The sequence below is a fragment of the Bacillus smithii genome (genome assembly GCF_001050115.1).
Lineage (GTDB): Bacteria > Bacillota > Bacilli > Bacillales > DSM-4216 > Bacillus_O > Bacillus_O smithii.
In genome coordinates this window covers 3,060,001-3,117,671 of sequence record NZ_CP012024.1, presented here as the reverse complement: position 1 = coordinate 3,117,671, position 57,671 = coordinate 3,060,001, and the positions used below count along the sequence as shown (strand labels likewise).

The 57,671-nt window shown below is 41.8% G+C and carries 46 protein-coding genes, 11 tRNA genes, 2 rRNA genes and 1 riboswitch (2 of these 60 only partly in view); of the genes, 40 read left to right on the top strand and 19 right to left on the bottom strand.

Annotated elements, in window-relative coordinates; all coding sequences use genetic code 11:
• Window positions 1-1,122, bottom strand: the 5' portion of a protein-coding gene (locus BSM4216_RS14610; protein WP_048624177.1) for a glycoside hydrolase family 3 protein. The gene continues 240 nt to the left of window position 1, outside the view; only the first 1,122 of its 1,362 coding nucleotides appear in the window; the start codon lies at window positions 1,120-1,122; its stop codon lies beyond the left edge, outside the window.
• On the bottom strand, window positions 1,122-2,528 hold the full coding sequence (locus tag BSM4216_RS14605; RefSeq protein ID WP_048624176.1) for a zinc ribbon domain-containing protein: 1,407 nt from the start codon (window positions 2,526-2,528) through the stop codon (window positions 1,122-1,124). Before BSM4216_RS14605 ends, BSM4216_RS14610 begins: the two co-directional genes overlap by 1 nt.
• A gap of 187 nt (window positions 2,529-2,715) precedes the next feature.
• Here BSM4216_RS14605 and BSM4216_RS14600 point away from each other — a divergent pair, with 187 nt between their 5' ends.
• The 6 genes from BSM4216_RS14600 (at window position 2,716) to BSM4216_RS14580 (ending at window position 9,142) form a co-directional block, all read left to right on the top strand.
• A complete protein-coding gene (locus tag BSM4216_RS14600) occupies window positions 2,716-3,204 on the top strand; it encodes a zinc ribbon domain-containing protein (protein ID WP_048624175.1) in 489 nt (162 codons plus the stop codon).
• A 14-nt stretch (window positions 3,205-3,218) separates the two neighbouring features.
• A complete protein-coding gene (locus BSM4216_RS14595; RefSeq protein WP_048624174.1) occupies window positions 3,219-4,835 on the top strand; it encodes a zinc ribbon domain-containing protein in 1,617 nt (538 codons plus the stop codon).
• Window positions 4,836-5,046: 211 nt separating this feature from the next.
• The gene (locus BSM4216_RS17265; protein WP_004439483.1) at window positions 5,047-5,181 is read left to right on the top strand and encodes a hypothetical protein; all 135 of its coding nucleotides are present in this window, start codon (window positions 5,047-5,049) and stop codon (window positions 5,179-5,181) included.
• 311 nt (window positions 5,182-5,492) lie between these two features.
• Window positions 5,493-6,710 carry an ammonium transporter gene (locus BSM4216_RS14590; RefSeq protein ID WP_048624173.1) on the top strand — a complete coding sequence of 406 codons (1,218 nt, stop codon included), beginning with the start codon at window positions 5,493-5,495 and terminating at the stop codon, window positions 6,708-6,710.
• Window positions 6,711-6,736: 26 nt separating this feature from the next.
• On the top strand, window positions 6,737-7,090 hold the full coding sequence (locus tag BSM4216_RS14585) for a P-II family nitrogen regulator (protein ID WP_040341414.1): 354 nt from the start codon (window positions 6,737-6,739) through the stop codon (window positions 7,088-7,090).
• Between the two features lie 855 nt (window positions 7,091-7,945).
• Window positions 7,946-9,142: an S-layer homology domain-containing protein gene (locus tag BSM4216_RS14580; protein ID WP_048624172.1), complete on the top strand. Its 1,197-nt coding sequence runs from the start codon at window positions 7,946-7,948 to the stop codon at window positions 9,140-9,142.
• A 145-nt stretch (window positions 9,143-9,287) separates the two neighbouring features.
• On the opposite strand, the gene BSM4216_RS14575 is transcribed toward BSM4216_RS14580, so the two are convergent.
• The gene (locus BSM4216_RS14575; RefSeq protein ID WP_004439475.1) at window positions 9,288-9,776 is read right to left on the bottom strand and encodes a C40 family peptidase; all 489 of its coding nucleotides are present in this window, start codon (window positions 9,774-9,776) and stop codon (window positions 9,288-9,290) included.
• Between the two features lie 364 nt (window positions 9,777-10,140).
• Between BSM4216_RS14575 and BSM4216_RS14570 the strand changes: the two genes are divergently transcribed.
• On the top strand, window positions 10,141-13,350 hold the full coding sequence (locus BSM4216_RS14570; protein WP_048624171.1) for an efflux RND transporter permease subunit: 3,210 nt from the start codon (window positions 10,141-10,143) through the stop codon (window positions 13,348-13,350).
• 483 nt (window positions 13,351-13,833) lie between these two features.
• Window positions 13,834-15,621 carry a M3 family oligoendopeptidase gene (locus tag BSM4216_RS14560; protein ID WP_048624169.1) on the top strand — a complete coding sequence of 596 codons (1,788 nt, stop codon included), beginning with the start codon at window positions 13,834-13,836 and terminating at the stop codon, window positions 15,619-15,621.
• Between the two features lie 107 nt (window positions 15,622-15,728).
• Here the strand turns inward: BSM4216_RS14560 and BSM4216_RS14555 are convergent, their stop codons facing one another.
• The 6 genes from BSM4216_RS14555 to BSM4216_RS14530 form a co-directional block, all read right to left on the bottom strand.
• Window positions 15,729-15,923 (bottom strand): YbdD/YjiX family protein, encoded by a 195-nt coding sequence (locus BSM4216_RS14555; protein ID WP_004439467.1) that lies wholly within the window; start codon window positions 15,921-15,923, stop codon window positions 15,729-15,731.
• A gap of 4 nt (window positions 15,924-15,927) precedes the next feature.
• Window positions 15,928-18,003 carry a carbon starvation CstA family protein gene (locus tag BSM4216_RS14550; protein ID WP_048624168.1) on the bottom strand — a complete coding sequence of 692 codons (2,076 nt, stop codon included), beginning with the start codon at window positions 18,001-18,003 and terminating at the stop codon, window positions 15,928-15,930.
• 364 nt (window positions 18,004-18,367) lie between these two features.
• Complete coding sequence (locus BSM4216_RS14545; protein WP_048624167.1) at window positions 18,368-19,117, bottom strand: ABC transporter ATP-binding protein; 750 nt, start codon at window positions 19,115-19,117, stop codon at window positions 18,368-18,370.
• Window positions 19,114-19,881, bottom strand: a complete 768-nt coding sequence (locus BSM4216_RS14540; protein WP_048624166.1) for an ABC transporter permease — start codon at window positions 19,879-19,881, stop codon at window positions 19,114-19,116. The genes BSM4216_RS14545 and BSM4216_RS14540 overlap by 4 nt, the downstream gene beginning before the upstream one ends.
• Window positions 19,878-20,168 (bottom strand): MTH1187 family thiamine-binding protein, encoded by a 291-nt coding sequence (locus tag BSM4216_RS14535; RefSeq protein ID WP_048624165.1) that lies wholly within the window; start codon window positions 20,166-20,168, stop codon window positions 19,878-19,880. The genes BSM4216_RS14540 and BSM4216_RS14535 overlap by 4 nt, the downstream gene beginning before the upstream one ends.
• Window positions 20,165-21,175: an ABC transporter substrate-binding protein gene (locus BSM4216_RS14530; protein ID WP_048624164.1), complete on the bottom strand. Its 1,011-nt coding sequence runs from the start codon at window positions 21,173-21,175 to the stop codon at window positions 20,165-20,167. The genes BSM4216_RS14535 and BSM4216_RS14530 overlap by 4 nt, the downstream gene beginning before the upstream one ends.
• 139 nt (window positions 21,176-21,314) lie before the next feature.
• Window positions 21,315-21,424, bottom strand: a riboswitch (TPP riboswitch).
• A gap of 224 nt (window positions 21,425-21,648) precedes the next feature.
• Here BSM4216_RS14530 and BSM4216_RS14525 point away from each other — a divergent pair.
• The 3 genes from BSM4216_RS14525 to BSM4216_RS14515 all read left to right on the top strand — a co-directional run bounded on the left by BSM4216_RS14525 (window position 21,649) and on the right by BSM4216_RS14515 (window position 22,338).
• Entirely contained in the window at window positions 21,649-21,864 is a 216-nt protein-coding gene (locus tag BSM4216_RS14525) for a DUF1659 domain-containing protein (RefSeq protein ID WP_004439433.1), read from the top strand.
• A gap of 21 nt (window positions 21,865-21,885) precedes the next feature.
• On the top strand, window positions 21,886-22,104 hold the full coding sequence (locus BSM4216_RS14520) for a DUF2922 domain-containing protein (RefSeq protein ID WP_004439431.1): 219 nt from the start codon (window positions 21,886-21,888) through the stop codon (window positions 22,102-22,104).
• A 90-nt stretch (window positions 22,105-22,194) separates the two neighbouring features.
• Complete coding sequence (locus BSM4216_RS14515) at window positions 22,195-22,338, top strand: YvrJ family protein (protein ID WP_004439428.1); 144 nt, start codon at window positions 22,195-22,197, stop codon at window positions 22,336-22,338.
• Between the two features lie 147 nt (window positions 22,339-22,485).
• Here BSM4216_RS14515 and BSM4216_RS14510 read toward each other — a convergent pair whose 3' ends face one another.
• Together BSM4216_RS14510 and BSM4216_RS14505 are read right to left on the bottom strand one after the other, a co-directional pair.
• Entirely contained in the window at window positions 22,486-23,766 is a 1,281-nt protein-coding gene (locus tag BSM4216_RS14510; protein ID WP_048624163.1) for an ArsB/NhaD family transporter, read from the bottom strand.
• Between the two features lie 185 nt (window positions 23,767-23,951).
• Window positions 23,952-25,286 carry a hemolysin family protein gene (locus tag BSM4216_RS14505; RefSeq protein WP_244878021.1) on the bottom strand — a complete coding sequence of 445 codons (1,335 nt, stop codon included), beginning with the start codon at window positions 25,284-25,286 and terminating at the stop codon, window positions 23,952-23,954.
• A gap of 447 nt (window positions 25,287-25,733) precedes the next feature.
• On the opposite strand from BSM4216_RS14505, the gene BSM4216_RS14500 reads away from it, so the two are divergent.
• A complete protein-coding gene (locus BSM4216_RS14500) occupies window positions 25,734-26,303 on the top strand; it encodes an FAD-dependent oxidoreductase (protein ID WP_004439420.1) in 570 nt (189 codons plus the stop codon).
• 32 nt (window positions 26,304-26,335) lie between these two features.
• Here the strand turns inward: BSM4216_RS14500 and BSM4216_RS14495 are convergent, their stop codons facing one another.
• Entirely contained in the window at window positions 26,336-26,518 is a 183-nt protein-coding gene (locus BSM4216_RS14495) for an SE1832 family protein (RefSeq protein ID WP_004439417.1), read from the bottom strand.
• Window positions 26,519-26,647: 129 nt separating this feature from the next.
• Entirely contained in the window at window positions 26,648-28,099 is a 1,452-nt protein-coding gene (cls, locus tag BSM4216_RS14490) for a cardiolipin synthase (protein ID WP_048624552.1), read from the bottom strand.
• Between the two features lie 393 nt (window positions 28,100-28,492).
• Between cls and BSM4216_RS16800 the strand changes: the two genes are divergently transcribed.
• A complete protein-coding gene (locus BSM4216_RS16800; protein ID WP_156179267.1) occupies window positions 28,493-28,636 on the top strand; it encodes an Lmo0850 family protein in 144 nt (47 codons plus the stop codon).
• A gap of 151 nt (window positions 28,637-28,787) precedes the next feature.
• Here the strand turns inward: BSM4216_RS16800 and BSM4216_RS14485 are convergent, their stop codons facing one another.
• From BSM4216_RS14485 to mgtE, 3 genes are all read right to left on the bottom strand, one after another.
• Complete coding sequence (locus tag BSM4216_RS14485; protein WP_048624161.1) at window positions 28,788-30,146, bottom strand: hemolysin family protein; 1,359 nt, start codon at window positions 30,144-30,146, stop codon at window positions 28,788-28,790.
• Between the two features lie 461 nt (window positions 30,147-30,607).
• On the bottom strand, window positions 30,608-31,921 hold the full coding sequence (locus BSM4216_RS14480; protein ID WP_048624160.1) for a hemolysin family protein: 1,314 nt from the start codon (window positions 31,919-31,921) through the stop codon (window positions 30,608-30,610).
• Between the two features lie 291 nt (window positions 31,922-32,212).
• Window positions 32,213-33,571 (bottom strand): magnesium transporter, encoded by a 1,359-nt coding sequence (gene mgtE, locus BSM4216_RS14475; RefSeq protein WP_048624159.1) that lies wholly within the window; start codon window positions 33,569-33,571, stop codon window positions 32,213-32,215.
• Window positions 33,572-33,866: 295 nt separating this feature from the next.
• Here mgtE and BSM4216_RS14470 point away from each other — a divergent pair, with 295 nt between their 5' ends.
• Window positions 33,867-34,640 (top strand): hypothetical protein, encoded by a 774-nt coding sequence (locus BSM4216_RS14470; protein ID WP_004439400.1) that lies wholly within the window; start codon window positions 33,867-33,869, stop codon window positions 34,638-34,640.
• A 336-nt stretch (window positions 34,641-34,976) separates the two neighbouring features.
• Here the strand turns inward: BSM4216_RS14470 and BSM4216_RS14465 are convergent, their stop codons facing one another.
• Entirely contained in the window at window positions 34,977-36,146 is a 1,170-nt protein-coding gene (locus BSM4216_RS14465) for an MFS transporter (protein ID WP_048624551.1), read from the bottom strand.
• Between the two features lie 803 nt (window positions 36,147-36,949).
• Here BSM4216_RS14465 and BSM4216_RS14460 point away from each other — a divergent pair.
• From BSM4216_RS14460 to cshA, 4 genes are all read left to right on the top strand, one after another.
• Window positions 36,950-38,014 (top strand): D-alanine--D-alanine ligase, encoded by a 1,065-nt coding sequence (locus BSM4216_RS14460; RefSeq protein WP_048624157.1) that lies wholly within the window; start codon window positions 36,950-36,952, stop codon window positions 38,012-38,014.
• 86 nt (window positions 38,015-38,100) lie between these two features.
• Window positions 38,101-39,474 (top strand): UDP-N-acetylmuramoyl-tripeptide--D-alanyl-D-alanine ligase, encoded by a 1,374-nt coding sequence (locus BSM4216_RS14455; RefSeq protein ID WP_048624156.1) that lies wholly within the window; start codon window positions 38,101-38,103, stop codon window positions 39,472-39,474.
• 239 nt (window positions 39,475-39,713) lie between these two features.
• Complete coding sequence (locus tag BSM4216_RS14450; protein ID WP_048622768.1) at window positions 39,714-41,057, top strand: ISLre2 family transposase; 1,344 nt, start codon at window positions 39,714-39,716, stop codon at window positions 41,055-41,057.
• 790 nt (window positions 41,058-41,847) lie between these two features.
• Window positions 41,848-43,269, top strand: coding sequence for a degradosome RNA helicase CshA (gene cshA / locus BSM4216_RS14445; RefSeq protein ID WP_048624155.1), 1,422 nt, complete (start codon window positions 41,848-41,850; stop codon window positions 43,267-43,269).
• 92 nt (window positions 43,270-43,361) lie between these two features.
• Here cshA and BSM4216_RS14440 read toward each other — a convergent pair whose 3' ends face one another.
• On the bottom strand, window positions 43,362-43,958 hold the full coding sequence (locus BSM4216_RS14440) for a rhomboid family intramembrane serine protease (protein ID WP_048624154.1): 597 nt from the start codon (window positions 43,956-43,958) through the stop codon (window positions 43,362-43,364).
• Window positions 43,959-44,108: 150 nt separating this feature from the next.
• On the opposite strand from BSM4216_RS14440, the gene acpS reads away from it, so the two are divergent.
• The 8 genes from acpS (at window position 44,109) to BSM4216_RS14390 (ending at window position 53,181) form a co-directional block, all read left to right on the top strand.
• On the top strand, window positions 44,109-44,474 hold the full coding sequence (gene acpS, locus BSM4216_RS14435; RefSeq protein WP_004439383.1) for a holo-ACP synthase: 366 nt from the start codon (window positions 44,109-44,111) through the stop codon (window positions 44,472-44,474).
• A gap of 181 nt (window positions 44,475-44,655) precedes the next feature.
• Entirely contained in the window at window positions 44,656-45,666 is a 1,011-nt protein-coding gene (locus BSM4216_RS14430; RefSeq protein ID WP_004439380.1) for a LolA family protein, read from the top strand.
• Between the two features lie 176 nt (window positions 45,667-45,842).
• Window positions 45,843-47,018 carry an alanine racemase gene (gene alr / locus BSM4216_RS14425; RefSeq protein ID WP_048624153.1) on the top strand — a complete coding sequence of 392 codons (1,176 nt, stop codon included), beginning with the start codon at window positions 45,843-45,845 and terminating at the stop codon, window positions 47,016-47,018.
• A 167-nt stretch (window positions 47,019-47,185) separates the two neighbouring features.
• On the top strand, window positions 47,186-47,467 hold the full coding sequence (locus BSM4216_RS14420; RefSeq protein WP_004439375.1) for a CopG family ribbon-helix-helix protein: 282 nt from the start codon (window positions 47,186-47,188) through the stop codon (window positions 47,465-47,467).
• 4 nt (window positions 47,468-47,471) lie between these two features.
• Window positions 47,472-47,822 carry a type II toxin-antitoxin system endoribonuclease NdoA gene (gene ndoA, locus BSM4216_RS14415; RefSeq protein WP_004439372.1) on the top strand — a complete coding sequence of 117 codons (351 nt, stop codon included), beginning with the start codon at window positions 47,472-47,474 and terminating at the stop codon, window positions 47,820-47,822.
• A 1,356-nt stretch (window positions 47,823-49,178) separates the two neighbouring features.
• Window positions 49,179-49,649: an anti-sigma B factor RsbW gene (rsbW, locus tag BSM4216_RS14405; RefSeq protein ID WP_048624151.1), complete on the top strand. Its 471-nt coding sequence runs from the start codon at window positions 49,179-49,181 to the stop codon at window positions 49,647-49,649.
• Window positions 49,627-50,418, top strand: coding sequence for an RNA polymerase sigma factor SigB (gene sigB / locus BSM4216_RS14400; protein ID WP_048624150.1), 792 nt, complete (start codon window positions 49,627-49,629; stop codon window positions 50,416-50,418). Before rsbW ends, sigB begins: the two co-directional genes overlap by 23 nt.
• Window positions 50,419-51,027: 609 nt before the next feature.
• Window positions 51,028-53,181 carry a Tex family protein gene (locus tag BSM4216_RS14390; RefSeq protein WP_176573001.1) on the top strand — a complete coding sequence of 718 codons (2,154 nt, stop codon included), beginning with the start codon at window positions 51,028-51,030 and terminating at the stop codon, window positions 53,179-53,181.
• Between the two features lie 43 nt (window positions 53,182-53,224).
• Here BSM4216_RS14390 and cmpA read toward each other — a convergent pair whose 3' ends face one another.
• Complete coding sequence (gene cmpA, locus BSM4216_RS16795) at window positions 53,225-53,365, bottom strand: cortex morphogenetic protein CmpA (protein ID WP_156179266.1); 141 nt, start codon at window positions 53,363-53,365, stop codon at window positions 53,225-53,227.
• Between the two features lie 287 nt (window positions 53,366-53,652).
• Here cmpA and BSM4216_RS14385 point away from each other — a divergent pair, with 287 nt between their 5' ends.
• From BSM4216_RS14385 to BSM4216_RS14320, 14 genes are all read left to right on the top strand, one after another.
• Window positions 53,653-54,126 carry a SprT family protein gene (locus BSM4216_RS14385; protein ID WP_048624148.1) on the top strand — a complete coding sequence of 158 codons (474 nt, stop codon included), beginning with the start codon at window positions 53,653-53,655 and terminating at the stop codon, window positions 54,124-54,126.
• A gap of 267 nt (window positions 54,127-54,393) precedes the next feature.
• A tRNA-Asn gene (locus tag BSM4216_RS14380) sits at window positions 54,394-54,468 on the top strand.
• Between the two features lie 9 nt (window positions 54,469-54,477).
• Window positions 54,478-54,570: transfer RNA gene (locus tag BSM4216_RS14375), tRNA-Ser, on the top strand.
• A gap of 4 nt (window positions 54,571-54,574) precedes the next feature.
• Window positions 54,575-54,646 (top strand) — tRNA-Glu (locus BSM4216_RS14370).
• Between the two features lie 46 nt (window positions 54,647-54,692).
• Window positions 54,693-54,768: transfer RNA gene (locus BSM4216_RS14365), tRNA-Asp, on the top strand.
• 8 nt (window positions 54,769-54,776) lie between these two features.
• Window positions 54,777-54,851: transfer RNA gene (locus BSM4216_RS14360), tRNA-Gln, on the top strand.
• A 10-nt stretch (window positions 54,852-54,861) separates the two neighbouring features.
• Window positions 54,862-54,934 (top strand) — tRNA-Lys (locus BSM4216_RS14355).
• Between the two features lie 6 nt (window positions 54,935-54,940).
• A tRNA-Leu gene (locus BSM4216_RS14350) sits at window positions 54,941-55,025 on the top strand.
• A 56-nt stretch (window positions 55,026-55,081) separates the two neighbouring features.
• Window positions 55,082-55,164: transfer RNA gene (locus tag BSM4216_RS14345), tRNA-Leu, on the top strand.
• 9 nt (window positions 55,165-55,173) lie between these two features.
• Window positions 55,174-55,250 (top strand) — tRNA-Arg (locus BSM4216_RS14340).
• A 23-nt stretch (window positions 55,251-55,273) separates the two neighbouring features.
• Window positions 55,274-55,347: transfer RNA gene (locus tag BSM4216_RS14335), tRNA-Pro, on the top strand.
• 9 nt (window positions 55,348-55,356) lie between these two features.
• Window positions 55,357-55,430 (top strand) — tRNA-Gly (locus BSM4216_RS14330).
• A 52-nt stretch (window positions 55,431-55,482) separates the two neighbouring features.
• Window positions 55,483-57,037 (top strand): 16S ribosomal RNA (locus BSM4216_RS14325).
• A gap of 135 nt (window positions 57,038-57,172) precedes the next feature.
• Window positions 57,173-57,671 (top strand): 23S ribosomal RNA (locus BSM4216_RS14320); it runs 2,434 nt beyond the window's last position.
• Together the 16S and 23S rRNA genes with 11 tRNA genes alongside form the textbook arrangement of a ribosomal RNA operon.

The window sequence follows — 57,671 nt, the reverse complement described above, 5'->3', positions numbered from 1 at the left end:
ATACTCATGACAGACAAGGAGAAGATCTGCTCCGGCATTTAAGGCATCTTTTCCTAAGTCTTTGTATGAGTAGTATTTATTGACTGCGCCCATTTCTAAATCATCGGTGACGACGATTCCTTTGTATCCAAGCTTGTTTCTCAACAGCTTTTGAATAATAATCGACGATAAGCTTGCCGGTTTTTTTGCGTCGTAGGCAGGATATTTTAAGTGTGTCACCATAACAAAGAAGTTTTGCGGATCCGTTTCCTGGATGATCCTTTTAAATGGGTAAATATCCGAGTTTTCCAAGTCGAGTTGATTGGCTTTAACGCTTGACGTATCAATATGCGGATCGATTGAACTGCGCCCGTTTCCCGGAAAGTGTTTTAAGACGCCGGTAATATGGGAATCGTTTAATCCTTTTAACACCATTGTTCCTTTTTCATAAACGTCTTCGGGCTGGCTGCCAAGCGAGCGGCTATCTTTCGCCGACAAATCCAAAACGGGAGCGAAATTGATTGAAATACCCATAGACGCTAATTCTTCGCCATTGAGTTTAGCGATCGAATAAACTTCTTGTGGTGAAGCGTATTTTCCTAATTCCTGTTGGGAAGGAATAGGCGATACTTGATTTCTCATGCGCAGAATATCCCCGCCTTCTTGGTCCACTCCAATCATTAATGGAATGGAAAAAGGATTGGATTTAAGAGCAGACTGCTGCAACGAATTGGACAATTCCGCTGTTTGTTTTGCCGATTTCATGTTTCGATCATAATAGATAACACCGCCGATATATTTGTGTTCAATCAGATCGGCAATTTTCTTGTTTGGAACAGGGTTTTTAAACCCTACCATCAGCAGTTGTCCCACTTTTTGTTCTAATGTCATGGCTTTGACCAGCTGTTCGACCTTTTCGTTCGGGTCTTGAATTTTATCGATTTTTTTCTTGGCCTCCATTTGGGCATTCGCTGTTTTCAGCCGCTCTTGTTCTTGATCAACTCGCTTTTCTTTGTTGTTTTGTTCGTTTGTTTCAGAGGCCAGTTTAGCCGGGTTGGGAACAGATTGAAAATGCCAAACAGCCAGTGCACATGCAGCTGCGATGACGAGGCAAAGAATATAAAGAGTCTTTTTCTTTTGCATTATTCTATAACCTCTGAGTTTATTTTTTTAATGGCAGGAGAGTCTAACTTCCATTGATCTCCTTCTTTCACCATGCCCCATGTTCCCTCCCACTCTTGTTTCAGTGTACCTGTTTCTTTGGAATCGTATGAAGTAAGGTGGAAGGAGACGGTTGCCCGATTGTTGTCCAAATAGACGACTGAAAAAGAATCAACATCGTTTTGATAATTGTCCTTTATTCCGTTTACCCAATCATCATAGTTTCTTTTTTGTTTCTGTCTAGCGGAAAACAAATCAAAGGCTTTTTCATATTCGTGGCTGGAAATACACGCATAATGGGACATTAAAACGTCTTCCAGCTCATTAGCAGTATTTGTACTATCCGTAAAGCTATCCATATCGTCTCCATCTTCAGCGAGAGGAAGATTGTCGAAATGGAGATCTACTTCTTGATCAGGTTCATGAATGGCCACTTCATTGCTTTTGAACGTTCCGGCAGGCAATTTTAATTTTGCGGAAATTTTCGTTGAACCATCCGTTTCCACGGGGCCGAACTCATCTATATCTCCCACTCGCTTGCCGGTGCTTTTTCCGTTCACATAAACAACAGCATCATCATAGTCAGAATATATCGTGACGTGATCCCCTGTCAGATCCAGATCAGCGTATAAATTATGATCGGTTGCATCCGTTTTCGGATCGAGTTCTTTTTTGTCGGAAACATTGGCGTATTTTCCCTCATAAAAAGCTTTGACCGTATGTTCCGAAGGCAGGAAGGGGCCGAAAGTTCGTTCTTTATCTTTTTCGATGTAACTCATTTTTTTGTTGTCAATGTATAAAAGAGAATGATTTCGGTTAACCGTTACTTTAATAAAAAACGGATGAGGAACAATTTTGTATTGGTCAATCAGATTCCATTTTTTATCTGATTTTTCGATGCTGACAAATGGTTCGTCTTCTGGTTTCACAACTTCGACCCCGTTTTCCAAAAGACGAGCATCATTCCTCAGTTTTTTGATCATGCTCGTATACTCGTCCGGATTTTTCTTTAAATACTGAATGAATTGTTTGGCTCCCTCTTCGTCAACTTTCATTTCTGTTTGGCCTGAATTGAACAGGTTGGCAAGTTCTTTGGCATTTCCCTGTTCGACTGTTTTATTGAAATGTTCCACTAATTTGGACGGTTTATGGTTCGATTCCGCTATTTTGTAAGCAAAAAAAGCGGCTGCCAATACAATCACAGATATGGACAAAATGATTTTGCTTTTCTTAGAAATTCCTTTTCCTGAAAATGATTTCAATCTACGGCTCGGGCTTGGTGTTTCCGGCCCGACAGGCTCAGAGTTTTCTACTGCGGCGCCACAATGAGTGCAGAATCCTTGCCCTTGCTTTAATTTTTGGCCGCATTGCTTGCAATAAATTTCCAAATAAGCCCCCTCCTTTTTAAAATAAACCATGACAATCGGACTATTAATATATTACTTGAACAAGATAAAGTTCACAATGTTTTCTGGAAATGAAGTTATATTTATCCAGATTCATAAGCCTATAGTTATATACAATAATGGATCTATATGATAAATTTGTAATATCTGACCATAAGGAGGTATGGAAATGGGCGAATTGCAAACTAGAATTGGAGGGGGTTTGTTTAAGATCAAAGGTGGTCTTGAGCAAGGTAAGCAGAAGGTCCTATTGACCCAGGAAATCCTCCAGCACAAAAAAGTGATCGAAGAAGCCGGAGCCAAGCGGGCAGATTTTATTCTCCAGCTAGGGGAAGAGGTTTATAGAAAAATGAGATCCGGCGAATGGGAGCATAAAGAGTGGAGTGAGAGAATAGCTGAGATTGCTGGGCTTGATCAAACCATTTATAGGGCCAAACAAGAATTACAAAGACTGAATCAAAAGTTTGGATCTGATAATGTTTGCCGGCAATGCGGGGCTCAAGTGACCCCTTTGGACAAGTTTTGCGGCTCCTGCGGTGCGAAGGTAGTTCGGGAAGAAGACGTAAAAGAGACCGAAACAGTGGCTTGCTCTTTGTGTGGTGAACAAGTTCCTGTATCCGCCCAATTTTGCAAATGTTGTGGGACAAAAATGCATTGACAGGAGGTGGAGCAATGTATTGTAGATCATGTGGTGCGGAAAATAGTGATTCCAGTAATTACTGTTGGCAAGATGGTGCGTATTTAGCGGGAGATGGAAGAGCGTATCAACTGCTAACGCCGAAAAATGAAAGTGTCTATTGTTCGAATTGCGGTGAAAAAGTGGCGGAAACGGACAATTATTGCCAATCCTGCGGCAAGGAGTTATTTCTTTATAAGGGTGCTGAACGGGAAAAGCAAATAAAACCTGCTGTTTCATTGGGATTTCCTGCTTTTCAATTTTCGTATTTAAAAAAAGCCTTTATTCCGTCTATTAGCGCTTTTATACTCATGTTAATTCTTAATGCTGCGTTATTTCTTTTTGAGCAGCACAAGTTTGATGACCTGATCCAAAACATAAGCGAAAACAATCAATATTTTAATTTTGTAGAGGATCTTTCTCGTGAAGTAAACACCGATTTATATCCATTAAGTCATCCAATAGGATTGACCGATGTCGTGATGTTTACTCATTTGGTGGAGCCTACCTTTCACTTTAGCGTCAATGGATCTGCAGGTTATGGAGACACAGGTTCAATGAAGGGAACATTACATATTGATACTTTGTTTTTATTATTGATTTTTATTCCGATTTTTTCCTCGTTTTGCATCGGGGTTTTCAAGGGACGGAAGCAACGGACTGATAGCTTTTATGAGCAAATCTATACAGCTGCAGCCATTGGATTGATTTACGGTATATTTTTAAGCGTGTTTTCTCTTTTTAGCGGTTTTTCATTTGATCGATCTTTTGCAAGTCAATATTATAAAATTCATTTGGACTTTCATACTTCTTATTCATTTATTCAATGCTTTTTTACGGGTGGCTTCATAGCAGCGATCTTTAGTTTGATCGGCATGTTATTTGCCAGAGATTACCGCCATTTTACCAGCCATTTAATCGGGAATGTATCATTTGGACATGCCATTCACCAAGGGTTTTCAACGTTTATTCGCGGACTCGTCAGTGTGATGGCGGTCACCGTTATCGTTGTTTTGATCCAAGTAAACAAGTGGAAGGAAAATTTAGCGCTCCTTTTAGATGTCTCTGGTATGGATAAAATGACGGAAAATACGTCTATGTTTGCCACATTAGTCGGAACGCAGCTAGGGGCGTTCATTTGGAACTTATTGCATTTATCACCGCTCACTAATCATTGGAAATGGGAAGACAGCGAGGGGGAACTTACATATTCCTTGTTTTCCGGTTTAAATAGCTCACATCCGGAATTCCTTCCATCGGATGCGGATTTGATGAATTTACTGGATCCTCCCATTTATTTAAAACTTGCGGTTTTAATCCCCATTTTCTTGTGTCTTTTCGCCGGCTATCGGCTAACGATGAAAAATGGATTATCCTTTAAGGAAATCGCAGTTTTTAGTTTGACTTACAGTTTTTTTATGCTTTGTTTGGCCGGAATTTCTAATTGGACTGTGGGAACCACTTTCTTTTCATCTGATAATAATTTAGAACAGTCCTTTCATTTTTCTTTAGGATTTCATTTGTTTGGGGTCTTTATTCGCAGTTTGCTTTTTTCTTATCTGTTTGCCGTTTTGGGAGGCTATTTGGCCAAAAAGAAACACATCGTGAACTGAGTTGAGACAGAATAAAGAAAGTAAGCGTTGAGGCAAAGCTCGCTTGTAAGCTGGTCTCTGGAACGGAAAATACTTTTTTCGGAAAATCCCGGAGAAAGATCACTGACTCTGGCGCCATGAGGCAGTTGTTTCTTATTTGCGAACGATCGATTAAAAAACTTCTGCGGCGGGAAGAGTATAAGATAGAACACGGAAAATGGGGAGTGATAAGATGAAGAAATTAGCGTGGACAACGTTGGCTCTGGGAGCTGCCTATTTGCTTCGAAATAAAGAATCCCGCCAAAAACTCATGCGCCAGTTTCAAGGGCTTAATCCTAATTCTGGAAACAGCCGTAATGCTCGATAAAAGAGAACTCTTCCCTTCATTGGGAAGGGTTCTTTTTTTGTCCAAAATAAAAGGCGGTTTTTGAAGATTGTTCATATAGTTCTTTCTTGTTTTTTGGGATGGTCGCTAGGTAAAAAGAAGCAGTATTGAAGGTCGCAACACACATAGGATTTATTTTATGTAAGAAAAGCTAACGATGTGACTGATTTGAATACAGATTTTTCGGATTTTTTTCAATTTATAGTCTTGATTCAATAGGAATAACGTATTATGATAATAATACAGACATAATATGATAGAAAATATAACATAATAAAAAGGGGAGATGGGAAATGGATATCGCCACTTCTGCATTTATGTTTCTTGCTACGCTTCTTGTTTGGATTATGACACCTGGAATTGCATTATTTTACGGCGGAATGGTGAAAAGCAAGAATGTTTTAAGTACAACGATGCAAAGTTTCAGCTCTATCGCCATTGTTTCGATAATTTGGATTATAGCGGGTTATTCACTTGCTTTTTCCACTGGCGGAAATGCTCTTATCGGAAATTTAGATTGGGCGGGTCTGAAAGGAGTCTCTTTTAAGCCGAACCCGGATTATAGTTCTGATATTCCACATAATCTTTTTATGATGTTTCAGCTCACGTTTGCCATTTTGACAGTAGCGATTATTACAGGGGCTTTTGCGGAAAGGATGCGCTTCTCTTCTTATCTTATATTCATTACTTTATGGTCTTTGTTCGTTTATTCGCCTGTCGCTCATTGGGTGTGGGGCGTCGGCGGTTGGCTTCGCGAATTAGGTGTTCTTGATTTCGCCGGCGGGAATGTCGTTCATATTTCTTCAGGCGTCACAGGCCTTGTGCTGGCTATTGTATTAGGCAAACGTAAAGATGCGCAGAATACGACACCGCATAATTTGCCGCTTACCATTATGGGGGGAGCGCTCGTTTGGCTTGGCTGGTACGGTTTTAATGTCGGCAGTGCTTTGACCCTTAACGATGTAGCAATGATCGCTTTTATTAATACGAATACAGCGGCAGCTGCCGGTATTATTGGATGGGTAGTAGTGGAATGGCTGGTGAATAAAAAGCCGACGATGCTTGGAGCCGTTTCTGGCGCCATTGCTGGACTCGTAGCCATCACGCCCGCTTGCGGATTCGTAACACCGTTCGCTTCGATCATCATAGGACTTGTTGGAGGAGCCCTTTGTTTCTGGGGAGTTTCTTACTTAAAATCAAAGTTAGGCTATGACGATGCTCTCGACGCATTCGGTTTGCACGGAATCGGCGGTACTTGGGGAGGAATTGCTACCGGTTTGTTTTCCACCGTTTCTGTCAACTCTGCGGGGGTCAACGGATTGTTTTACGGCGGTGCCAGCTTGCTTTGGAAGCAGCTTGTAGCCATTGGCGCGACATATGTATTTGTTGCACTTGTTTCTTTTATCATTATTAAGGCAATCGGATTGGTCTTGCCGATTCGAGTGAACGAGGAAGAAGAAACGGTTGGGCTGGATATTACCATTCACGGTGAAAAGGCGTATCACGACTAATTTTTTATAGGGGTGTGGTGTTTGTTATGAGTGATGTATTGACGAAAATCGAAATCATTACCCGTCCTACCAAATTTGACGAATTGAGACAGGCTTTGGCCAAAATAGGCGTCAGCGGCATTACCGTAACCAATGCGCTTGGGTGCGGATTTCAAAAAGGGTTTACCGAGCTGTACCGCGGCAAGAAAAAAGAAGTTGACATGCACGAACGAATTAAAGTAGAAATTGTCGTATGCGAGGTGCCTGTCCAACAAGTCGTAGATACAGCCAGAAGTGTTTTGAATACCGGCAAACCAGGCGATGGAAAAATTTTCATCCACGAATTGGCCGACGCCATCAAAATACGAACAGGAGACACAGGCTGCGCCGCACTCAATTAAAGGGGCCAGACCCTCATGGTGCATTAAAGTATTAATGTATAGAAGTTTTGGTTGAGTTGGTTGGATGTTCATCTTGCTTTTGGTTTGAACGTTTTGTCATAAACAAACAGGGAACGGATGTGTGATTCCGGTCCCTGTTTGTTTGTGGTTGGTAAAAGTGCAGTCAAATATGGTGAGGATACCATCGATGTGTAGTGTCCGTAACAAATATTTAAAGGAAGTGAGCGTAAGTTTCTGATCTGAGGGAGATGAACTTCATAGAAGCTTGTTACATTGAGGAGTATGAAAAACAAGGTAAAGTTCTTACTGTCGAAGAAGTTACAAAGTAAAAAATAAATAGATGGATAGAAAGACTGTACTCTTTTCTAACAAGAAGGTTTGTTTCGTTTGGAATGTTAAAGTGTTTCTAGTGAAGATTAGAGAGTTGATCCACTAACTACTCATTTCTGAACTTGTCTCAGTGGTAACTTCATTTCTTGTTGGTTTCGATTCACCGAGGCTAATATGGTTTGTTTATGCAACATTAGTGATGATGAGGCTGCAAATAATTATATATTCAGTAGAGAAACAGGGTGGGAAAAAATAATGATTACGATTAAAAGACAAACTCCTTTTTAAATAAGAGCATATTCATTGACATTACTATTACTAAAAAAATATGCTACAAAAAAATTGATTCATGACATGGACAAGAGTGAGAGAAGGACAGGAATTATTGGAAACATTCTCTTTATTTATTTGAATTATAAAATTAAAAATTTTTAAATTTTCGGTTGAACTGGCAGTTATTAAATGATATATAGTGAATTATAACTATTAAAAATGTACTAATTTTACTATGAAGGGGAGCTGGATGTGAAAAAAAGATTCCTAGTATTTTTCGTTTTTTTCTTACTTATAGGTAATTTGTATTTGCCCAATATACAAGTTCATGCGAGCACACAGTATTTAGATGTTCCAAATAATTATTGGGCAAAAAAAGAGATTGAATATTTGGCGAATACTGGTATCATCAAAGGATATAAAAACGGCAATTTTGGAATTAATGAGAAAGTCACTCGTTCTCAAGCCGCAACAATGATTGTTCGTGCGTTAAAACTAGATACGAGAAATCGTCCTAATCCAGGTTTTCAAGATGTACCAAAAAATTATCCTGCCTATAAAGAAATTGCTACAGCGGTTGATGAAGGTATTTTCAGTAAAAGCAGAAAGTTTTATCCAAACAAATCACTAACTCGCGCTGAAATGGCAAAAGTACTAGTAAATGCTTTTCACCTAAAATTTGAGCAAGATGTTAATTATAAAGATGTTAATCCTAGTAATTGGAGCGCAAAGTTTATTAGTATTTTATCTACAAATGGCATTGCAATCGGTTACACAGATTTAACGTTTAAAGGTAGTCAGCCAATAACTAGGTCCCATTTTGCTGTATTTTTAGCAAGAGTACTAAATGAAAACTTTCGACCAAAGATCATTATTTTTCCAAAAAGAATTGCTCCGGATGTGTACTATCCAATAGTCAAAGGAATTGGAAGTACGGCTGAGGAAAAGATTAATAACGCACTTTATCAAAAAGGATTGCAAGGGAAACAAGCCTATCAAGAAGTTCAAAAATCGAAGCAAGATTACTCGGATGACCCTTTTTCAAAATATTATACATATAACATGACTTATGAAGTGATGAGAAGTGATTCCCAGTTTATTAGTATTAAGTTCAATGATTATTCTTATATGGGAGGAGCTCATGGGTTATACGATTATACTAGCTATAACTTTGAGACAAGTTCCGGAAAACAATACCATACTTTAAAAGAGTACTTTGGCAATTCATCTGATTATGTAAGTGTTATTAATAATGAAATAAGGAAAAAAATATATCAACGACAATTGACTGACCCGTATTATTTTGAAAACTTTGACTCAATTGACCCTGAAACAGATCGCTTTTATTTAACAAATAAAGGAGTTGGAGTTTACTTCTCCTTATATGAATATACTTCATTCGCTGAAGGGATCCCTGAGTTTGTTATACCATATAGTTATTTTGAATGATAAAGGGGCCTGACCCCTATGGTGCATTAAAGTATTAATGTATAGAAGTTTTGGTTGAGTTGGTTGGATGTTCATCTTGCTTTTGGTTTGAACGTTTTGTCATAAACAAACAGGGACCGGATGTGTGATTCCGGTCCCTGTTTGTTTATTTTTGTGAAAGTATTCTAGCTCCGGATGCAAAATACGGTTTCCAATATTTTGCTCCGAGGGGTTGGATTTTTACGCCTTTGCTCGTTGCGGCGATAAATTGACTATTACCTAAATAAATTCCAACGAAAGAAACTTTTTTGCCGTCCAGTTTGAAGAATACAAGATCGCCAGGCTGGAGGTGATTATAGTCTACTTTTTGTCCTTGTTTAAATTGATCGGCCACTGTGCGCGGTAATTTCACATTTGCTGATTTTAAGTAAACATATTGTACAAAACCGGATGCATCAAATCCTTTTTCGCTTGTACCACCGTATTTATAAGGTTTTCCAACCAGTGTTTTGGCGTAAGCGGCAACTTTATCCCCTTTTACAGGAGCTGCAGCTTCTGCTTTGCTTGACAGAGGCGCCAAAAGGAAAGATACGGCCAGAGTCAAAGCGGCTGCAAGAGAAAACGCCCATTTAGATTTTGAAAGAACTGGAACCATCGTTATATTCAACCTCCTTAGGAAATAATGTACTCTAACGATTTTTATTATATTTATCTTTTTACAAAATCGCAATATAAATGTAATAAAAGTAACAAAACAACCAAAACATTCCTTTGAACATCCTTAATCGTGAATGGAAGAATCGAAAAGTGACAGATCAATAGAGATCAAATGAGGGCTGCCATTCATACAGTTTTATTTCAAATATATGGAAATTAAAATGAAAATGGTTTCATTTTAATCTTAAGGAATTATTCCTAATTCTTCCTTTCTATTCGTTGACGAATAGACACTAATCCAATTATGATAGTGTTAATATGAATAATGGATCATATATTATCCTAATAAAGGGGAAGAATCGATGAACAAAATTATTCACTTTGTGTTAAAGAACAAATTGGCAGTTTGGCTCATGACCATCATCGTGACGGTAGCAGGTCTGTATGCCGGACTAACGATGAAATTAGAAACAATTCCGAATATTAATACGCCTATTCTAACGGTAACGACCGCTTATCCAGGTGCAACCCCTGAAGAAGTGGCTGACAAAGTAACCAAGCCGATCGAGCAAGCACTTCAAAATTTAGACGGGGTGAACGTTGTCAGTTCTTCTTCCTTCGCAAATGCATCTTCTGTCCAAGTGGAGTATACATATGAAAAAAATATGGATGATGCTAAGAGAGAGGCGGAACAAGCCCTTTCTGATGTGCAGCTTCCTGATGGCGTCAAAAAACCTGACATCAAAAAGCTGAGCATCAATGAAATTCCTATTCTTTCGTTAAGCTTATCGAGTGACAAAGAATCGTTGTCGCAATTAACGAAAAAAGTACAAGAAGATATTGTGCCGAAGCTTGAAAGAATCGACGGAGTCGCGAATGTGCAAATAAGCGGACAACAAGTAGATCAAGTCCAAATCGACTTTAATCAGGAAAAACTGAAAAAGTACGGTTTGGATGAAGAATCCGTTCAAAACTTTATTAAAGGCTCCAATGTCTCTCTTCCTCTAGGATTATATACGTTTCGCAACAGCGAAAAATCGGTCAAAGTAGACGGAAATATTTCCACCATTAAAGATTTAAAAAACATGGAAATTCCGATTGGACTATCGGCAGGAGCATCTGTGGGAGCCGGACAATCTTCCCAAGTTCAGCCGAGTTCATCTCAAAGCGGATTGCAAGGCGCCGGGCAACAGTCAACCGCCGTCCGAGGACCGCAGCAAGGAAATGTTTCGTCGGCCGGTATTCCGACCGTGAAATTATCGGATATAGCTGATATCAAGCTAGTCGGAAAAGCGGAATCTTTTTCCAGCACAAACGGGAAAGAGTCGATCGGACTGGAAATTGTGAAAGCGGCCGATGCCAATACGGTGGATGTGGCGAATGCCGTTAAAGATAAAATGAATGAAATCAAAGGGAAAAACAAAGATCTTCACGTTATTACGGCAATGGATCAGGCTAAGCCTATAGAAGAGTCTGTGCATACAATGCTCAATAAAGCTGTTTTCGGGGCAGTATTTGCGGTGCTTATAATTCTTTTATTCTTGCGAAATATTAAATCGACGCTCATTGCCGTTATTTCCATCCCGTTGTCTCTAGTCATCTCTTTGTTTGTTTTGAAACAAATGAATATCACACTCAACATGATGACTCTCGGGGCGATGACGGTAGCCATTGGACGGGTAGTGGATGATTCGATCGTTGTCATTGAAAACATTTACCGGAGAATGTCCTTAAAAGAAGAAATATTGAAAGGAAAAGAGCTTATCCGGGAAGCAACGAAAGAGATGTTTATTCCTATCATGTCATCCACCATTGTTACGATTGCGGTATTTCTGCCTCTCGCTCTTGTTAAAGGAATGATTGGCGAGCTGTTTTTGCCTTTTGCATTGGCGATCGTGTTCTCGCTGCTGGCTTCTTTGCTGGTTGCCATTACCATCGTGCCAATGATGGCGAGCATATTGTTTAAAAAAGGGATTCATCGTCCAGAACAGCTAAAGTCAGGACAACCTAATAAATTATCGTCCTTCTATAAACGGGTATTAAATTGGGTGTTAAATCATAAGTTTATTTCATCGGCAGCAGCCATTTTACTGTTGATCGGAAGTTTATGCTTGATCCCGGCCATCGGTGTCAGCTTCCTTCCGAATATGGGGGACAAAATGGTGGTGGCCACATACACGCCGGCTCCGGGCGAGACGTTTGCAGACGTCAAAAAAGTGTCGCTTAAGGCAGAGGATTATTTACGCGGTCGAAAAGGGGCGGAAATCGTTCAGTTTTCAGTGGGCAGCGATAATCCGATGAATCCGGGCCAAAGCAACAGTGCCATTTTCTTTGTTCAATACGACAAAGACACAAAAAATTTTGATAAAGAACCGGATCGAGTGATTAAACACCTGCAAACTTTAGGTGGAAAAGGGGAATGGAGCACCCAAGATTTCTCAGCGAGCGCAGGCAATAATGAAGTAACGGTGTATGTTTACGGAAATGATATGAAAGAGATTACCCCTGTAGTTGATCAAATAGAAAAGAAAATGAAAGAGCAAGGGGATTTTAAAGACGTGGAGGCAAGTACGGCTAAAACGTACGATGAATATGTGCTCGCAGTAAACCAACAGAAATTAAGTCAATTAGGGCTGACAGCCAGCCAAATTGCGATGGCTCTGAATCAACAGAGCGATCAGCCGGCTTTAACCACTGTTAAAGAAAAGGGTCAAGAGCTCAATGTTTATGTGGAAAACAACAAGAAAAACTATCAATCTGTTCAAGATTTAACGAATCAAACAGTACAATCACCGCTTGGAATGGACGTTCCAATCAAACAACTCGTCAATGTGAAAGAAGGAAAAACATCCGATACGGTCACGCGCCGAGATGGACGTTATTCTGTTCAGGTGAGCGGAAAAGTGAAAGAGGACGATATTTCTAAAGCTTCCATGAATCTGCAAAAGAGACTTGATCAAATTCATCACCCGTCAAGCGTTGATATTTCAATGGGCGGGGTGACAGAGGATGTAAAAGATTCGTTTACGAAGCTTGGATTGGCAATGGCTGCGGCAATTGCGATTGTATATCTTGTTCTTGTGATCACTTTTGGTCAAGGTTGGGCGCCGTTTGTGATTTTATTCTCGCTGCCATTTGCGATCATTGGCGCTTTAGTGGCATTGTTCATTGCGGGACAAACCATCAGCGTTTCAACAATGATAGGTGCGCTGATGCTGATCGGAATTGTAGTAACGAACGCCATTGTTTTGATTGACCGAGTGATTCATAAAGAACGGGAAGGTCTCAGCACCAGGGAAGCGCTGCTGGAGGCGGGCGCCACTCGTATCCGTCCGATTTTAATGACAGCAATCGCTACGATTGGTGCATTAATTCCTCTCGCGATCGGTATGGAAGGAAGCGGATTGATCTCTAAAGATCTCGGCGTCACCGTCATTGGCGGATTGACAAGTTCGACGTTGCTGACATTGCTCATTGTTCCAATCGTCTATGAGTGGATGAGCAAATTGAGAAGAAAACGTTTTTTCAAACGTAAAAAGTCCGTCACTTCTGAGCAGATCGACCACGCATAAAATCGCTGATTCGAAAGGAGGTCTAGCGCCATTGGGCAGCTAGGCCTCTTTTTTTACCGGAAATTTTCTCTATACTGAATAGCCGCAATGGGATTTAAAAGGATGTTGAAGACTTTTTATGCCAAACTTGAGGATGATCGTATCAGTTTTCAAGAGAATTCGTGAACGATCAGTGATGAATGAGAACTCTTTTTTCTCAAATGAAAAGATACTGAGATTTGATCGATCTTCCATCGCTGTGGATATCATGAACCGCAGAGCTGGAAGATCCTTTTTTTTGATGATGGATAAAGTGTCTCCGGAATGAATTTGAGCGATTCTTCTGACGAAACGGATGCACGGCCATCTGCTGTTTAATTGCTTTATGAACGGTTGAATGTATCCATTGGAAAGTGCATCCATTTTTGAGCACAAGAGAGGAATTTTTTTCAAAAAAGGCGAATAATAATAAAGAATGTGGATTGACTAAGAGGAGGATAGGCAATGACAAATACATCTTATTCTGATGTATGGGATTTGAACTCTATATTTCCGGGCGGAAGTGAATCGCCTGATTTTCATCGATTTTTAGACGACTTAAAAGGGAAAGTGAACATATTTTCTGATATGGTTTCTAACGGTCAACCGTTGAAATCAGTGAATGAAAGCGAGAAAACTGCCTTTCTAAAATACATAGAATCTATCAAAAGTATATTGGTGGATTTGGAGGAAGCGGAGTCTTTTATCAGCTGCTTGGAAGCTGAAAATACATCCGATCCGAAAGCCGGAGCTTTGCGAAACGAACTAACATCCCTTGCTGCCGAGTACCAAACAAGCTTTGTGTTGTTTCAGCAGATTCTCAGCCAAACAAAAGAGGATGTTTGGGCACAGTTGGTTCAAGACGAATCTTTAAAAGAAATCGAATTTGTGCTGAATGAATGGCGCGAAGAAGCCCGTGAAAAGCTTTCAACAAAAGAAGAGGCTTTAATCGAGGCCCTCGCGGTTGACGGCTATCATGGCTGGGGACAGATGTACGATTCAATGGTCGGCGGCATGCAAGTGACAGTGGGGGGAAAGACGCTTTCGATCGGCCAGGCCAATAATCTGTTTTCTGAGCCGGACCGCAGCCTCAGAAAAGAAGCGTTTGAAAAGCTGGAAAAAGCATGGGAAGAAAAAGAAGGATTATTCGCCGATATTTTGAATCATTTGGCCGGATTTCGTTTAAATGTTTATCGAAAAAGAGGATGGGAGTCGTTCCTGAAAGAGCCTTTAGAGGGGAATCGCATGTCGAAAGCAACACTCGATGCGATGTGGAAGGCCATTGCGAAACATAAAGAACCATTTGTCCGCTACTTGCGTCGGAAAGCGGAGCTTCTTGGGGAGGAAAAGATCGCTTGGTATGACCTTGAAGCGCCCATTGCTTCTGCAGCAGAGAAACGATCTTATTCTGAAGGGGCCGCTTTTATCATTCGCCATTTTGCGAAATTCGGACCGAAGCTTTCGGCATTTGCCAAGCACGCATTGGAGTCTTCTTGGATTGAAGCGGAAGATCGACCCGGAAAACGTCCGGGAGGATTTTGCACCACTTTCCCGAAAACGGAAGAATCGCGCATTTTTATGACGTATTCTGGCACTCTTGAAAGTGTAGCGACCCTTGCTCATGAATTGGGGCATGCTTTTCACTCCGATGTCCTACGGCCGATCAATATTTTAAATCGCCAGTATGCCATGAATGTAGCAGAAACGGCTTCTACTCTTGCCGAAATGATTGTCTCTGATGCCGCCTTGCAAGAAGCGGAAACGAAACAAGAAAAAATCGCTTTGCTGGAAGATAAAGTTCAGCGCAGCGTTTCCCTGCTCATGAATATACATGCTCGCTTTCTGTTTGAAACTCGCTTTTATGAAGAACGCCAAAAAGGAGTCGTATCCGCGGAAAGATTAAATGCTTTGATGGAGGAGGCGCAGCAGGAAGCGTTCGGCGGCGCTCTCGGTGTGACCCATCCGCATTTTTGGGCTTCCAAGCTTCATTTTTATTTAACGGATGTACCTTTTTACAATTTTCCGTATACTTTTGGCTATTTATTGGCCTTAAACATTTACGCGAGGGCTTTGGAAGAAGGGGCGGAGTATGAAGAAAAATATATCGCTCTGCTTCGTGATACAGCGGTTATGAAAGTCGAAGATTTAATCAAAAAGCATTTAGGAGAAGATCCGACAAAAGAAGAATTTTGGGAAAAGGGGATCCGCCTCTGCATTCAAGACGTCGAAGATTTCTTGCAGTTAATAGAATAAAAAAGAGGGCCCCGTCCGCTGGAACTACACCTCAAATTGTTCGTTGTGTCCAACAATTGGGGTGCAGTTCACCGCTTTGTATCGGCAACGGGGTCCTTTCTAAACAGTCAGCAGCAGCGATTCACTTTGCCGCTTTCATATCGTTCTTTCAAGGCAAACAGATAATATTCTTTTTCAGACATTATCGGTTTGTCAGGATGCGCCTTTTGGTGATGCTCCAAGTACAATTCGTAGTTAGGAAGTCCAAAAATCGTTTTGATGTTGCATCTTGTTTTTTTGATCCATGTCCTTACTTTTTCCAAAATGTTAACCTCCGATCGAAGTGTTCGAATATTTGGATTGAACAAACGGAGCTTCTCTCAATTCAATCTTTTGCTTTTTGATGATAATGCTGTACCATACCCGGATGGAATCAAGAATCAATAGAATGACGATAGCGATAAAGATTGCTGTAATGACAGCATCTAGCCGGTCGTTAAATACAATCTGCTTCATGACATCCATATTGGGGGCAGGTGCCAGTACTTGACCTGCGTCAATGGCTTTTTGATAAATTTTTGCGTGCGCCAAAAAGCCGATAGCCGGTACAGATGAGAACAGCTTCATGAAGGCAGCAACCAATGTGGTGACGCACAAGAAAACGAAAGGCACGATTGTGACCCAGCTGTATTTGGCTTTGCCCATTTTAATAATTAACGTAGTTCCCACGGCCAGCGCGATCGCAGCAAGCATTTGGTTGGAAATTCCAAACAGCGCCCAAAGCGAGTTGATTCCTCCGAATGGGTCGATCGCTCCTTGATACGTAATGTAAGCCCAACAGAGCGTAATCAGTGCGGATGCAATGATATTGTACAAATAATGATCAGTTCGCCCGAACGGTTTATAAAAGTTGCCGATAAAATCTTGCAGCATGAAACGACCGATTCTCGTTCCTGCGTCAATGGTCGTTAAAATGAAAACCGCTTCAAACAGAATGGCAAAGTGATACCAGAATGCTTTAGCCCCTGAAAGGAAATTCGTAAAAATTTCGGCCATTCCCACGGCCAGCGTCGGCGCTCCTCCGGTACGAGACATAATCGTCGCTTCTCCAATTTCTTTAGCCGCATTCGTAATTTCATCGGGGGTGATTTGGAATCCCCATGAAGAGATGACAGATGCGGCGTGAGCAGCGTCAGTTCCGATCACCGAAGCCGGAGCGTTCATGGCAAAATATAGTCCCGGATGGATAGCGCAGGCGGCGATCAAGGCCATAATGGCGACCCCTGATTCCATCAGCATGGCTCCGTATCCGATGGTCCGTGCATGGGATTCCTTTTCAATCATTTTAGGCGTCGTTCCCGAAGCAACGAGAGCGTGAAATCCGGAAACCGCCCCGCAGGCGATGGTAATAAATAAGAACGGGAACAAATTACCTGCAAAGACCGGACCTGAGCCGTCAATAAAACGGGACACCTTAGGCATTTGCAAATCAGGAAGAACGACAATGATACCGACAGCCAATAGTACGATGACTCCGATTTTCAGGAAAGAACTCAAATAGTCCCGTGGCGCCAACAGCAGCCATACAGGCAAAATGGAAGCGATAAAACCGTAAATCCCAATCATGATGGCAAGTTGAGGCGCTGTAAACGTAAACATTTTGGCTAAAACAGGAGACTCAGCCACAAACTGACCGCCCCAAAGCGCCAACATTAACAGAACGATTCCGAGCAGCGATCCTTCCAGCACTCGTCCCGGACGGATGAAGCGCATGTAGAGACCCATCAAAATGGCGATTGGAATCGTGGAAGCAATAGTGAAAACTCCCCAAGGCGAATTGACAAGCGATTTCACGACAACTAACGCCAGAACAGCGATGAGGATGATCATAATGGCAATAACGCCGATAGAAGCAATTAGCCCGCCAAACGGACCTACCTCTTCTTTGGCAATTTGTCCAAGCGATTTTCCGTCACGACGCATGGACCCCATCAAAATCACGGCATCTTGGACAGCTCCACCGAGCACGACACCGATAATAATCCAAAGCATCCCCGGCAAATATCCCATTTGAGCTGCCAAAATCGGACCTACAAGAGGACCGGCCCCTGCAATGGCTGCAAAATGGTGGCCAAACAGCACCCACTTGTTGGTCGGAACAAAATCTTTTCCATCGTTGTGAATTTCAGCAGGAGTTGCCCGCTGATCGTTCAGCGCAAAGATTTTATTGGCAATAAATTTACTGTAAAAACGATAAGCTACGGCGTAGCAGGATACTGCGGCTACCACTATCCAAGCGGCGGAAACGGTTTCATTATTGGCTAGCGCGAGAATGGCTAGCGCCGATGCGCCTAAAATGGAAACAGCCGTCCAAATGATAATAGAAATAATTCCGTTTTTCATAGAAGTACCTCCCTGTAGAAAGAAAATAATTTAAATATTCAATTTTAAATATATTCTAACTTTTTTGTTTCTTTTCTTCCAGATAAATTTTTCATTTTTTCATGTTTTTTTGATTCTGTTCTATAACAGTTCCATATTATGTAAGATTAGGAAAATAGTTCTTTGGATAGATAGATCAAAAGGCGAGGAAATTCGTTTTCACCATGACCTGTATCGAAATAATTGGAAAAATTTGATTTGATTCCTTCATCAAATGTTGCCATTCACCATGGTTTTAAAAAAACGAGAACAGCCATACAGGCTGTCCTCGTTTGGATAGCAATGCTCGGCACTTTTATGAAAGGACTCTCCGTCCAACAAGATCTCAAAATCCGGTCGTCTTTTCGCCTCGAAGAATTTCATAAATGTTTCTTTTCCAATCAAAAAATTCACTTTCCAAAAAAAGCGATGGCTGACGCGGTCTTGAAAATGGCACGGATATATCTGCCAGTATCCGTGCCGGCCGTTCGGAAAATATCAGAATTCGGTCCGATAAAAAAAGCGCTTCTTCAATATTATGAGTGATAAACAAAACCGTTCTTCGGTATTGCTCCCAAATCGACATCAACCACTTTTGCATTTCCAAGCGCGTAAATTCATCTAAAGCCGAAAAGGGTTCGTCTAAACACATAAGCGATTGCGGACTGATCAAAGCGCGCAAAAAAGAAGCTCTTTGCTGCATTCCACCGGATAGTTGATGGGGGTAGGATTTCTCGTGGCCTTCAAGACCGGCTGCCGCCAGCATGCTTCTAGCTTTTTCTACCTCTCTTTTTCCTGTCAGCTCTTGTCCAAGAAGCACATTATCCAGCAAGTTTCTCCATGGAAGGAGAGAAGGATGTTGAGGCATAAAGCTTACGTGTCCTTTTTGACCGGTGATGTTTTTTCCGTCCAACACAATCTCTCCGCTGTCTGGCACGATAATGCCTCCGATTAAATGAAAGAGAGTGCTTTTCCCGCTTCCCGAGGGCCCTAATATGGATACAAATTCCCCTTTTTGGAGGGAAAAGGAGAGATCCTGGATAACCGGCTTGTCTTCAAAGCTTTTATATACATGTTTCACTTCCAAGTGGGTCATCTTTTATCGTCTCCTTTCGGCTGCCATTTCATCAGCCTCTTTTCCAACAGGACGATGGCAAGAAAGAAGAGGAGGCTCAATGCCATAATAACAAATATCGCGACAAACACTTTTTCCGTTTGAAAAGAGGAGGAAGCAATCGTCATGAAGACGCCGATCCCTTCTTGAGCGCCGATCCATTCCGAAACTACTGCTCCCATTACGCTGTAGGCAGCGGAAATTTTTAATCCGGAAAAAATGGACGGAAGGCTTCCGGGAAGCTCCAGTTTTAAAAATAATTGCGATTTCGTAGCACCGGCCATTTCCATATAATACCTCAGCTCATGCGGCACTTGCCTAAAACCGTCCAGAGCAGCGACGGCCACGGGGAAGAAGCAAAAGAGTGTAATAATAATGATTTTCGGAAGAATTCCAAACCCGAACCAAATTACGAGCAAAGGCGCCAATACAATGATCGGGATATTTTGAGACAAAATCAGAAACGGATATACCGCTTCCTTAAGTTTTGGCAGCAAATGAAGACAAACGGCAGCTAAAAAGCCAAACCCGCAGCCGATCAAATAGCCGGTTAACGATAGTTTTACAGTAGCGATAAAATGCGGAAGAAAATCCGGAAAAACTTTCACTCCAGTTTTGACAATGGCGGAAGGGGCGGGCAGCAGCCAGTTGGGAATATTCACGAGCCGGGCTATCGTTTCCCAGACAGCTAAGAAAAGGAGGAAGATCGCAACAGAGCGACCTCCCTTTGAAAAAATGCGTTTCATCGATATTTCTCCGTCAATTCATCCATGGTAATCCCATCTGGCCGAAATAAAATCTTCACCTGTGAAATGACGCTTGGACATCCTGCTTCCACCATTTTTTCATTCATTTTTTGAATAATGGGAAGTAAATCTTCCAAGTTTCCTTCCATTGTCGTTTCCAGCGGATGGACTTCATATTTCACTCCTGAGTTGGCTATCACTTCTATCGCTTCATCCACATAGGGGATCACGTCTTCTCCATTTTTGGTATGGGGAATGATTTGAATACTGACTAATGAATTGCTCATTTTTCTCCTCCTTTTGCATTCGGCAAGAATTGATTCGTGAAGGCTTTTTGGACGTCAATTCGCTTGTCTAATACGTGATGGTCGTACATCCAATCAGCGTAGTTTTCCCAAACTTCTTTCTTTTGCTCTCCCCAGCGTGGAGCATCATCTTGATATCTTGGGGAAAGCCATTCTTGGCTTTTCATGACGAGCTTTTTATCCAAATCGGGAGCTCCTTTTAACAACAAATTGGCCGCTTCTTTTGGATGGTCGATGGCATACGTATAGCCTTCAGAAACAGCAGCCATAAATTTTTTGGCGATATCGGGCTGGGTTTGAATCAGTTTTTCGTTCGTGATGATGACAGGGGTGTAGTAATCTAGTTTTTTGGAAAAATCCTTCAAATACAACATGTTGAGTTTTTCCCCTTTTAATTCGGCGTCGATTCCTTCCCATCCGTAAAAAATCCAGGCAAAGTCAACATCCCGTTTTACAGCGGTTAAAAAGTCGGTATTACCGATATTGAGAAATTTCACTTTGTTAACATCAGCTTTTTGCAGCTGCATGATCGATTGTATAACCGCTTTTTCAACAGGAGATCCCCAGCTGCCGTATGTTTTTCCTTCAAAGTCTTTCGGTGATTGGATATGCTTTGCTACAGGAGAAGCAAATCCGGATGTATTATGCTGGATCACAGCTGCGATGGATACGAGCGGAATCCCTTGTGCACGCGCTTGTGTTACCTCTTCTTGCGAGCTGATCCCAAATTGAGCTTTTCCGGAAGCTACCAGTTGATTCGGTCCGCTTTCTCCCGGCTGCAAAATCGTGACATCAAGACCGTGCTTTTGGAAAAATCCTTTTTCTTTCGCCACGTAAAGACCGGTGTGGTTGGTGTTGGGCGTCCAGTCAAGTACAACAGACACTTTTTTTACATCTTTCGTGTCTTTGGCTGTTTGATCTTTTCCCCCTTGTTGGCCACAGCCGGCAAGAAGAAAAACAGCCGACAGAGCAAGAAGCCATTTTTTCATTTTTGTTCCTCCTAATCTATTTTTTAAGATGTTGAACCGCAATCAGGCAAAAGTCAATCTTTTCATGGAGGCAAATGGGAACAAAAGAAAAGCGTCCGGGTTGATCCCGAACGCCATATTTTCAAACAAGAAAAAACCGCCTGTTTGAGAATATGTTCCCTACGCTGGCATCAACCAGATCAGGTTCGAAGGGTCAGCATCTAGCGGATGCTTTCTCAGCCGGCACTACCGGCTCCCCTACAAATTCTCATCTTGGACCTATCAGCGCAAGATTCAACTTTCCGCTGATTGTGGTTACGTTATTCCATTTTCTATTTTTTAGTATGACTGAAAAATCTTTTCTTGACAAGGGGTTTAAACAGAAGAGTGCATATGCCGGGTTTTGAGTTTTCTAAGTTTTTGAGATATAGAGCTGCTTATGGTGTCTTGTCCGGACATTTTTTTCTATATAAGGAGTGAAAGGAGGGGAGAACATGGCAGAAGCTAATTTGAAAGCATCGAGTTTGCGGTTGGTGTTCGATTATGGTTTGGATGAAAAAGGAAAGCCGGTTTATAAAGCGAAGACTTTTTCCAACATCCGGTTGGAAGCGACACCGGATCAGTTGAGCCAAGCTGCCAATGCTTTAGGTTCGTTGTCGGATAAGCCGCTTGTGAGAGTCGAACGCAGTGATCAGTCGGACATTTTGTAATGAATGAAGGAGGGGAGAAATATGGCTAAAACGCTTGAACTGCAGTTTAAAACGGAACTTGGGAAAACAGCGTCCATTACGGTGGACAGTCCGAAAGAAACGCTCAGTCCTGCAGAGATGAAAATGGCCATGACCAGCATCATCGCGGCTAACATTTTCCAAACGCCAAACGGTTCATTGGTTGGAATCCAAGGTGCGCGGTTGGTAGAACGTAATACTACTGACTATTCACTTGAGTAATTTCCGGTCCATCCATGATGAATGATCCCGTATGATAGGTTCATGCGGGATCATTCTTTCCGAACATTGACGAAGAATAGGAGGGGGAAAATGGAACAATTACTTTCATTCATCCAAGATGTAGGGTTTCCGATCGTGGTGACATTTTATCTGTTGTATCGTGTGGAGACGAAGCTGGATGACGTTATCCATTCGATTCAAACCCTCCCCGAACGGATGCGGATGAAAGCTTAGCCTTAAACCGATTCCATTCCAATGGCAGAGCCCTGCGCCTTTGAATCTATTGGTAGAGGCCGGGGCTCTTGTCTTTCAACGACATCAAAAGGGACAACAGAACCCTCCTGTTTTGATAGGAAAAGATGTGCCGGCTTCTCTTTCGGTCTACCATAAATAACGAAGATAAATATAGACGCTTGAGATAAGAATCGAAATAAGCATAAGCGGAAATCCGATTTTTAAAAACGAAGTGAAGGTGATTTTGACGCCTAGTTGGGCGGCAAGACCGGCTACGATTAAGTTGGCGCTGGCGCCGATCAACGTACCATTTCCGCCAAGACAGGCACCAAGAGATAAACTCCACCACAGCGGTTCGAGATTCTTAATTCCCAAATCGCCCATCGTTTGGACAAGCGGGATCATGGTGGAAACGAAAGGAATATTATCGACAAACGCCGAAACAATCGCGCTTAGCCATAAAATCAAAAACGATGCGATCGTCACATTCCCGCCGGTTATTTCTATCGCCTTTTTGCCGAGTGCGGAAATAAGTCCTGTTTCGACCAGCCCGCCCACAATGACAAACAGTCCTATAAAGAAGAAAAGGGTTGTCCACTCCACCTTTTTCAAAGCTGATTCCAAATATTCTCCTCCCGTCCATAACAACAGTATGAAAGCTCCTAACAGAGCGATCACGGCTGTTTCAACATGCAGAAGCGGATGGAAAAAAAAGCCGACAATCGTGATAAGCAGGACGGACAAACATTTTTTCAAAAGTACTGCATTGGTTATTTCTTTTTTTTCATCCAAAGCGAGCAGCTTTTCTTTGAGAACTGCCGAGGTGGTGAGCTGTTTTCGAAACAAAAAGGCGAGAATGGCGATCGTAACGAGCAACACAAGGAAACAGACGGGGGCCAAGTTATTCATAAAGGACAGAAAGGTTAATTCCTTAACGGCGCTTCCGATCATCATGTTCGGCGGATCGCCGATTAATGTGGCGGTTCCGCCGATGTTGGAAGCGAACACTTCTCCTAATAAATAAGGAACCGGGTTGATTTTCAAGCGGTTCGTAATGTTGAAAGTCATCGGCACGATTAAAAGCACCGTTGTCACATTGTCCAAGAATGCGGAACCGAAAGCTGTAATTAAGGAAAGGATAATAAGCAATTTGATTGGATCTGCCTTCACTTTTTTGGCCGACCAAATGGCAATGTAATGGAACAAGCCTGTCTCTGAGGCAATCGATACTATGACCATCATGCCAATCAACAATCCGATCGTATTAAAATCAATATGATCAATGGCCTGCTCCTGTGTCAATACGCCAAATACAATCATCAACAATCCACCGATTATAGCAACAATGGTTCGATGAAATTTTTCTAGAATAATAAAAATATAGGTAATGATAAAGATGCTCAATGCAATGATAGCTGCTTGGCTCAACGTATATCCCACCTATTCAACCACTCTTCAAAATTCTTTCCATAATAAAAATACTACTCCTATGCATTTGAAAATACAATTCATTTTGTGCGGAATTTTTCTATTTTTTAAAAAACAGGACTTCATCGTGTCTATGTATACATAAAGAGGTCCTGACCCAAAGGCAGAACCTTTCTCTATATGACTTATGAAAAATCTTCCGTTTGATGATCCGGTTCGTCCGTTTTTTTCGTGATTAAAATTTTATCTACACGGACATCGTCCATATCGATGACTTCCAGTGTCAAATGTTCAATATCGATTTTATCTTTGACGGCGGGAATTTTTCCTAAATAAAGAATCATAAAGCCGCCGATCGTATGATAGGAGATTTTGGATTCAATATCAGGAAGCTCTTCGATATCAAAATACCGTTTAAAATCTTCTATGCTGACAAGCCCATCAACAAGCCAAGTATGGTCATCCCGTTCTATAATTTTCGGTTCATCGGGGTCGTCTTCCCCGGGAATCTCCCCAATCAGTTCCTCCATAATGTCATGGAGAGTGATCAGCCCTTCAATTCCTCCGTATTCATCAATGACGATCGCCTCGTTGCGGCCTTCTTTTTTCATCGCTTCCAAGGCATGATACACTTTCATTGGTTCTGGGAGGAAAAGAGCGGGCCTTAATATGCTATGTAAATCAATCGGTTCTTGGATCAAGCTTTGAGTGAGCAAATCTTTCGTGTGGATCATTCCGGCAAAGTTATCTAAATCTCCGTTTCCAGCCGGATAAATGGAATGGCCTCCTTCGATGATTTTTCTCAAATTGATTTCTAACGGATCTTCCAAGTCGATCCAAGTCAACTGAGTGCGGGGCGTGAAAATATCATTTAAACGCAAATCGCCTAAATTAAATACTTGCTCCACAATTTCATGTTCTACTTCTTCTACGATTCCACTTGATACACCTTGTTCAATCATGTGCCGAATTTCCTCTTCCGTAACCGAACGGGCCGGCATCAATTGAATGTGAAACATCTTTAGAACGAAACGAGACAGAAAAGTAAAACAGCGCACAATCGGTTTGGTTATTAGTGCTAGCCAATACATTCCGTTGGCAAGAGCAATAGCCGTTTTTTCAGGACGATTCAATGCGACTCTTTTCGGAACCATTTCTCCAAAAATAACGATCAGCAATGCAATCAAAACGATCACGAGAACATAACTGATGAGATCGATATATGGCATAGACGGGAAAACGGCGAAAAGCCAGCGAGAAAGCTCTTTAGCAATAGATATGCTGCTGATGGCGCCAATCGTCATCTCAATCAAGGTCAGACAAATTTGAATCGAAGATAACAGCTGATTTGGTTCTTTTGCTATCCGAAAGGCCCTCTTCGCTTTTTTTGCACCTGATTTCGCTTTTTCTTCCAATTCCGATTTGCGTAAAGCGACAATGGCCGTTTCCATCATGGACAAAATTCCGTTCATGAAAATGAGCAATAAAATGATGATCATGGAAGTCCATATCCTATCCAACGCGTATTCACCTTTCTTCTGTAAGAAATACAAGGTCTACTTTGAACATACACAAACTTTTCCAAAAAGTACAATAGAATGATTATTCAGTGTGGACCATCCAACTTGCTGTAGAACGATTTTTGTCATAAATATTGGCTCTGACAGCAAGGGATCATGTTTGGAGAAAGCATTGGTGAAACATGTATAACCAACGATTTTGTGCTGCTTGGCTCCATCATCTTCTCGTTGATTTCCGTAAAAGTAAGCGATTGATGATAGAAAAAGTCCATAAGTGTTTATTTCATTAGTATGGAATTTTCGACTGCAAACAAAACATTCCACGCCCATTTTCCCGAAAAAAAACGGAATCGTTTTCGTTCGGATGAAAAGTATGGAAATTTTGAAAAATACCACCGGCAATGTCATAATAAAAATGGAGGAATGAAAGGAAAAGGGGATGAAAACATGTTTGAAATTGCCATTATCGGCGGAGGCCCTGCCGGCGGAAGTGCTGCTCTTTTTACCAGCAAAGCCGGAAAAAGGACGTTGGTTATTGATAACGGGAAAAGTGTAACCAAAAGAGCGTGGATTGAAAACCATTACGGTGTTGCGGAAATAACGGGACCGGATTTAGTAGAAATCGGTCGAAAACAATCAGAAAAATTTGGTGCGGAATGGGTGGAAGCGGAAGTAACAGACGTGAAGAAAACAGACAATGGTTTTGAAATTGTGACAGAGAAAGGCCGCTACGAAGCGAAACAATTGATTATTGCTACCGGAATGCTGACGAAGATTGCCGAAACGCTTGGATTAAAGGTGAAAGCAGGAACGGAACCGCGCGTCAAACAGATCATTGAGACGGACGGTCAAGGGCGGACTAGCATGGAAGGTGTCTGGGCAGCCGGAGTTGCGGCAGGGACAAGCGTTCATACAATTATCACTGCAGGCGACGGAGCCAATGTGGCGATTAATGTCTTGAGCGAGATGAACGGCGAGCGCTATGTCGACCACGATGTATTAAAATCGTCGAAATAAAAAAGTTGACTCCACTAGGGGTCAACTTTTTGTCATTCTTCGCATTTTAACAACTGTTCATTCAAATATTTAAGCTGGTCTTCCATTTGTTTTAACATCTTTTCCGCATTGGAGACGCTTTGGCCTGTAGATTCCAGTTTTTCTATATCGCCTTGAATGCGGATATAATCCATCTTGATTTCTTTTATGGCATATTCAATGTCGGCCCGTTTCAATGTCGCCCCTCCCGATCAATCGTTATTCCCATTATATAGAAATTGAGATGAGATTGCTATCTTTATTTTTTTATCAAATAGGCCAAACACGGCAGAGATGGAAGCGGACGACAACAGAAAACAACAGCCTTATAAAATTGGTGAGAGCAGCCGCGAAATCGATTCTTTAAAGCGAATTCTGAGAGGACGTAATTGATAACGATCAATCGTTAATTCTTGGCATTTCGTTAAATCTTGCTTGAAAAATTCCGATAGGTTTTGAGCTGTTTCTTCATGATAAATAAAGGCATTGACTTCGAAATTTAACCGGAAACTTCGGACGTCAATGTTCGCTGTTCCAACGGAGCTGATCTTTTCGTCTACGATAATCGTTTTAGCATGAATAAAGCCATTTTCGTAAATGTAGACTTTTGCTCCAACTTTCAATAGCTCCCCGATATAAGAAAGGGTCGCCCAATAAACAAAAATATGGTCAGGTTTGTTAGGAATCATGATGCGAATGTCTTTGCCGGACAAAGCGGCGATTCTAAGAGCGTCGAGTAAACTGGCATCAGGAATAAAATAAGGAGTCTGAATGTAGATTGATTTTTCGGCATTGGAAATCATTTTGATATAGCCGTTTTTAATGGCTTCCCATTCCGAATCAGGACCGCTTGTCACGATTTGAATGGGGATTTGTCCGGCCGGACGGGATTCCGGAAAATACCGGTCTGAATATTGGATATCGTAGCGTGTCGGCGCCGCTTGATTCCAATCCAGGATGAAGCGTGTTTGAATCGCATGAACTGCTTTTCCGGTAATTCGTAAATGTGTGTCACGCCAGTAGCCAAATTTGGGATTCAATCCTAAGTATTCATCCCCCACGTTAAACCCGCCGACATACCCGATTTTCCCATCGATAATGACCAATTTTCTATGATTGCGGTAATTTAATCGTAAATTAATTAAAGGTATGCGGGACGGGAAAAACACTTCCACTCGGCCTCCGGCGGCTATTAAATGACGGAATGATCTTTTCGACAACCGCCTAGACCCCATTGCATCATAAAGAATTCTAACTTCGACTCCTTCTTTCGCTTTTTTTGTTAAAAGCTGAATCAGCTGTTTTCCGATGTGATCGGCACGGAAAATGTAATATTGAAGATGAATGTGGTCTTTTGCTTTGGCGATGTCTTTTAGTAATGCCTCAAATTTTTCTTGGCCGTCAACAAATATGTCTATATCGTTGTCTTGAGTGAGCACCGCGTCATTGTTGATAAGATGCATGTAAATTAAATCGCGGTTTTTTGCGGCATGTGGATCGCGAAAATCAAATCGGTCTTCTTTTAAAGCAGCGATTTGCTGGTCAATCATTTTTTCTATCCCGATTTTTTTAATATCATCCCAATCAAACAATCGGCGTCTTGTTAAATTTTGTCCAAAGATTAAGTACAGAATAAATCCTACGAGAGGGATAAAAAACAATACTAACAGCCATCCCCACGTAGCGCTTGGTTCCTTCCTTTCCAAGAAAATAATGACGCCAGCAAAAAGGATATTCAGAAGAAACAAGAGAATTAATAAAATTGCCAATATTTCCATATTCATCCCTGCCAACTTCCAGCTATTGAATTGGTTATTCTTCATCCCTGTTTTAAATGGAAATAGCAGCAGCCATCTTGTATAAAGAAGGGGACACTTTATACTTAGCATATTTTATCAGTATATTCCTTTGTTTGCTATAACGATACCTTATTTTTCTTTTTGTTTAGGAAAGGATTCGATGATTTTTCATTAAATGATAAGAATTTATTAAGGAAACTGTACTATCATGGTTTGCAAGAGGACCGCCGCTTTAAATGCAAGGATGGGGGAGGGATGATGGGCTGTTAAGAAGAGGAGATAAAGGTCAATATTTTTTCAAAAAAAAGATGAAACTGTTTGCCGTTTGATTCGTAGAAAAAGTATAAACTTCAAAATGAAGAGGTGTCTGTTGTGGTGAAGGACAGTGAGCGGATCGCAAGAGTAATCAACAAGCTTTCCAGTTTGGGCGTTAAAGTAACGAAAACGAAGTCTCGCTTGGATTTGTTCCGAGCTCTACAAGGATATAAAGATATCAGAGGAATTGTAAAGTTGTAAAGGTGTTTACATAGTTTAGTATGCGCGTATAAAAAAATCCACCTTATGATTGAATGGATGTTGAAGGTCATTCGTTGTCTGAGAATTCAGGGTAAAGACACCGTAAGAATCGTGAAAAAGGCGCCGGGATGAATTCCTGGCGCCTTTTTCGTTAAGAGATGGCTTCATTTTCCGCGAGCGAAATTTGTTTGGTCGGTGCTATTTGCTCTTCAGGTGATTCTTTTTTTAGAACTTCAATATATTTGATATGGTGATCCTCCATATCTAAAATACGAAATTCATAGTTTTCATAAAAAATAACATCCCCTTGGCTGGCATCATAGTTTTTCGTTAAAACCCAGCCGCCAATCGTGTCGACGTCTTCCTCTTCAATTTCCAGTCCAAGCAGATCATTTACTTCGCTGACCAGCACCTTCGCATCCAATATAAAATGATGCTCGTTGATCTTCCGAATCAAGGGAACTTCATCCAAATCAAATTCGTCGCGAATTTCGCCGACAATTTCCTCAAGAATATCTTCTACCGTAACCAAACCCGCCGTTCCTCCGTACTCATCCATTAAAACGGCCATATGGATTTGTTCCTTTTGCATTTTGATTAACAAATCATGAATAGGAATGGTATCGATCACTCTTATAATGGGGCGGACATAGGATTCGAGCGTTTGTTGGATGTTTTCTTGGTTTTGCACGTAATCTGTAAGGATTTCTTTTAAGTTTACTAATCCGATAATGTGGTCTTTATCCCCATCAATAATAGGGTAACGGGTAAATTTTTCTTCTTTGACGGTCTTTATAAAGGATTCTATTGTTTCATCTTTGGAAAGAGAAATGATTTCGGTACGGGGAACCATTATCTCTTTTGCAATTCGATCACCGAATTCAAAAATGTTGTTGACATATTTATATTCGGACTGGTTAATTTCGCCGCTTTTATAGCTTTCAGAAAGAAGAATGCGCAGTTCTTCTTCCGAATGGGCCAGTTCACTTTCCGATGTCGGATTTAAATCAAAGATTCTCGTTACGAGTCGGGATGAACCGTTTAACAACCATATAAATGGGAACATGATCCGATAAAACCAAATGAGCGGCTGCGCCACAAATAGAGTGATAGCTTCTGCTTTTTGAATGGCGAATGACTTTGGCGCTAATTCTCCTACCACTACGTGGATGAAGGTAATCAAGGCAAAAGCAATTCCCACTGACAAAATGTGTTGAACGGAATCGGCTAAATTCATGCTTTCAAATATCGGGTGAAGCATGCGGCCTACAGCAGGTTCGCCTAACCATCCAAGCCCAAGTGCGGTAATCGTAATTCCCAATTGGCAAGCCGACAAATATTCATCCAGGTGCGTAATGAGAGTTTTGGCGGCAACGGCTCGTTTGCTGCCTTCCTCAATCAATTGGTCGATCCGCGAGCTTCTAATCTTTACAATGGCAAATTCAGAAGCTACGAAAAACGCCGTTATTGCAATTAACATAACGACAAGAACCAGACTAAATATGTCCAAATAAATTTCCTTATCTCGCTGAGACGGCGAGTAAGGAGTCACCTCCTAAAGTATTTGAATGGCTTTATTGTTATATTTTTTCTTTATTGTGAATAACAAATAGTTCTTAAGTCGAAAGAAACAGGTGAACGGACGTCAAGAAAAAAAGCATCAATGTCCCATTTTATCACCCCAAATTCGTGTTTAAATTAACAATATTATAAAAAATACTTGAACTCCCGTCAATTGGAGGCTTTATTTCCCTATTTTATGGCGGGGAAAATGGTTTTATTCTAAGTCATCTTAAGATGGTTTTCAAGATTTATACACTTTTATCTAAAAAAGTATTGGAGTCTTTTTGAAAACAGGGGATTATCGCCTATGAACTCATTGGAGAGAGGAGACTGGTGAAATGAGCGACTTTAAGCATCTTCGCCTTTGAAAGGATGGGGAGGCATGGATGCTTAAAGTCTGATGAAAAGTTAAACCCTTGAGGGAGTGGTGCTGACTTTAGAAATTTCTACATACAAAATATGGTGTCCGTCCATTTCTGCAATCTTAAATTGGTACGGAAGATATTCAATAATATCTCCTTCGGCTAAATCATATTTTTGTGTGAGGAGCCATCCTCCGATAGTATCAACATCTTCTTCGTCCAAAGCGGTTCCGAGAAGATCGTTCACGTCTTCGATCAGCACTTTGGCATCTAAGAGGTAATGGTTATCTCCAATTTTGCGGATAAGAGGAACCTCGTCTGTATCAAACTCGTCCCGAATTTCACCTACGATTTCTTCCAGGATATCTTCAACCGTTACAATTCCGGCAGTGCCGCCGTATTCATCCAGAAGGACGGCCATATGCGTCCTTTCCTTTTGCATTTTTACCAAAAGGCTCTGAACAGGGATCGTTTCTATGACGCGGATGATCGGCTTGACATAGTGTATAAGCGGCTTTTTCTTATTGTTTAAATTAGACACACAGTCTGTCAATACTTCCTTCATGTTAATCATGCCGATAATGTTATCTTTGTCTCCGTCCGTAATCGGATATCGGGTATACTTTTCCGCTAAAAGCGTTTCTAAAATATCCTCTAACGTATCGGATTGATCAAAACTGACAATTTCCATCCGCGGCACCATAATTTCTTTTGCCAGGCGGTTGTCGAATTCAAAAATTTTATTGACATATCGGTATTCCGATTGGTTGATTTCACCGCTTTTATAGCTTTCTGACAAAATGATCCTCAATTCTTCTTCAGAGTGAGCGATGTCGGTTTCGGTCGCAGGCTTTAAACCAAATAAATGAGTAACAAGCCGTGCGGATTGATTTAATACCCATATAAAAGGGAACATCACCCGATAAAAACCGATCAATGGCTTTGCAATCGCCAGCGTAATCGCTTCGGCTTTTTGAATGGCTACTGATTTAGGAGCAAGTTCTCCTAAAACCACGCTTAAAAACGTGATAACGGAAAAAGAAATCAAAAACGAAAGTACATGAGCGATGTTGTTTGGCAAATGCATCGCGCGGAACAACGGATGGATGAGAGCCTTTACTGTAGGCTCTCCAAGCCAACCAAGTCCTAAAGAGGTAATGGTAATCCCTAATTGAGTGGCGGATAAATAGGAATCCATATGGGTAATAATTCGTTTTACGGCCACTGCTTTGTTGTTTCCTTCTGATACGAGTTGATCAATTCTAGAGGATCGCACTTTTACGATGGAAAATTCTGCTACTACGAAAAACGCTGCGAAAGCGATGAGCGCAAGAATAGCTATGATTTTGACGGTAATCAAAGCGTGAGGCTAGTTCCTGAGGGCGATCCACCTCTTGAATCTTAGCGTTCCGATTCAACGGAAGCCATTAACAAAGGGAAGATCGGCTCTTTTTGAAAATAGCCTCCCACACCTCCTATAATAATTTTCATGTCTATATCTATTGTCCTATTGTATCATAATTCCGATTTAGATCAGCAGTGAGAGCACCAAATTGGTAAACTTCATCGATTAATGGAAAAATATAGAGTAACGAGAGCTCTATATATAGGTTCTCTTTATCTTTCCCAAATAGCAAACTTTCACACCTGTTTAAATTAACCGATCCAGGAACCAGGAAGCGATCGTAAAATAAATGAGAAGTGAAAAAATATCGTTAATGGTCGTAATCAGCGGACCGGATGCTACTGCCGGGTCAACTTTTAATTTGTACAAGATCAGTGGGATCACCGTTCCGGCCAAAGTTCCGATGATGAGCGTGAGAAGAATGGAGAGGCTGACCACCAATCCGAGAATGGCGCTTCCTTGCCAGAAAAAAGCGATCGCAAACAAAAGAACAGAACAAATCGCACCGATAATGACGCCGACAACGAATTCACGTCCGACTAATTTTAAAGCTGTTTTCATATTAATGTCTTTAGAAGCAAGGCCCCTCACCACCACTGCCAATGATTGTGTTCCTGTATTTCCGGTCATGCCTGCAATCATAGGCATGAAAAAAGCTAAAGCGACTACTTTTTGCAATGTTGCTTGGAATCCTGAAATGATGCTTCCGGAAACGAGGCCGATAAACAGCAGCAAGATCAGCCATGGAAGCCGTCGAAAGGCCGCTACAGGCGCTTTTGTATCAAAATCGATCGCTTTCCCTGAAGCGGAAAGTTTTTCAATGTCTTCATTCGCTTCTTGTATGACAACGTCGATAATGTCGTCGAACGTGACGATTCCTTGCAAAACTCCTTCTTCGTCGACAACCGGTATCGCCAAAAAGTCGTAACGTTCAATGAGCCTGGCAATTTCTTCTTGGTCGGTTAGAACGGATACTGAAATGACACGCTCATACATGATATCCTTGATTTTGGCGTTTATATCAGCGAGAAGAAGATCGCGGTAGGAAACAACGCCCACCAGTTTTCGGTTTTCATCAATTACGTATAAATAGTTGATGGTCTCAGCATATTCTGCAAACGTCTTTAACTTATCTACGGCTTCTCTCACCGTATAATAATTGCGAATCCATACGAAACGGTTCGTCATGAGACGGCCGGCCGTTTCAGAAGGATAATTCATCATGTTTTTAATGATGGTGGACTCTTCTTTTTTCATTCCGGACAAAAACGATTTGATTCTTTCGGGAGACATGTCGTCGAGCAAGGACGCAAGGTCGTCGTTGTCCATATCGTCTAAGACCTTCCGCGATTTTTCTCTCCCGAGCTTTTTCAAAACTTCAAGCTGTTCTTCATGACCCAGCTCTTGAATCATATCGGTTAGGACGGGAATGTTTAGCTGTAAAAGAAAACGCAGTTTATGTTTTTCCGGTAAATTTTTATAGATCGTAGCCATATCGTAGGGATGCAATTCTTCCAAAAGCTTTTGAAAGTCTGTTTTTTTCCCTTCTTTTAAGGCTTTAATGACAAGAAGCGTCATTTGATCTTCTGTCAAATTTTGAATCACCGTCATTCCCTCCTTTAATGGGCTAAGTCCTTATTATAAATCGAAACATAAAAAATGGAGTCGTATGTTTTGGAATTCCCGGCTCTTTCTGTTCTCCGGCGTGATGAAATGCGGAGGAAGAATAGCCTATATTCCAAATCACAATAGAAATAGAATAAATCTAATGACAGAACGAATTTTTATTGCTTCAATCATATTTTATCATACGTCTTTTCACCTAATTTTGCTAAAATAGTAATGAGAATATGTGTATCGGATGGAAAAAGGAGATTGGGAAGATTCGGAGGTCATAAGATTGAGAAATCATGGGATTATGAAGGAGCTTATTTATATTCATTTAAATGCGGTTCATCAATATACGATGTCATATGGAATTGAGTTCCGCGAGTTTGTAAAATGTCTCCCCAAGGAACTGAATAATGTTTTGCTTTTGAAGCATAACTTTGACTACAGCGATTTTAACATGCACACTCTTTTAGATTATGTGGAAAAAGACAATTTGGATCGGCTGCTGAAAGAAGATGTGTATGAATATGGCGACTTTTGCTGGCTTGACTTTGAAGACACGGACGGGCTGAATGAATTGGAGGGGCAGGAAATCGCCGAGCTCCTTTATTTAGGGCACAGCAAACAGCATTTAAGCGATCCTTTTTACAGCAAACTGAATAACCGCTACGTATATTTATCCCATGATGATGGCTGGTTCAATAAAACCTATTATCGATTTTTAACCGATTTTTATTATATGCTCGGACATGTGATTGCTTTGAAAATGAGCCATATAAGAGGAGAAAAGGGGCTGTTTAATCTGAAAAGAGGGAGAGAATTTCCTTCGGTTCCGAGGGATGTGATCGCTTCCTTCAAAGACAAGATGAAAGAAGGCATGGTCATCTCCATATCTAGAGCGAATCAAACTCGACATAAAATTGAAATTCCCGTTTGGGTAATAGGGGATTATATCAATATGGATGAAATGGTGGATGACTATTTGGATAAAACGGGAGAGACTCCGGACGGGCAGCTGGTCTATGATAAAAAAATGCGGGAATGGAGCGCTTTATTTAAATAGAGAAGCCGACAAAACAAACGAAGGAACTCTGTATACCAGGCGAAGGTTAAGCAGCACTTGGCTTGCGATCTTTGTGAACCACCATGGCCAAATGATGTTTTGACCAAGACAGTAGAGCAATAGAATGGTGAAAGCCAATACTGGAAAGAGAAGAGCTCCGAATTCTCCTTAAGACGAAAAAAGATCTGAACTGCTAGTATTTTCTGACGGAAAAATATGCGTTCTCCTAAATGAGTGTAAAAGCCTCTTACGAAGACTGTAAGAGGCTTTTATGGCAAGTCCTTTTTCGGCTTGGAATTCGTATACAAGTTTAAGCAATTTTCTGAGCGAACTTTATTATTTGGCGATGGTTTTGCGGACAGAAACTTTTGCTTGCTTTGGCTTAATCATCATTAACAAGATGGAAATAATCGCAAGGGTACAGGCAATGATAAATGGCGTGTGGGCAGAAATGGATTCTCCTAGATATCCTGACAACACAGGAGCAACAGCTGCCCCGATCCAGCGGATGCAATTGTAAGTACCGGATGTAACCCCACGTTCATAAGGAGATACTTCCACCACGTAGCTTGTAAACAAGGCGTTGTTTAACCCGCATGCTAAACCGGAGACGATGACGATGGTAATCAATGCGATGCTGGAATGCACAAAGAATAAGGCCCCGACTAACATTGCAAAAACAAGTAAACTAAACGGCAAAATTTGTTTTGGAGAATATTTTTCTTCTAATTTGTGAGCTAAACCGGCAGATCCGTATGCAAGGAAAAGCCCCCATCCACAAAACACCAAGCCGATTTGAATGGCTGAAAGTCCAAGAGTAAGCGGCGTATAAGCCAGAACAACGAAAAATCCATAATAATAGAGCATTCCCGAAAGCGAGGCAATCAAAAAAGGCGGGAACGTAAACAAGTTTTTAAGGTCTTTCAATCCGGCCGGTTTACGCGTTTGTTTAGACGACGGTTCAAATACAAAGAACGCCACAAGCAAAAATGCAGTAAAAATCAAAATGCCGGTCGCAATGAAAGGAAACCGCCAGGAAAAATCCCCAAGCAGACCGCCCACTAAAGGACCGCCGGCCATACCTAAACCGATGGCGGCCTCATATAAACCAACCGCTTTTTGGGCATCGTCGGACAGAGCGATTAATAATGTCATAGCGGTAGCGAAAAACATCGAATTGCCAAGTCCCCAGCCGCCTCGGAAAATGGACAATTCCGGGATATTTTGGGAAAGTCCGCATAACAATGAAAAAATCGTTACCACGATAAGACCAGCAACCATAAGCCTTTTATCTCCGGCGCGGCTGGCCAAAATGCCAGCGGGAATCATCATAACGGACATGATGAAAATATAGGCGGTAAACAGCATTTCTACTTGCCAATGAGAAGCCCCGATTTGCTCGGCAATAACCGGCAGGATCGGGTCCACAACTCCTATCCCCATAAACGCTAAAAATGACGCAAATACGGTAATCAATCGCGCTCGTGCAAAATTTCTTTCTTCCATGAAAAATCCTTCCTTTCTGTATTGGTTTAAAACGATGGACCAATCAAAATCAGGCTCGTTTTTAGGTCGACTCACTCGTTCGTTCGCTCGTTTTTCATTGAGAGTGGCCAGACGTTCGCACTTGCTTGTTCCATCGTTTTTTGAAGCGAAACGCATGCGGGAAAAAAGCAAGCCTTCTTTTTTGATGAAAAACAAACAGTTTCTTTTTTCACGTCCTTTCCGGCGCCGGAATGATGTTGCCCAAGTTCGTTTTTTGCCGTTTATTCCTTGTATAAAATAATATATTCAGCCATTATGGTATCAATTTACATTTAACGTTAACGTCAAGGTTAGATTTTGTCAATGATTAAAAAAATCAAAAGGCTTATTTGTTTCCATTATTTTTGCATTCATGGGCTGTTCTTTTTAAGGCTGGCGTTTTTATAATGCGAATATAAGAATAAAAACGATCTCCACTTTCTAATCTATTTTCGGATTGACCCTTGATTTCCGGTTTCTTGTGGAAAAAGCAATGGGGAGCTTTTAAAGAAATTTTTTCCAGACTATGACCATTTCAGGAAAGTGAGGCGGACCATTCCAAATGGAACCTTTCTGCCTTTCTTTAGTAAACAGGAAATCTTGAATAAAGAACGAAAAGCCATGTATTATCCAGATTTTCTTAAAATTTCATAGTGTGATTGCATATAATCATATGAAGAAACGTTTTTCCGGCATGTAAAGAAATGATAAAATAGAAATGTTATTCAATGAACAGGAATAGAATGATTTTTCTTAATGAAAATCAACAATATTGGAGGTTCGTGATGAAAACGAAAGTTTGTTTATTATATGGCGGGAAATCAGCGGAACATGAAGTTTCCCTTCAGACAGCCAAAGCGGTGACGGAAGCGTTGGATTTGGAAAAATTCGACGTGTATCCGGTTCATATAAATAAAGAAGGACAATGGATTAAAGGACCGAAATTGGAAAGACCGGCAGAAAGCGTGGAAGATTTGCAGTTTTCGCCTCAAAACCAAGAGTCCACTCATCCGTTAGCGGCTTTCCTGGAAGGCGGTGAAGAGTTTGATGTGGTCTTCCCGCTTTTGCACGGACCAAATGGTGAAGACGGCACAGTTCAAGGGATGCTTGAACTTTTAAACATTCCTTATGTCGGAAATGGAGTCTTAGCCTCGGCGGCGGGAATGGACAAAGTGATCATGAAACATATATTTGCAGAAGCAGGCCTTGACCAAGTCGATTATGTTTGGTTTACGCGCAGCCATTGGGAAAAAAATCAAGAAGTAACATACGAATTAACGGAAAAAGAAATCGGCTATCCTTGTTTTGTGAAACCGGCCAACCTCGGTTCCAGCGTGGGAATTAACAAATGTTCCAATCGAGATGAATTGGAAAAGGCCTTTAAGGAAGCTTTTCAATATGACCGTAAAATCATTGTGGAACAGGGAGTAAAAGCGAGAGAAATAGAAATGGGAGTGCTCGGGAACGATGATCCGAAATGTTCCGTACCGGGAGAAATCGTTCCTAAAAAGGAATTTTATGATTATAAAGCGAAATATCAAGATAATAGTACGCAATTGATTATACCGGCAGAAATTTCTGAGAAAGTTAAGGCAGAGATGGAGCAAATAGCGATCAAAGCTTTCCAAGCTTTAGATTGTTCCGGACTGGTTCGTGCCGATTTCTTTTTGACAGAAGACGGCCGAGTTCTGATTAATGAGGTCAATACGATGCCGGGATTTACCCCCGTCAGCATGTTTCCGCTTCTTTGGAAACATAGCGGTTTAGATTACCCTCAGCTGATTGAAACATTAATTGATTTGGCCATAAAAAGGCATGAGGAAAAACAAAAGATCAAATACACCGTTTAAAAGATCAAATACACAGTTTCATAGAGTGGACGCGGTTTTTCAAAATGCCGCGTCTGTTTATTCCGAGGAAGAAAAGGTGAAGGGAAATGATTGTCAAAACGATTCAACAAGTTGCTGAAATGATGGGAGCACCATATGAACTTTCCCATAAAGACATTGTGATTCAAGGAGTGAGTATTGATTCCCGAAAAATCGAAAAAGGGAATTTGTTTGTCCCTTTAAAGGGAGACCATACGGATGGGCACCGTTACGTCGAAACAGCGTTTCAAAATGGGGCAGCTGCTTCCCTTTGGCAAAAAGATGTTCCCAATCCACCGGAACATTTCCCGATCATTATGGTGGACGATACATTGGAAGCGCTCCAACGTCTTGCCAAAGCATATCGTGATGAACTGTCGATCAAAGTGGTAGGTGTAACCGGAAGCAACGGAAAAACGACTACAAAGGATATCATCAGCAGCCTTTTGTCGAGTCGATACCGCGTTCAAAAAGCGGAAGGAAACTACAATAATCATATCGGATTGCCTTTGACGCTGCTTTCCTTGAAACAAGATACAGAAGCAGCGATTTTAGAGATGGGAATGAGTTCAAAAGGGGAAATTGATTTTTTGACGCGGATGGCTCGACCGGATATAGCCGTTATTACCAATATTGGAGAAGCTCATCTGTTAGATTTAGGTTCAAGAGAAGCGATCGCAGAAGCAAAATTTGAAATTATTAACGGCTTAGACAAAAATGGTGTGCTTGTTTACCACGGCGATGAACCGCTTTTGGAGCGACTAGTCCAAAATACGCCTCATTTGACGGTGAAAACGTTTGGGGAATCGGCAAAAAATGATTTATACCCGACGAAAATCCGTCAGACCAATGAGGGAAGCCGGTTTTCCATTAATACAGAACCGGAACGAGAATTCTTTCTTTCAGTGCTCGGTAAGCATAATGTGTTTAATGCATTGGCTGCTATTCTCGTTGCTCGTGAATTGGGGATCTCTTACGATGAGATTGAAGACGGCTTAAAAAAGATCGAATTAACTAAAATGAGATTGGAACTTGTAGAGGGAAGCAAAGGAGAAAAAATTATCAATGATGCATATAATGCAAGTCCTACCTCGGTAAGAGCAGCGATTGATTTGGTTTCCGAACTTCAAGGCTACGAACGGAAAATTTTAGTTCTGGGCGATATGCTTGAACTCGGTCCGAAAGAAAAGCAATACCATGAAGAGATTGGAAAAGAAATCAATCCACATGCTATTGACTATGTGTTCACCATTGGTGAATTAGGCCAATATATTGCGAAAGGTGCGAAAACCGTATTGCCGGAACACCGCGTTTTCGCTTTTATGGAAAAAGAGAAACTCGTGGAAAAGCTGAAATCCTTGTTAACGGGAAATGAACTGATTTTAGTGAAGGCATCACGAGGTATGAAATTGGAAGAGGTCGTCCATCTTTTACAAGCGTAATGCTGTTTTTCGATGAAAACGGAACGCTTTTATTTGCTTTACGGAATGTATGAGTAAAATTATTGTGGGCAAAATTTAACCCCCTCATTTGTTGAGGGAACGTTAGAACGCTCAACAAATGAGGGGGCCACCAAGCGAAAGCGCGGTAGTTAATAAGCAAATAACATGAAAAAGAGGGTTACTCCTTGGTAGAATCTTAGTCAACCAAAACTAAATCACAAACAAAGGAGTAACCCCTCATGCAAAAGAATAACACAGTATATCCAAATTTAAAACAGATTGAGCAATTAGTTTGGAGGCAATTACAGGAAACCTTCTCAAAGGTCATGAAAACACTATTAGAGGACATGGACAAGCAGATTGCTGAAGAACGAAATAAAAAGCGTTATCGTCTACTCGATAAGCGTATCACCACTATTATCAGTCTTTTTGGAGAAATAAAGGTGAAACGGAACTACTACCGAGACAGGGAGAAAGGTGAATATGTCTATCTGCTTGATCGCTCTTTGGAATTCGAAGGGACCGGCTCCTTTAGTCCGCTGATAGAAGAAGCGGCTCTAGAGCTTGCCATTACAGGGCCATCCTATCGAAAGGCAGAACACACGCTTGAAACACTTTTAGGATACCGAGTGATTAGTCACGAAGCTATACGTCAACACCTGTTACAGATTGAAAGTATCCCAAAAGAGCGACAGCCTGTAAACTATCCTGTCCTATTCGTGGAAGTGGACGGCCTATATGTGAAACGTCAAGGAAAAGGAAAACGGGGCAAGGAAGAAAAAATTGCAGCGGTTCATCAGGGCTGGGAAATCAACGGAAAACGAGTAAGTTTGAAAGACAAACGCCATTTTATTCACCGTGGGAACCAGCCATTTTGGGAGGCGTTTGAGGATTTTCTCATTGAAAACTTCGAGTATGACCCAACTGTCCATAAGCTAGTAATAAACGGGGATGGTGCCGGATGGATTACAGCCTGTCGAGACCATTTTAAAGGCAGGGCATTCTTTTCAATTGACCGTTTCCACGTGGCAAGGGATATTCGCAGCTTATTCCGTAAGCATCCTCGCTATCGCCAAATGCAAAAGGCACTAGCGTCCTATGACAGTCAGAAACTACTTACGGAATTAAACAGTGCTGTTGGAACACTAGAGACAGAGGATCAGGAAGAACGTCTTGACCAATTGATTCGTCAACTAGAAAAATATCCTGAAGCCCTCGGGGATTACCGGAAGTGGCTCCAAGAACAAGGTATTGACACCAAAGGAATGCGTCCAATGGGAAGTGCCGAGGGAACGATGAGTGTCTTCGCAAAAAGGCTCAAAAATGGACGTAGCTGGGTAGAAAAAGGCGTAAGTGCCATGATTACTGGATTGGTGGCTTTCCTAGACAATCTGGCATTGAAAACATTATTTGGGAAAGTCGAAAGATGGACAGAAACCAAGGAGGAAAAGAATCCACCAAAACATTACGTAGAAAAGGTGACAAGTACAATTGGTGAAGTCACAAGAGACAATCTCCTATACCTAAAAGGTAAGGCAAATATTCCAGTGTACAAGACTTTAAAGGAGTTGGCCGGATTTTAAAAAAGACAAATTTTTTATCAAGAGAGTACCCTAAAATGGTGAATCCGCTTTCATTGTTAGGGAGAAAAAAACTGCCCACAAATACTTGACTCAATCTTACGGAATAAAGTCCTTGCTTTTTTCCACTAAGAAGGATAAAGTTATCAGGATGATGGAATTGAATTTTATTCAATGAAATGGTACGATTACCGTAAATTGTTTATTACGCTTTCATGGGCAGCCCCTGCCCATGAGGCCAGGCATAAAATGTAGTTGCACGTCAGTTGCCCGCAAAAGGCCGATTGTTTCAGCGAAAAAGGCTGCCGCTAGTGGGAGTTTCACTTTGTTATTCATCTTTCATATCAATCCGCCAAAGGAGTCGGCATACCAACCGGAGGTCTCCTTTCATTTCCACCATTAAGAGGGTTAGCGATTGTGTACTTCTAGACTATAATGGAAAGTTCAAGCTCATTGCTTTTCGATATCTTTACTCGTATCCGTGTGTAGGAAACTGAGTTAGCGGATAAAAGTGACGCTAAATATCGCTCTTCAGTGGGAAGAGTATTTTTTTGTTTAAGGTGTTTTATTCATGTTTTTTTGAAAAACTAATTTTAAGACCGTTTCATGTGATTGAAACTTCCATATTTTTTCTTGATTGACTGTTCTCATCCATATCATTTTCATCAAAAGGAAAAATATAAATAAAAGGAATTTATCGTGAAACAATGAAGGCCTTTTTGAAAAGTAAGACGAAAAAAACTGCATATTGTGTAACAAACATTTATTTAGGTTTAAGAAGGAGAAGAGAGAATTGACAAAATTTGTAGAATTAGGTTTGAGTCCAGCTCTATTGAAATCGATTGACCAACTGGGTTTCGAGGAGGCGACTCCGATCCAAGCGGCCACGATTCCAAAAAGCTTAGACGGAAAGGATTTGATCGGACAAGCTCAAACGGGTACAGGGAAAACCGCCGCTTTCGGTATTCCGTTAATGGAAAAAATCGATACGAAAAATCATCATATTCAAGGAATGATCATAGCCCCTACACGGGAATTGGCCATCCAAGTATCAGAGGAATTATATAAGATCGGCTATCATAAACGGGTGCGCATTCTTGCAGTGTACGGCGGCCAAGATATTCAAAGACAAATCCGCGCTTTGAAAAAACAGCCGCATGTGATTGTGGGAACTCCGGGAAGAATTCTTGATCACATCAATAGACAGACATTAAAATTAGACCATCTTCATACGCTCGTTCTTGACGAAGCGGATGAAATGCTCAATATGGGTTTTATTCAAGATATTGAAGCCATCCTTTCCCATATGCCGAGAGAACGGCAAACCCTTCTTTTTTCTGCAACAATGCCGGAACCGATCCGTGCTATTGCCGAAAAATTTATGAAAAATCCGGAATTAGTTCAAGTGAAAGCAAAAGAAATGACGGTTCCGCAAATTGAACAATATTTTATCAAGATTCAAGAAAGAGAAAAATTTGACGTTCTTTCCCGGCTTCTGGACGTACAATCTCCTGAGCTTGCGATTGTATTCGGCAGAACGAAGCGTAGAGTGGATGAATTGACAAGGGCGCTTACTTTGCGCGGGTATTCTGCTGAAGGGATTCACGGGGACCTTAGCCAAATGAAGCGTTTGAACGTCCTGAAAAAGTTTAAAGAAGGAAAAGTCGATGTTCTTGTGGCGACCGACGTCGCGGCACGGGGATTGGATATTTCCGGGGTTACTCATGTTTATAACTATGATATTCCGCAAGATCCGGAAAGCTATGTTCACCGTATTGGCAGGACCGGACGAGCCGGAAAAGAAGGAATTGCCATTACGTTCGTATCCCCTAGGGAAATGGGCTATTTAAGAGAAGTAGAACGAACGACGAAAAAACGGATGACGCCGATGCAGCCGCCGACATGGACGGAAGCGCTCATCGGACAACAAAAAGCAGCCGTGAATGAAATTGAGACATGCTTAAATAATGAAAATTTAGAGGACTATCAAGAATTAGCGAACGAGTTGCTGGCACAGTTCCCGCCAAGTCAAGTGGTGGCCGCTGCCCTTAAACTCCTTACAAAAGAACCTAACCGCACTCCTGTCCATATTACAGAGGAAGGGCCGCTGCCAATGAAAAAAGAGAGCAGACGTTCTTTTAATAAAACACAAGGAAATCAACGCAAAAATCAAAGATCGCGCGTGAGCCGAAGAAAATCCGTTCCAAAAGCATAGGAATTCCTATGCTTTTTTGTTTGCAAATATCTGGAGCGAGAAATGCGAAAACGGCTGGTTGCTTTCCGCCATTGTCGTTCTTAATAGGATGATCATTCAACAAGGAGTTTCTTTCGATACAGGATGCCCATGAAGAATCCGCAAGCAAAACCTGCCAGGTGGGAAACGATATTCACTTCGGTTTGAATAAACGTCATCAATAGAGCGATGAGTACAACCGGAAAAATGATTTTTTGATGATGATCGGCTAGCAAAGGGGGCTTCACCAGCAAGAAAGCGGCAAAGGACCCGAATAACCCGAAAATGGCTCCGCTTGAACCGATATGAGTGTAGGTTAAAGGCATAAATAGAAAGGTGGCAGCATTTGCGAAAATCCCGGATAATAAGTAGAGTAATAAAAACTTGATTTTTTTTAACATAATCTCTAAAGGAGGAGCGAATAAAACCAGTGTGATCGTGTTGAAGAAAAAATGGGAGAATCCTCTATGAATGAAAATGGAGGAAATGAGTCGCCACCATTCTCCATTCGCAATCGCAATATTGGTTCCGGAAAAAGATTGGTAGAAAGCGACAGCAGGGAAAAAAGGAATCCATGTCGCCAAATAAAATAGAGTCTGAATACCGGCTAATGTGGAAACGCAAGGATAATAACGGATAAAATCTGCCATTCGTTCACTGCGCTGAAACATGGACTTCACCTCTGGTTAAGGGAGTGACGAAGTTGGGGCAACAACGAAATGCTTTTCGATCCTGCGTTCTAAAAGCATTTCGATGCAAGATTCTCACATGCTACCTCCATTTATATGCGGCCGGAAATCATTTAGAAGGGACGAACTGTGATGATTATTGGCATTGGTTTAGATATTGTGGAAATGGAAAGGATTGAAACGCTGATTCGTCGTCAACCGAAATTTCCATGTAGAATACTGACTGCAAATGAAATGAATATATTTCAATCTTTATCGCCAAAACGGCAAGCTGAATATTTGGCAGGGCGATTTGCGGCAAAAGAAGCTTTTTCCAAGGCCTACGGAACGGGAATCGGAAAAGAGTTGACGTTTCACGACATCGAAATTCAATATAATGAGAACGGAAAACCGATGATCGTCAAGCCTTTTAAAGAAGGAGTTCATTTAACTATTACGCATAGCCGGGAATTTGCTGCTGCTCAAGTGATCATCGAAAAAATGGGAAAAGATTTTTAAAGTACATATTCCCTATGGTTGTCTCATATATTGGATAACAGCAGGAGAGACAAGATCGAAAAGCCGAGATTGCAGGCAACAGCGCTGGACGAAAGAGGCATAAGTGCCTGTTCATCTTAGGTTATTGAACATCTTCTCTCTCCCTTTCATGTTTAAATGAGACAAAGGGGAAGTGAAAAGAATGAAAAAGAATGTGGCGCTCTTATTCATTGGCTTATTGACAATGATTGTTCTCGCTGCCTGCGGTTCTAAGACAAAAGAGGAGGTTGTTTCCGATCTAAATGAAAAAATCGGCAAATTAAAAGGGTATAAAGCAGAAGCGCAAATGACCTTAAAAGTGGGAGAAGAAAAACAAACGTATAATGTGGAAGTATGGAATAAAGAACATCAATATTACCGGGTAGAACTAAAGGCGGCCAAAAGAGACCAGAGCCAAATGATTTTGCGAAATGATACCGGTGTGTACGTATTAACTCCTGCCCTTAATAAAAGCTTTCGATTCCAAAGTGATTGGCCTAAGAACAGCAGTCAAGCATACTTATATGAGTCGTTAGTGAAAGACATTTTAGAAGATAAAGAGGCGAATTTTAAAGAAACGAAAAACCACTATGTATTTGAAACCAAAACCCGCTATCAAAACAAGCAAATCCTTCCTTACCAAGAAATCGTTTTTAACAAAAAAGACTTAACACCTGTCTCCGTAAAAGTAATGGACACCGACCACAATCCATTAGTCACCGTCAAATTCAAAAATTTGGATCTACATGCCAATTTTGATTCGTCGTCCTTTGATATGAAAAAGAATATGACAGGAGCTCAGCTTGAAGTACCGGTTGCTGCAAACTCGGGTGATCAAGATTTTTCCGTTCAATATCCTCTTGCTGATTTAGAAGGAACAAAGCTGGTGGAAGAAAATGAGTTGTCATCTGATAATGGGAAACGGGTTGTTCTTACCTATGGCGGGAAAAAATCGTTTACGATTGTTCAAGAAAAAGCTCACGCTGTTGAGGCTTCCGAACCAATTGATTTGGATGGTGAAGTGGCGGATCTTGGCTTTGCCATCGGGTCCATAACGGATCACTCGCTCTCTTGGACGTATCAAGGGGTTGACTATACGTTGGCATCGAAGAACCTCACGAAGCAAGAAATGATCAGAATTGCGAGTTCCATGCAAGGAAATCCCGAAAAATAAGAGGGAATACTTTTTTAATTGGTAATTTTACCCTATTTAAACAACGGAAACTCATATGATACAGAAAAGGCTGGCTCAAAAGTCATTTTACTTTTAGGCCAGTTCTTTTTTTGCATTTAAAAATTCGACAATATTTGTCATAATGAAGGGGAGTTTAGTGGAAAGAAGGGTCATGAGTGGATACATCTCAGTTTTACAGGGATACATGGGTTGAAATTAATTTGGATCACATTGCTTATAATGTAAAAGAAGCTTTGCAACTTTTGCCGTCTACAACGGATTTATTTGCTGTGGTAAAAGCCAATGCATACGGTCACGGTGATGTTCAAGTTGCCAACACCGCTATAAAGGCGGGAGCCAAAGGTTTGGCTGTGGCCTTTTTAGATGAAGCTTTGAAATTAAGGAACAGCGGAATCGAAGTGCCGATTTTAGTATTAGGAGCTTCCAGGCCGGAAGACGCCAAGTTGGCAGCAGACCATCGTATTTCGTTGACGGTGTTTCAGGAAGAATGGTTGGAAAGAGCGGAACCATTTTTGAATGGCTCCTCGTTAAGTGTGCATATGAAAGTAGATACGGGAATGGGCCGAATCGGTGTAAGGACCGAAAAAGAGTTGAAAGCATTGGAAAAACGAATTATGCGTTCCCCTGCCTTTCGATTAGAAGGGATTTTTACTCATTTTGCGACAGCCGACGAAGTAGATACAGATTATTTCCGGAAACAATTTGAAAAATTTCAAGTGATGGTGCAACTTCTGGAACAAAAACCAAAATATATTCATTGCGCGAATAGTGCAGCTACTTTAAGGTTTAAAGAAACATCTCATGCTTTTAATCTCGTTCGCTATGGAATTTCGATGTATGGGCTGTCGCCTTCTGCCGACATCCAATCCCTTCTTCCTTTTGAATTAAAACCGGCATTATCTCTGCATACAAAAATTGTTCATGTGAAAAAGGTGAAGAAGGGAGAAAGAATCAGCTACGGGGGTGTATATGAAGCAAAGGAAGATGAATGGATCGCTACTTTGCCAATCGGCTATGCAGACGGCTGGATTCGCAAGCTTCAAGGCCAAGAAGTGCTGGTTGGCGGGAAAAGAGCTCCTATCGTAGGACGAATTTGCATGGATCAATGCATGATCCGCTTAGATGAGGAAGTGCCCGTAGGAACGGAAGTCGTTTTGATCGGTAAGCAAGGCCGGGATGAAATCACGATGGATGAAATTGCGGCAAATCTTGAAACGATTCATTATGAAATTGGTTGTATGATTTCCCATCGAGTTCCCCGTGTCTATATAGAATCCGGAAAGATTGTGGACGTTTCAAACCCACTTTTGTCTTCTCACCGGAAAATGTAAGCAGTGAACTTTTTTCTTTGTCAATATAAATGCATAATTTTCGTGTTTTTATGACGATAATAGGTGAAGAATTCATAATTTATCTTTTCGGGCGGCTCAATTGATGGTATCATGGATTTGGTAGTGTAAAGAGACGGTTATTGCAGTGAACGGTGGAGGTGTAGTTCGTGTCTGAATCCAGCACAACGACAGAAATCTTAATTCGATTGCCGCAGCAATTTTTAAACGAATTAGACGGATTTGCTGAGCAGGAAAATGTGAATCGCAATGAATTTATTTATCGCGCCACAAAAGCGTATCTTCGAGAACGCAAAAAGCGTCAAATAAGGGAAACGATGAGACGAGGCTATATGGAAATGGCAAAAATCAATCTTGCTATTGCCTCCGAGGCTATTCAAGCGGAATATGAGGCAGAGAATACGGTAGAACGATTAGTAAGTGGGGGCTAATCCTTTGATTGTTAAGCGTGGTGATGTGTATTTTGCAGACCTTTCCCCTGTTGTCGGCTCGGAGCAAGGCGGAGTGCGTCCAGTACTAGTCCTTCAAAACGACATAGGGAACCGGTTTAGTCCCACTGTAATTGTTGCTGCTATCACAGCGCAAATCCAAAAAGCCAAACTGCCTACACACGTAGAAATTGACGCAAAGCGATATGGTTTTGAGCGGGATTCCGTTATCTTGCTGGAACAAATACGCACAATTGACAAACAACGCTTAACGGATAAAATTTCCCATTTAGATGAAGAAATGATGGAAAAAGTGGACGAAGCCTTGCAAATCAGTTTAGGTCTAATAGACTTTTAAATGAACGCTCCTTGGTTGTCTAAAGGGGCGTTGTTATTTACTCACATTTAAAAACGTTTGCGGTTGCGTGTAAATGCAAAAAAAGCCGTTTATTTGTCGGAAAGTCTACTTTAATAAATTGGCTCTTATCTTTAGAGAAAAAAGATTTTTTCTTTGGACTGCCTATCTGCTTCAAAAATCTTCACCTTAACCTTCGTGTAGGTGTGTGATTGCCGTCAAGCAAAGCATACTCTGCGGATTTGCAAGGATAGCATTCAACATGAACCCGCCTTTTACTTCCGTTTGTTTTGATCTATTTACCCGATGCACGCATTTCAGTCAGCCTTGTTTGAAAAAGGAAAACCGTTATTCTGAAAATTAGAAATATGACTGAGAATAGTTTATGATTGACTAAAGTGGTTTACATGACAGAAATCAGCAAACTTTCAATAGTACTAAAATGACTCGTTTTATGTTTATAAGCGGATGTAATTATCCGAAAATATAGAAAATTTTAGATAAAATGAAGTGGGGGATTCTCTATTTGTGTTGGAATTTTAGAGTGGGAGAGAAATGGTTTTTCGTTTTTAAACACTTCAAGGAGGAATGATATGAACGTCTTTTATAAGAATTTCATATTATCCATCGTATTATATTTTGTTTTAGTTATTTTTGATTATGTTGAAAATAATACATTCAATTGGACTGAAAACATGATACAATCTTTGTTTTTCGTTGTATTTTTTAGATTGTTTGTGTGGTTATTAGACGGGAAAAAGAATAAAAAAAATAAAACCTGACCTCTTAAAAATTAAGGGATCAAGGTTTTTATTTTTACCCCCGTATGCTGTGTGCCTCATCATTACATTTCATCAAATAGTACGCAAGTTGGGCCGCAATAGATACAGCCTTTTAAACACCCAGTTTTGCAGCTGCCTAACACGGGTTATAGGACTAACTGATAGAAATTCTCCAATTCGGTTTTTGGTTTTTTATTGAGACAGGCGTCTACCTTGGCAACCAGTTATACCATTCATTGTACTTCGATCATTTTAATATCTAAACCTATGAGATATAGCCGAATAAAGAACGGTATGGAAAAAGAGCAGCGATTAAGAAAAGATTGCGTTTTCCATGAGTTAAGAAAATTACGATTCTTATGCGGAGGAAAAGGAGAATTAGGTAGTTGTGGATTGGTTCGACTTGAAATAATTGGATAGTACATGCCTCGAAGTATTTGTTATTCTTTTTACAAATGGCAGATTCATTAGAAATTTTATTGAATGGGGCTTACAGAACGATTCAATAGATGATTTGACATCATCAGATTTTGTGGATATCTTGAACATGTAACAAGAAAGCAGAGGATGGAGTGTCATGGGGCAGCCTTTTGATTATATCGAGATGAAAATACCTGCCAAGCCGGAGTATATAGGAGTAATCCGTTTAACGCTATCTGGGATCGCAAGTCGAATGGGTTTTATGTATGAGGCTATTGAGGACTTGAAAATTGTTGTCAGCGAAGCGATTCTCAATGCAATACCATTTGCGTACCAAGAACAAGGAAAAGGAGAAATGGTCATTGGATTTTCTCTATATCATGATCGATTGGAATTAATGGTGGCCTATAGAGGTCAAAGTTTCCATTCATCTGATTTGAAAAAGGAGATGTGCCATCTTGAACAAAGGGAAGGAGAATTTTTTCGTGAAGGAGGATTAGGATTATATTTGATTGAAACGCTTATGGATGATGTGAAAATCCATCACCAAGAAGGGGTATCCGTCTTTATGACAAAATACCTTAAAAGAGAGCAGGTGGAGAGGGATGCGAAAACCATCTCAACCTAATGAATGTCCTTTTAAACAAAAGGTTATGAAATGGATCGAAGAGTTTCAGCGTCATAAATGCCAAGAATCGCAGGAAAAAATCGTGACGCATTATCATCATTTGGTTGAATCGATTGCACGAAAGTATTCCAAGGGAAAATCTTATCATGAGGACATCGTACAAGTTGGAATGATCGGGCTTTTAGGGGCCATCCGCCGCTATGACCGATCTTTTGGCAAAAGCTTTGAAGCGTTTGCGGTACCAACTATTGTCGGCGAGATCAAACGCTATTTGCGGGATAAGACATGGAGTGTTCATGTTCCCCGCAGAATTAAAGAACTGAGCCCTAAAATTCAATCAACAGTCGAAAAACTGACAAGTGAAATGCAAAGATCACCGCAAATAAAGGAAATCGCTGATTACTTGGATATCTCGGAAGAAGAAGTTTTGGAAGCGATGGAAATGGGGAGAAGCTACCAGACGTTATCCGTAGATCGTACAATTGAAGCTGATTCTGAAGGTGGCACTATGACACTGCTTGATATGGTGGGCAATGAGGAAAAAGGATATGAAAAAGTGGATCAGCGTCTCGACTTGGAAAAGGTTCTTCCTGTACTGAGCGAAAGAGAATGGAAAATTATACAGTATACGTATTTGAAAAATATGAGCCAAAAAGATGTAGGCGAAAAGCTGGGAATTTCCCAAATGCATGTGTCCCGTCTTCAACGTCGCGCCGTTCAAAAATTAAAAAAAGCCATTCGATCCGAAACGATGAATTCGGAAAAATGAAACCGATGCATAATTGGAAACATAGTGTGTCATTTGCTGCTTCCCAATCTCATAAAAAATTTGGCATAGACAGTTTTTCTGAATATAGAGATGGGGAAACCAAAAAAGCATAATTTTTCGTTTGAAACCAATGATAAGAAAGTATTTTTTGAGAGGAATTAGCAGTTTGATTGATTTTTTCTAAAAAAGAATGACGATGGGGATCACGGGCGAGAAGGGTTCTCTCGTCATTTTTTTTGGAAAAAATTGAATCAATGAGCTGCCAGAGTCCCAACCAACCCCCTACTTTCTTCCTCATTCCGTCTCACCTTATCTGCTAAAGAGGAAATTATGATAAAATGGGAGAACACATATATGATCAATCGAATGTCTATTAGAGCGGGTGTATTAGCTCACCTTGATGTTTTTTGAATCATCCGACTAGAGGGCAGCTTAACTATTTAACGGATAAGAAGAAGCTTTTGCTGCTCATCGATAGTGTATCGATTGAAAAGGACTTCCCCGATTCTCCATTTGGAAGACTTTTTTGCTTTTTCTAGAAGTTTAGGAAAAGGAGTGAACTCCGTTTTGAACGGAACGAATATGATTGAACAATCGACTGACAGAGAAATGAATTTACTAAAAAAGATAGCTGAAGAACAATCACTAAAATGGAAACAAGTACAAACGGTTATTTCCATGTTGGAAGAGGGCAATACAGTCCCGTTTATCGCTCGTTACCGAAAAGAAGCAACCGGAGCGCTCGACGAAGTTCAAATTCGTTCGATTATGGAAAGATGGGACTACCTTCAGAACTTGGAGAAACGAAAAGAAGAAGTTTTGCGCAGCATTGAAGGACAAGGCAAGCTGACGGAAGAATTGCAGCAAAAGATTTTAGCTGCTGATAAACTGCAAGAGGTAGAAGACTATTACCGCCCGTATAAACAAAAAAGACGGACAAAAGCGACCATTGCCAAGGAAAAAGGTCTGGAACCTTTCGCTCTTTGGCTGCTAAGTTTCCCGGTGACGGGGTCTGTTGAAGAAGAAGCAACGAACTATTTATCAGACGAAAAAGAACTTTTCTCGATAGAAGAAGTCATCCAGGGTGCCAAAGACATTATCGCGGAAATGATCTCGGATGATGCTTCTATAAGAGACTGGATTCGAAAAGAAACATTTCGAAATGGAACGTTAAAGTGTACGGTGAAAGATGCGGAAAAAGATGAAAAAAAGGTTTATGAAATGTACTACGAATATGAAGAACCGGTCATTAAAGCAGCTTCCCACCGTGTATTGGCCGTGAACCGCGGAGAAAAAGAAGAGATTTTGCGGGTGTCAATTCAAACAGATGCGGAAAACATTTTACGCTTTTTACAGAAAAAGGTCATTCAAAATAAGGAAAGCATATCTGCCCGTTTTGTTCAAGAAGCGCTGGAAGACAGCTACAAACGGCTCATACAACCTTCTATTGAGAGGGAAATTCGCAATCAATTGACAGAAAAAGCGGAAGACAGGGCGATCCATATTTTTTCAGAAAATCTGAAAAGGTTGTTAATGCAACCACCTTTAAGAGGGAAAACCGTTCTTGGAGTGGATCCGGCTTATCGTACGGGATGCAAACTGGCCGTAGTCGATGAAACAGGAAAAGTTCTTCATATCGGAGTGATTTATCCCCATCCTCCGAAAGCAAAGAAAGAAGAAGCGAAACGCCTTTTTATTGATTTCCTGGAACGTTTTCCAATTGAAGTAGTAGCCATTGGCAATGGAACGGCTTCTCGGGAAACAGAACAATTTGTGGCAGACATTTTAAAAAATATGGAAAAAGATATTTTTTACCTCATTGTAAACGAGGCCGGCGCGAGTGTTTACTCTGCTTCTGATTTGGCACGCGAGGAGTTTCCCGATCTTCAAGTGGAGGAAAGAAGCGCCGTATCGATTGCCAGAAGGCTTCAAGATCCTTTGGCGGAACTAGTCAAAATCGACCCGAAATCCATTGGCGTAGGACAATATCAGCACGATGTTTCACAGAAAAAATTGCAGGAATCCCTTAATTTTGTGGTGGAGACGGTTGTGAATTCAGTGGGGGTAAATGTCAACACGGCTTCAGCCTCTTTGCTTCAATATGTTTCTGGACTTTCTAAATCCGTTGCCAACAATATTGTGAAGTATAGAAATGAAAATGGCCGGTTTACTAATCGGATGCAGCTAAAAGATATTCCGAGGTTAGGAGCAAAAACGTTTGAACAGTCTATTGGCTTTTTAAGAATTTTAGATGGGGAAGAGCCATTGGACCGGACTCCTATTCATCCGGAAAGCTATCCGCAAGTCCGCCAATTGCTTGAAAAACTAGGATTTACGACAGCTGATCTTGGCACGTCTGAATTGCGGGAAGCGTTGGAACGGCTTTCCATTAAAGATGCAGCTGAATCGTTAGGCATCGGTGAACTGACTCTGAAAGACATTGTCGATGCTCTTATTCAACCGGAAAGAGATCCTCGTGATGAACTGCCTAAACCGCTTTTAAAGAAAGATATTTTGAAAATGGAAGACCTCAAACCAGGCATGGAGCTCGAGGGAACAGTTCGCAATGTAGTAGATTTTGGAGCTTTTGTGGACATCGGAGTGAAAGAAGATGGACTTGTTCATATTTCCAAAATGAAAAAAGAGTTTGTGAAACATCCTCTCGATGTAGTGTCGGTGGGCGACTTGGTCACTGTCTGGGTCGATCAGGTTGACTTGAATAAAGGAAGAGTTTCATTAACAATGATTTCTCCTAATGAGTAGACATGCACCAGAGTGCATTTTCGCAGTGCGGGATGTCATCGGTCTATACAGACTTGAGTGGTTTTACGTTTTGCTTCAATTCTCTTTCCGTGTAAAAAAACCAGCATTGGTTTAATAACTTGATTTGGCTTCGGTCTTTTTGCAAAAACGCCATTCGTATTTGATTTTTTAGCCAATTAGGCATATCAAACCCTCCCAGTGTTGATAATCAACCGTCTAAACGGGCCGCAGGACTCTAGCTTTGAAGGCGGGTGCTGCGGCTTTCTTGATGCTATAAGCACAGGATTCTTTTGCGGTCGAAGGATGAGCCCGTTTTTTTACCGAGTGGCACGAAATACAGTTTGTATGAAGCGATCAAACGAAGGTGCCGGATGTTGTGACAGAATGGGCCAAGCTTAAAATCAAAAGAAAAATCCGGATATTAATAAGTATGCTGAATAGGTTTGTCAAGTTTCCAGAGGGGTGTTGAGGTTGGATAACAAAGAATTGCAGTCTCTAGTAGAGACAATTTCACGACAATGGTTTGGTAAAGCATTTACTCATAAAGCGATTTTCAACCCGAGGCTAAGAACTACCGGCGGAAGGTATTTGTTGAATTCTCACAATATAGAGGTGAATAAGAAGCATTATGAAGAGTATGGCTTAGAAGAATTAATAGGAATTATAAAGCACGAGCTTTGCCATTACCATTTACATTTAGAGGGGAAGGGCTACCGACATCGTGACAGGGACTTTAAAGAATTAATGCATCGCGTGAAAGCGCCTCGTTTTTGTTCCACCTTGACCACTGTTCAGAAAAAGCGCTCGACAAAACAATATATTTATCAATGTCAATCGTGCAAACAAATTTTCAAGCGTATGAGAAGGGTGGATACTAAGAAATTTGTTTGCGGAAAATGTAAAGGGCGACTCTCTTTAATGGAAAGTCATTTTGTAAGGCATTAAACAGAAGACGACTTTCCATTGACTGTTCAAAAGTTTTTTATATCATTTTTGTTATTTTGAAATAACCTGAGGCGGGAATGGAGACAGTAAGTGACAGGGTGTAATGGAACCAACATAAAATTTGTTGCAAAGTGATGGTGGGATCCTAAATAGAATGCCCATTTGAAGAACATGGTAATAAAAAATTTTTTCATTTTATGCTTGACTTGTTAAATATAGGTCATTATAATATGAAGAGTCGACAAGCTAATAAGTTATTTCAATTGTTCCGCAGTAGCTCAGTGGTAGAGCAATCGGCTGTTAACCGATCGGTCGTAGGTTCGAATCCTACCTGCGGAGCCACTTTATGAAGGAGAAGTACTCAAGTGGCTGAAGAGGACGGTTTGCTAAACCGTTAGGTCACAAATATGTGGCGCGCGGGTTCGAATCCCGCCTTCTCCGCCACCGTGGCCCGTTGGTCAAGTGGTTAAGACACCGCCCTTTCACGGCGGTAACACGGGTTCGAATCCCGTACGGGTCACTTCCATCTATAATCGGCAACAGTTGGACTGGCTGTTGCTATCTACGGTCCCGTAGTGTAGCGGTTATCACGCCTGCCTGTCACGCAGGAGATCGCGGGTTCGATTCCCGTCGGGACCGCCATTGTTTGTTGGGCTATAGCCAAGCGGTAAGGCAACGGACTTTGACTCCGTGATGCGCTGGTTCGAATCCAGCTAGCCCAGCCAACTTCTAAATGAGCCATTAGCTCAGTCGGTAGAGCATCTGACTTTTAATCAGAGGGTCGGAGGTTCGAATCCTCCATGGCTCACATTTTGCGGGTGTGGCGGAATTGGCAGACGCACCAGACTTAGGATCTGGCGCCTTCGGGCGTGGGGGTTCGACTCCCTTCACCCGCACCAAAAAAATTATTGACTTATTCTAAAAAAATAGTATAATAAGAAACGTTCTTTAAAATGCGGTCGTGGCGGAATGGCAGACGCGCTAGGTTGAGGGCCTAGTGGGGGCGACCCCGTGGAGGTTCGAGTCCTCTCGACCGCATCGGCAAATGCGCCCATAGCTCAATTGGATAGAGCGTCTGACTACGGATCAGAAGGTTAGGGGTTCGACTCCTCTTGGGCGCGCCATGTACAATTAAAAAATGTCGCATCGGGAAGTAGCTCAGCTTGGTAGAGCACATGGTTTGGGACCATGGGGTCGCAGGTTCGAATCCTGTCTTCCCGATTTGGAGATGCGGGTGTAGTTTAGTGGTAAAACCACAGCCTTCCAAGCTGTTGTCGTGGGTTCGATTCCCATCACCCGCTCCAATACAATAGATGGATCCTTGAAAACTGAACAAAACGAAGCGTAAACCAATGTTTTTTGGAGAGTTTGATCCTGGCTCAGGACGAACGCTGGCGGCGTGCCTAATACATGCAAGTCGAGCGGACTTTCAAGAAGCTTGCTTTTTGAAAGTTAGCGGCGGACGGGTGAGTAACACGTGGGCAACCTGCCTGCAAGACGGGGATAACTCCGGGAAACCGGGGCTAATACCGGATAATATCTTCCTTCGCATGAAGGAAGGTTGAAAGGCGGCGCAAGCTGCCGCTTGCAGATGGGCCCGCGGCGCATTAGCTAGTTGGTGAGGTAACGGCTCACCAAGGCGACGATGCGTAGCCGACCTGAGAGGGTGATCGGCCACACTGGGACTGAGACACGGCCCAGACTCCTACGGGAGGCAGCAGTAGGGAATCTTCCGCAATGGACGAAAGTCTGACGGAGCAACGCCGCGTGAGCGAAGAAGGTCTTCGGATCGTAAAGCTCTGTTGTCAGGGAAGAACAAGTACCGTTCGAACAGGGCGGTACCTTGACGGTACCTGACCAGAAAGCCACGGCTAACTACGTGCCAGCAGCCGCGGTAATACGTAGGTGGCAAGCGTTGTCCGGAATTATTGGGCGTAAAGCGCGCGCAGGCGGTCTCTTAAGTCTGATGTGAAAGCCCACGGCTCAACCGTGGAGGGTCATTGGAAACTGGGAGACTTGAGTGCAGAAGAGGAGAGCGGAATTCCACGTGTAGCGGTGAAATGCGTAGAGATGTGGAGGAACACCAGTGGCGAAGGCGGCTCTCTGGTCTGTAACTGACGCTGAGGCGCGAAAGCGTGGGGAGCGAACAGGATTAGATACCCTGGTAGTCCACGCCGTAAACGATGAGTGCTAAGTGTTAGAGGGCTTCCACCCTTTAGTGCTGCAGCTAACGCATTAAGCACTCCGCCTGGGGAGTACGGCCGCAAGGCTGAAACTCAAAGGAATTGACGGGGGCCCGCACAAGCGGTGGAGCATGTGGTTTAATTCGAAGCAACGCGAAGAACCTTACCAGGTCTTGACATCCTTCGCTACCTCTAGAGATAGAGGGTTCCCCTTCGGGGGACGGAGTGACAGGTGGTGCATGGTTGTCGTCAGCTCGTGTCGTGAGATGTTGGGTTAAGTCCCGCAACGAGCGCAACCCTTGACCTTAGTTGCCAGCATTCAGTTGGGCACTCTAAGGTGACTGCCGGTGACAAACCGGAGGAAGGTGGGGATGACGTCAAATCATCATGCCCCTTATGACCTGGGCTACACACGTGCTACAATGGATGGTACAAAGGGTCGCGAAACCGCGAGGTGGAGCTAATCCCAAAAAACCATTCTCAGTTCGGATTGCAGGCTGCAACTCGCCTGCATGAAGCCGGAATCGCTAGTAATCGCGGATCAGCATGCCGCGGTGAATACGTTCCCGGGCCTTGTACACACCGCCCGTCACACCACGAGAGTTTGCAACACCCGAAGTCGGTGAGGTAACCCTTACGGGAGCCAGCCGCCGAAGGTGGGGCAGATGATTGGGGTGAAGTCGTAACAAGGTAGCCGTATCGGAAGGTGCGGCTGGATCACCTCCTTTCTAAGGATATTCTTAAGTACGCTTTCGTTTTGTTCAGTTTTGAAGGATTTCATCCTTCCAAGTTGTTCCTTGAAAACTAGATAGAAAAAAGAAGCAGCATAAACCGAGTATCGCCATCTAGGATAAAACCAACATGGTTAAGTTAGAAAGGGCGCACGGTGGATGCCTTGGCACTAGGAGCCGATGAAGGACGGGACTAACTCCGAAAAGCTCCGGGGAGCTGTACGTAAGCGTTGATCCGGAGATTTCCGAATGGGGAAACCCGCTGCCCGTAATGGGGCAGCATCCTTGCCTGAATCCATAGGGTAAGGAAGGCAACCCGGGGAACTGAAACATCTAAGTACCCGGAGGAAGAGAAAGCAACAGCGATTCCCTGAGTAGCGGCGAGCGAAACGGGAACAGCCCAAACCAGAAGGCTTGCCTTCTGGGGTTGTAGGACACCAATGGTGGAGTCACAAAGGAACGAGGTAGACGAAGAGGTCTGGAAAGGCCCGTCAGAGAAGGTAACAACCCTGTAGTCGAAACTTCGTTCCCTCCCTGGTGGATCCTGAGTACGGCGGGACACGAGGAATCCCGTCGGAAGCTGGGAGGACCATCTCCCAAGGCTAAATACTCCCTAGTGACCGATAGTGAA

Bases quoted from the DNA above. Each gene is read 5' to 3' on its own strand.
- BSM4216_RS14600 (WP_048624175.1), top strand. From the start codon at position 2,716: ATGGGCGAATTGCAAACTAGAATTGGAGGGGGTTTGTTTAAGATCAAA.
- BSM4216_RS14595 (WP_048624174.1), top strand. From the start codon at position 3,219: ATGTATTGTAGATCATGTGGTGCGGAAAATAGTGATTCCAGTAATTAC.
- BSM4216_RS17265 (WP_004439483.1), top strand. From the start codon at position 5,047: ATGAAGAAATTAGCGTGGACAACGTTGGCTCTGGGAGCTGCCTATTTG.
- BSM4216_RS14590 (WP_048624173.1), top strand. From the start codon at position 5,493: ATGGATATCGCCACTTCTGCATTTATGTTTCTTGCTACGCTTCTTGTT.
- BSM4216_RS14585 (WP_040341414.1), top strand. From the start codon at position 6,737: ATGAGTGATGTATTGACGAAAATCGAAATCATTACCCGTCCTACCAAA.
- BSM4216_RS14575 (WP_004439475.1), bottom strand. From the start codon at position 9,776: ATGGTTCCAGTTCTTTCAAAATCTAAATGGGCGTTTTCTCTTGCAGCC.
- BSM4216_RS14570 (WP_048624171.1), top strand. From the start codon at position 10,141: ATGAACAAAATTATTCACTTTGTGTTAAAGAACAAATTGGCAGTTTGG.
- BSM4216_RS14560 (WP_048624169.1), top strand. From the start codon at position 13,834: ATGACAAATACATCTTATTCTGATGTATGGGATTTGAACTCTATATTT.
- BSM4216_RS14550 (WP_048624168.1), bottom strand. From the start codon at position 18,003: ATGAAAAACGGAATTATTTCTATTATCATTTGGACGGCTGTTTCCATT.
- BSM4216_RS14545 (WP_048624167.1), bottom strand. From the start codon at position 19,117: ATGACCCACTTGGAAGTGAAACATGTATATAAAAGCTTTGAAGACAAG.
- BSM4216_RS14540 (WP_048624166.1), bottom strand. From the start codon at position 19,881: ATGAAACGCATTTTTTCAAAGGGAGGTCGCTCTGTTGCGATCTTCCTC.
- BSM4216_RS14535 (WP_048624165.1), bottom strand. From the start codon at position 20,168: ATGAGCAATTCATTAGTCAGTATTCAAATCATTCCCCATACCAAAAAT.
- BSM4216_RS14530 (WP_048624164.1), bottom strand. From the start codon at position 21,175: ATGAAAAAATGGCTTCTTGCTCTGTCGGCTGTTTTTCTTCTTGCCGGC.
- BSM4216_RS14525 (WP_004439433.1), top strand. From the start codon at position 21,649: ATGGCAGAAGCTAATTTGAAAGCATCGAGTTTGCGGTTGGTGTTCGAT.
- BSM4216_RS14520 (WP_004439431.1), top strand. From the start codon at position 21,886: ATGGCTAAAACGCTTGAACTGCAGTTTAAAACGGAACTTGGGAAAACA.
- BSM4216_RS14515 (WP_004439428.1), top strand. From the start codon at position 22,195: ATGGAACAATTACTTTCATTCATCCAAGATGTAGGGTTTCCGATCGTG.
- BSM4216_RS14500 (WP_004439420.1), top strand. From the start codon at position 25,734: ATGTTTGAAATTGCCATTATCGGCGGAGGCCCTGCCGGCGGAAGTGCT.
- cls (WP_048624552.1), bottom strand. From the start codon at position 28,099: ATGGAAATATTGGCAATTTTATTAATTCTCTTGTTTCTTCTGAATATC.
- BSM4216_RS14465 (WP_048624551.1), bottom strand. From the start codon at position 36,146: ATGGAAGAAAGAAATTTTGCACGAGCGCGATTGATTACCGTATTTGCG.
- BSM4216_RS14460 (WP_048624157.1), top strand. From the start codon at position 36,950: ATGAAAACGAAAGTTTGTTTATTATATGGCGGGAAATCAGCGGAACAT.
- BSM4216_RS14455 (WP_048624156.1), top strand. From the start codon at position 38,101: ATGATTGTCAAAACGATTCAACAAGTTGCTGAAATGATGGGAGCACCA.
- BSM4216_RS14450 (WP_048622768.1), top strand. From the start codon at position 39,714: ATGCAAAAGAATAACACAGTATATCCAAATTTAAAACAGATTGAGCAA.
- BSM4216_RS14440 (WP_048624154.1), bottom strand. From the start codon at position 43,958: ATGTTTCAGCGCAGTGAACGAATGGCAGATTTTATCCGTTATTATCCT.
- acpS (WP_004439383.1), top strand. From the start codon at position 44,109: ATGATTATTGGCATTGGTTTAGATATTGTGGAAATGGAAAGGATTGAA.
- BSM4216_RS14430 (WP_004439380.1), top strand. From the start codon at position 44,656: ATGAAAAAGAATGTGGCGCTCTTATTCATTGGCTTATTGACAATGATT.
- rsbW (WP_048624151.1), top strand. From the start codon at position 49,179: ATGGGGCAGCCTTTTGATTATATCGAGATGAAAATACCTGCCAAGCCG.
- sigB (WP_048624150.1), top strand. From the start codon at position 49,627: ATGCGAAAACCATCTCAACCTAATGAATGTCCTTTTAAACAAAAGGTT.
- BSM4216_RS14390 (WP_176573001.1), top strand. From the start codon at position 51,028: ATGAATTTACTAAAAAAGATAGCTGAAGAACAATCACTAAAATGGAAA.
- cmpA (WP_156179266.1), bottom strand. From the start codon at position 53,365: ATGCCTAATTGGCTAAAAAATCAAATACGAATGGCGTTTTTGCAAAAA.